The organism is Nocardia amamiensis (genome assembly GCF_015477605.1).
GTDB lineage: Bacteria > Actinomycetota > Actinomycetes > Mycobacteriales > Mycobacteriaceae > Nocardia > Nocardia amamiensis_A.
On sequence record NZ_JADLQX010000018.1, the window covers coordinates 115,343 to 171,945 of the forward strand.

The window sequence follows — 56,603 nt, forward strand, 5'->3', positions numbered from 1 at the left end:
CCGAGCCGCGTGGCGCGCCGGTGGCCGCGAGTACCCGGTCGACGCTGGTGGCGCTGGCGCCGTGCACGCGCAGCGAGTCGATCGCGCCGTCGATCATCCGCCGCCGCGCGTCCCCCAGCCGGGGGCGTGGGGAACTGTCGCTGCGGGCTCGGCGTGTCGCTGCCATACCGCCATTATGGCGTCTGCCATAAAGGTCGTCGCGGCCCGGTCCGCGACGACCTGTCCCCCGTGCTCAGGAGGTGGGCTTGTCCACCCGGTTGCCGTGGAATTCCAGCAGGGCCGCGAGGGTCTCCTCGGGTGCTTCCAGTTGGGGGTAGTGGCCGATGCGTGGCAGTTCCACCACGTCGGGGTCGGTGATCAGCTGGCGGTAGCGGCGCACCATGTGGCCGCCGGAGACCGGGTCGGCCAGTCCGTCGATGAGCCGGATCGGTACCTCGGTCTGCTGCAGGGCCGCCACCCAGCGCTGCCGGTGCTTGCGGCGTTCGGCCATGTAGCGGATCAGCTTGTGGCCGTTGCGTTTACCGTGCTTGCTGCACCACAGCAGCCAGAACTGGTGCAGTTCGGCGTCGGTGGGTTCGGTGTCGGGCCCGAAGACCGCCGACAGGCTGCGGTGGAAGGTGCGCTCGGTGCCGAGCACCCCGACCAGCGGTCCGAGCGGACTGGCCAGCAGCCGCTGGACCAGCCGCGCGCGGTGGGTCTCGGGGAACAGGCCGCCGTTGAGCAGGCACACCGATTCCAGCATCAGCGACTCGTCACCGGCCGCGCGGCGTTCGGCGTGCCGGGCGAGCAGTTCCTGGGCGACGGTGTCGCCGTAGTCGTGGGCGAGCACGTGGAATCGCTGGATGCCCTGGTCGCGCAGCAGGTTCTCGTGGATGTCGGCTTGGTCGGCGATGCGGTAGTCGTAGTGGCGTGGTTTCGCCGACCACCCGAAGCCGATCATGTCCGGGGCGATGACCCGCGCGAAGCGTTCGCACAGGCTGGGCCAGATGCGGTGCCAGTCCCAGGACGCGGTGGGGAATCCGTGGATGCACACCAGCGTCCCGTCCGTGCCGCCGCCGCCGTCGCGCCAGAAGATCTGGTGGCCGCGATGTGTGAGACGTCGTCCGTTCGCCCGCCAGGCTGCGAACTCCTCCATGTCCTACCTCCTCGTCGCCGACAAGCATGGCGCGTGCGAGCGCCCTGGCACAGTAATTCGGTCGGTCGCGCACGTGTCATGTACCGCGCGGGCCGTTTGCCGATCGGGCGCTCTGCGAGAATTCCACCGTGGACGTCGCGATCGGCTTGGTTGTTCTCGTTGCGTCGGCGGCCGCGTTGGCGGCGCTGGCGCGTCGGTTCGGGGTATCCGAGCCGTTGGTTCTGACGCTGGCCGGGGTGGCGGCCTCCTATTTGCCGTTCGTGCCGGAGATCCACCTGGAGCCGGAGATCATTCTGCTCGGTTTGCTGCCTCCTTTGCTGTATACCGCCGCGATTCGCACGTCGCTGGTGGATTTCCGGGCCAACATGCGCACGATCGCGTTGCTGTCGGTGGGGCTGGTGTTGTTCACGACGTTCGTCGTGGCGGTGGTGGTGTGGTGGCTGTTGCCGGTGCCGTTCGCGGTCGCGGTCGCGCTGGGGGCGGTGGTGGCGCCGCCGGACGCGGTGGCCGCGACGGCGGTGGCGCGCCGGATCGGGATGCCGCGGCGGATCGTCACGATTCTGGAAGACGAGTCGCTGTTCAACGACGCCACCGCGCTGGTGGCGTTGCGGACGGCGTTGGCGGCGATGGCGGGGATGGTTTCGATCTGGGAGGCTGGTGCGGACTTCGTCCTCGCGGCCGGTGGCGGCGCGGCGGTCGGGATCGTCGTGGCCTACCTGCTGGCGATGCTGCGGCGGCGCATCACCGATCCGGTGCTGGATACGACGTTGTCGTTTCTCGCGCCGTTCGCGGCGTATCTGCCTGCCGAGGGCATTCACGCTTCGGGGGTTATCGCGGTGGTCACCTGCGGCATGATTCTCGGGCACAACGCGCCGGTGTGGCAGAGCGCGGCGTCGCGGATCGCCGAGCGCATCAATTGGCGGACCATCCAGTTCATTCTGGAGAGCGCGGTGTTCGTCCTGATCGGGTTGCAGGTGCGCGGGATCCTGGAGGGGGCGTGGCGCAGCGGGCTCGATCATCGCACCCTGGTGCTGGCGGCGCTGGCGGTGCTGGCGGCGACAGTGCTGGCACGGCCGGTGTGGGTGTTCGGTTCGTCGCTGCTGTCCCGCAGTCTCGGTATGGGCGGCGCGGTGCCTGCGAGCCATTTGGTCGTGGTGTCGTGGGCGGGCATGCGCGGTGTGGTGACGCTGGCGGCGGTGCTGTTGTTGCCGGAGGACACTCCGCAGTTGCCGGTGCTGAAGCTGCTGGCGCTGGTGGTGGTGGCGGGAACGCTGCTGCTGCAAGGCACATCGCTGCCGTGGCTGGTGCGGTGGCTGCGGTTGCGCGGGCCCAGCCGCGCGGAGGACGCGTTGCAGAAAGCCAATCTGATGCAGCAGGCGACCGCGGCGGGTTTGGCCGTGCTGGAGGCGCGAGTCACCCCCGATACGCCGCCCGGTGTGGTGGAGACATTGCGTAGTCGCGTCACGTGGAAGACCAACGCCGCCTGGGAGCGGCTGGGGCGGGCGGAATCGGAACTGGTCACGCCCACCGCCGAGTACCGGCGGCTGCGGTTGGAGATGTTGCGCGCCGAACGCGAAACCGTCTTACGGGTGCGGGATTCGGGCACGGTGGATCACGAGATCCTGCAATACGTGCTGGCCCGATTGGACCTGGAGGAGTCCATGATCGACCGCTTCGACGAGGCCGAGGAGGAGCGGGTCGAACCATTGGCGGCGCCGCCGAGTGAGGACACCTGCGCGCATTTGCGTTCCGCGCCTTTGGTGCGTACGCACGACGGTCCCGACGAATGCGCCGAGTGTGTCGCGGAAGGGATGAACTGGGTGCATCTGCGCATGTGCTTGTCGTGCGGGCATGTCGCCTGCTGCGATTCCTCGCCGGGCAACCACGCGACCAAGCACTACGCCGACAGCGGGCACCCGGTGATGCGCAGCGTGGAGCCTGGTGAGGCGTGGCGGTGGTGTTATGTCGACGAACTGCTCGGATAGTCCATGCGGGGTCAGGCGCGGGCGTGCGAGTAGATCAGGCGCGCGTATTCGGCCAGCAGCTCGTCCAGTGAGACGTCCTCGCCGCCCGCGGCGATCTGCTGGTAGCCGATGAGCATCGCCATGCCCAGTGAGGTGACCACGGCGGTGGTGTCGTCGTCACCGACGACGCCTTTGATCGCTTTGTGAACGGTGCGCCTGCGGGATTCGTCGACGCGTTTGAGGGCGAGGTTGACCGATTCGTCGTTGGCGGCCCAGGCGCGGATCGCGGCTTCGGCGGCGTGGTGCAGTCCGGCGGCGAGGTCGGACATGGCGCGGATGTCGTCGTCGGGGTTGCCCTGGTTGAACGGCATCGTCCCGAGGATGCGCACCTGGCGGTTCTCCCAGTGGTCGAGCAAGGCGTCGACGAATCCCTGCCAGCTGCCGAAGTGGTGGTAGAACGACCCGCTGGTGACGCCGAGGCGGCGACAGAGCACGCCGATGTTCAGGCCCTTGAAACCGAATTCGGCGAGCACCTCCAAGCCGGTGTCGAAGTACTGCTCCTTGGTGACCACACGTGACATTCGCGGCGCCGTTCTCTTCGTTCGGGCAGGGGGGTGAGGGACCGAACAGTACCCCATCGTAGCGTCGGCCGGACCGCGCCGGGCGAAGTACCGCGGCGTACCCCGAGGTACCCGTTAGTACCTGTTACCAGCTGAAATAGTCAGCGCCGCTGGGTTATCCGGTCTGCGGGACAACGGACCATAACAGAGCAAATGCTCTGTTATAGTGGCGTCATGCCCCGACCCCGGACGCACGACCCCGGAACCGTGCTGGACGCCGCGGAATCACTGGCGGTTCGCTGCGGCCCCGCCGCGGTCACCACGCGCGCGGTCGCGGCCGCCACCGGCATGTCCAACGGCGCGATCTACCACACCTTCGGGTCGCGCGCGGAACTGCTCGGCCGCACCTGGTTGCGCGCCGCGCGCCGATTCCTCGACCTGCAAACCGCGCTGGTCGACGCGGCACTGGGCAGCAGTGACGGCGTCGAGGCCGTGGTCGCGGCCGCCGAGGCGCCCGCGGTGTTCGCCGAGCGGCATCCGGACTCGTCGCGGCTGTTGCTCGCCGTGCGGCGTGAGGAGTTGCTGGGCGAGCTGCCCGAGGCGGTCGCCGCCGAACTCGCCGCGACCGACCGGATGCTGGTCGAGCTGATGATCCGGCTGTCGCAACACCTGTGGCAGCGCGGCGACCGCCGCGCCGTCGACGTGATCACCCTGTGCCTGGTCGACCTGCCCACCGCCGTGCTGCTGCGGCGCGAGCGGCTCGCCGATCCGCGGGCGCGGGAATACCTCCGCAGCGCCGTACGCGCCGTCCTCGCGGTCGGCCCGCCACCCTGACGATCCTGCCCCGTCCCTATCCCCGACCCAAGGATGCACACCATGCCTACACTCGACTACCACGACAAGATCGCCGTCCTGGATCTGGGCGGCGACGAAAACCGTTTCTCCCCTACATTTCTGGAACAAGTGGGCGCCCACGTGGACACCGCGCTCGCCGACGGCGCCGAGGGCTTGGTCACCACCGCCGGCGGCAAGTTCTACTCCAACGGCCTGGACCTGGACTGGCTCAGCGCGAACGCCGATCGCGCCGAGTGGTACGTCGGGCAGGTGCAGGCACTGTTCGCGCGGATCCTCACTTTGCCGATGCCCACCGCGGCGGCGCTGCCCGGCCACGCGTTCGGCGCGGGCGCCATGCTCGCCATCGCCCACGACTACCGCGTGATGCGCTCCGACCGCGGCTATTTCTGCTTCCCCGAGGTCGACATCCGCATCCCCTTCACACCTGGCATGGCCGCACTCATCCAAGCCAAGCTCACCCCGAAAGCCGCGGTGGCCTCGATGACCACCGGGCGCCGCTTCGGTGGCCTCGACGCCGTGGCCGTCGACATCGTCGACGCCACCGCCGCCGAAGGCGCGGTCACCGACACCGCACTGGCACTGCTGGCCCCGCTGGGCGGCAAGGACCCCGGCACCCTCGGCGCGATCAAGAACACCATGTACGCCAGAGCTGTCGCGGCGTTGACCGTCTAGGCAGCCGAGTTCGGCGCCGCGCCACTCGCGCGACGCCGAATAGCTTGCGGGAGGGCAGGTTCGGTGGATGCGGACGGAAAGTCCGCTGCACCTGAAACGATCGAAACGCCACACTCGTCGCGGTCGGGCACTTACTGTCTGGGGAAGCTGAGTGTCACTGAACGAGGTGTGCGATGACCGAACCGAATACGTCTTGTGCCGCATTCCAACACAGCGCGGCGATCGATCCGGACGCGGTGGCCGTCCGCTCCATCGGCGGCGATCGAACGCTGACCTGGCGGGAGTATGCCGAGCAGGTCCGCGCGGTCGCGGGCGGCCTGGCCGCCCTCGGGATCGGCCGCGGCGACACGGTGGCGTTGATGATGGGCAACCGGATGGAGTTCTACCCGATCGAAGTCGGGGCACAGCACGCCGGCGCGACGTCGTTCTCGGTGTACAACACCTTGTCGCCCGAGCAACTGAACTATGTCTTCGACAATGCGGGCAACCGGGTGGTGTTCTGTGAGCAGCAGTATGTGGAGCGCATCCGGCGCTCCGGCGCGCAGATCGAGACCATCGTCTGCATCGACGGGAACCCCGAAGGCACTGTGGGCCTGGCGGAGCTGACGGAGCTCGGCCGCCCCGACTTCGACTTCGAAGCCACCTGGCAAGCCGTGCGGCCGGAGGACGTTCTCACCCTCGTCTACACCTCCGGGACCACAGGTAACCCGAAGGGTGTGGAGATCACCCACGCCAATCTGCTCGCCGAAGCGCGCGCGTTCCACGCGGTGCTGCCGGTCGAGTTCGGCGACCGGCAGACCTCCTACCTGCCGTCGGCGCACATCGCCGACCGCTTCTGTTCGCTGTACCTGCAGCAGGTGTACGGCACGCAGATCACCGTGGTGCCCGACCGGTCGCTGCTGCCCGCCGCGCTGGCCGACGTGCACCCCACCATCTGGGGCGCGGTGCCGCGGGTGTGGGAGAAGCTGAAGGCGGCCATCGAGTTCTCCGTGGCCAGTGAATCCGACGATACGGTCCGCGGCGCGCTGGAGTGGGCGCTGGATGTGGCGGCGCGCAAGGCCGACGCGCAGCTGCGTGGGGAACCGATCGACGAGCGGCTGGCCGCCGAATGGGCGAAGGCCGACGAGCGGGTGCTGTCCGGATTGCGCGCGAAAATCGGTCTGGACCAGTTGAAGTGGGCGATGTCGGGTGCGGCGCCGATTCCGCCGCAGACGCTCGGGTTCTTCTTCGGGATCGGCATCCCGATCTCGGAGATCTGGGGCATGTCCGAGCTCACCTGCGTGGCCAGTGCCTGTTCACCGCAGGAGGCGCGGTTGGGGTCGGTCGGCCGGATGCTGCCCGGAATGCAGTGGCGCATCGCCGAAGACGGCGAATTCCTCGTGCGCGGGCCGCTGGTGATGAAGGGCTATCGCAAGGAACCGGAGAAGACCGCCGAGGCGCTGGATCCCGACGGCTGGCTGCACACCGGCGACATCTTGTCCGTCGACGACGACGGCTACCTGCGGGTGGTCGACCGCAAGAAAGAGCTGATCATCAGCTCGGCGGGAAAGAACATGTCCCCGGCCAACATCGAGAACGCGATCAAAGCCGCGACCCCGTTGGTGGGCGCGATCGCCGCGATCGGTGAGGCCCGCCCGTACAACACGGCGTTGATCGTCATCGATGCCGAAACCGCTGCGCTGTATGCCGCCAGGCATGGGTTGCCGGACGCGTCCGCCGCGGCGCTGGCGGCCGATCCGGGTGTGGTCGCCGAGATCGCGCGCGGTGTGGCCGCGGGCAACGCGGCGCTGTCGCGGGTCGAGCAGATCAAACGGTTCACCGTGTTGCCGACGTTCTGGGAACCGGGCGGCGACGAGGTGACCTTGACGATGAAGTTGCGCCGTAAGCCGATCGCGGCCAAGTACGCCGAGCAGATCGCGTTGCTCTACGCCGACGAGCCGGCCGAGACCGTGCGGGAACCGGAGGGCCGGCAGGCGCGTTTGTAGCGAATCCGTGTGAACGGCAACGCGGGCGCTGCGCTCACAGTGCGAAAGTGAGCCGCTGGGGTCGTACGTAGTCGGACGGATCGTGCAGGGTGCGCAGGTCCGGTCGTCGCGCGGCGGGTATCCGGTCCAGTTCGGCGCGTAACGGTGCGTCGTAGGTCGCGGCGCTCGCGGTGAGGCCGGGCAGCCAGTTGTCGTGATGGCTGGGCACGAACAGCGCGGGGGTGAGCGCCTGGATGTAGGTGCGTGGATCGCGCAGGCCGTTGGTGATCTGGTTGTAGCCCTGCACCGCGCCGATCTGCACGTCGGTGGAGGGCAGCGCGGCGAGGATGTCGAACACGTGCGGGGCGCGCTCGGTGAGCGGGCCCGTGGAGTCGTGCCAGATCAGCGTGAAGCCCGGCCCCCGGAACTGATACAGCAGCACTCCGCCCTCCGGGTCACGCAGGCGCGGAACACCCTGCAGCAGGCCGCTGAACGTCGGCGGATGGGCGAGCACGATCCCGGGTTGCGGCCGGGGAAAGAAGCGCGGTGATCCCTCGATCGGGTCGGGCGGGGTGCGCGCGGAATGCAGATGCCGGACGATGGTCACCTCGACCGCGCCGACGGTGAAGTCGTCGCGGGTGCCGATCGGTGTGCCGGCGTCGCCGTGCGCGGCGCTCGCGAACGCCGGATCGGTGACCTGCGCGGCGATGGTCGCGCAGTGTTCGGCGGTGCCGTGCACGGTGGCGCCGCTGGCCTGCGCGATGCGGGCGGCGTCACCGGCGTGGTCGAAGTGCCCGTGGCCGATGAAGATCGCCGCCGGAGCCAGGTCGACAAGATCCTGCGGGGTCGCCGGGACGTATCCGGTGCTGGTCAGCCGCGGCACCCAGGCGTCGAGCAGGAACACCGAACCCCCGATGGCCACGGCGTAGGTGGTGCATCCGATCCAGGACAGCACCACCCGGTCCGGCCGCGGCGCGCCGGATCCGCTGTCGATGCTGTCGGCGCCGAAGAACCGGACGCGTGCGGCGATCGTGCGCGGATCGGTGGGCTCGGCCGCCGACTGCAACGTTCCGGCCGCCAGCGTGGCCAGTTTGCCGCCGTGCCCGAACAGTCGCAGGCCAGGAATCCTGCACACACCGGTACCCCAGCACGGACGTGCGGGTGCGGGCAAGTGGTCTGCCGGGAAATTTTCGCGGGGAAGACGTTTTTACAGGCGGATGCCCAGCAGTGCGTCGACCGCGGTGGCGATGAGGGCGGGTGCTTCGCTGTCCTGGCCGCCGTAGTCGATGGCCTGACGGGCCCAGTTGTCCACCGCATCGAGCGCTGTGGGGGTGTCCAGGTCGTCGGCCAGATGCTGGCGCAGCCGCGCGACCGTGTCGATGGCCGAGGGCCCGGCGGTGAGGGCGGTGGCTTCGCGCCACAGCCGCAGGCGGTGCTGCGCGTGCTCGAGCAGCGCGCTGGTCCACATCCGGTCCTGGCGGTAGTGGCCGGCCAGCAGCGCGAGGCGGATGGCGGCCGGGTCGACGCCGTCTCGGCGCAGCGCCGAGACCAGCACCAGGTTGCCCCGGGACTTCGACATCTTCTCCCCGTCCAGCCCGATCAGGCCGGCGTGCACGTAGTGGCGGGCGAAACGACGGTCCGCGATCAGCGACTCGGCGTGCGCGGCGGAGTATTCGTGGTGCGGGTAGATCAGGTCGCTGCCGCCGCCCTGGATGTCGAATTCCGGGCCGAGGCGGTTGATCGCGATCGCCGAACACTCGATGTGCCAGCCGGGCCTGCCCGCGCCGAAGGGGGCGGGCCAGGACGGCTCGCCGGGGCGGGCCGCGCGCCACAGCAGTGCGTCGATGATGTCGCGTTTGCCCGGACGGTGCGGGTCGCCGCCGCGCTCGGCGAACAGCCGCTCCATCGTGGGGCGGTCGTAGCCGGATTCGTATCCGAACTGCTCGGTGGCGTCGGCCCGGAAGTAGATGTCCGGGAATTCGCGGTCGTCGACGACGTAGGCGGCGCCGGATGCCAGCAGTTTCTGCACGAATTCGACGACCTCGTCGACGGATTCGATCGCGCCGACGTACTCGCGCGGCGGCACGATCCGCAGCGCGGACATGTCCTCGCGGAACAGGTCGGTCTCCGAGGCGCCGAGCTCGCGCCAGTCCAGGCCGTCGCGTTCGGCGCGTTCGAACAGCGGGTCGTCGACGTCGGTGACGTTCTGCACGTAGTGCACCTCATGGCCCGCGTCGCGCCACAGCCGGTTGACCAGGTCGAAGGTCAGGTAGGTCGCGGCGTGCCCGAGGTGGGTGGCGTCGTAGGGGGTGATCCCGCAGACGTACATGGTGGCGGTGGCGCCGGGCGTGACCGGCCGTACCTGTCGGTCGGCGGTGTCGTACAACCGCAACGGCGGTCCTGCTCCAGGGACGGCGGGGACGGCGGTGTCGGACCAGGACTGCATGCTTATGAGGGTAAAGGTGTGGTACAGATCATCCGTCCCCGCCCTGGGGCCACCTGCGGCCCGGCCGGTCCGCGGACACGTCGCGACCTGCGTGGTCCAGCAAATCGTGGGATGTCAATATTTCGGCTCCGGCTGATTCACCTGTCGCGGCGGGTGGGATCGGTGATCGTGTTGCGGGTGATCGCGAACGTCCCGTCCAGGTCGGGGATATCGGGATCGGTGTCGGCGAGGGCGATCTGGGTGAATTCGCCGCGCGCCACGTCGAACTCGAGTTCGTGATAGGCGACGGTATCGCCCCAGTCCGGAGAAGGCAACGAAATGAAGCGCATGGTGAACCGCCCGGAGTCCACCGAGCCCTCGGTGAGGACGTAGACGCCGAAGTGGTCTTCCCCCGCCGAGCGCAGCCAGTAGACGCCGTTGTCGTAGAGGTGCAGGCCGGTGTCGGGGTAGGGCTTCTTGTCGTAGAGATGCAGGTAGTGCAGCGCGAGGGTGTAGGTCGGCGCCCCGATGCTGATCTGTACGGTCGGTGCCGCACGGTCTCCGGCGGAGTGGGTCATCGGGGTCCTCCTCGTCATCGCGCCGAGCATTCGAGCTTCAACTGTGCCAGGAATCCGTCCGGCACGGCATCGGCCGCGGTGACAGGGGCTTCGAGTTCAGAACGCGGGCCACGGGATGGGGCGTGTGGTGCGCGGAAGCGGCATCACCGGGTCGTCGAGCACCTGCTGAGCGCGTTCGGCGAGCGCCTCGATCTCGCTGTCGGTGATGTGCTCGCTCAGCGCGTCGGCGAACGCACCCGGCAATTGTTTGGCGAATGCGGTGATGTCCGCGATCACGTCGTCGGCGATGGGTTGGCCTGCCCAGCCCCACAGCACGGTGCGCAGCTTGTACTCGGTGTGCAGGCAGATGCCGTGGTCGACGCCGTACACCTGACCGTCCAGGCCCTCCAGCGCGTGCCCGCCCTTGCGGTCGGCGTTGTTGAGCAGCACGTCCAGCACCGCCACGCGCTGCAACCGGGGATCGTCGGCGTGGATCAGCGACACCTCGTTGCCGTCTTGGTCCAGTGCGCGCAGCACCTCACAGAACCCATCCGGTACCGCGCCTGCCGGGCACAGGTCGATCAGGTCCAGCCGGTTGCCGTGATCGGTGTGGTTGTCCACGCCGTCGACCCAGCGTTGCACCATGCCGGGCCCGAAAGGACCTTCGCGCAGGATGGTTTCGGGGATCACGCCCCAGCCGATCGTCTCGGAGATCAGATACGACGCCACCTCGCGTCCGGCCAGGGTGCCGTCGGGGAAGTCCCACAGCGGCCGTTCGCCGCGGATCGGCTTGTAGACCACCCGCAGCGGCTGGTCGCTGTCGCCGTCGAGCACATCGCAGACCAGGGTCACGTTGCTGGCGGTGTTCACCCGCCCGATTACCGTCAGCTCGCCGCTGTGGAACCGGTCCCCGGCCTCGGCCACCGAATCACTCCTCCAGTTCGGCCGCGCCGAAGATGTCGCCGCGCTTGTAGCCGTTGGTTCGCACGCACATGTGCCCGCGCGCCGACAGCGGCTCGCCGCACAGCGGGCACGGCGGACGGCCCGCCGCGATCACCCGGGTGGAGCGTAACGCGAATTCGCGGGCCTGGATCGGGGTGAGGAACACCCGCACCGCGTCGGGTCCTTCCTCGGTGTCGTCGAGCACCACCGACTCGTCGACCTCGGTTTCGGTGATCGCCAGCAGTTCCACCACCACCGCGCCGGCGTCGGCGTCCCAGCCCAGGCCCATGGTGCCGACCCGGAACTCGGCGTCGATCGGGGTGACCAGCGGCGCGTTGTCGGTGACGTCCTCGGCCTGCGGGGGCACCTCCGCGCCGAAGCGGCGGGCGACCTCGTCCAGGAGTAGGCCCATCCGGTCGGCGAGCACCTTCACCTGCTGCTTCTCCAGCAGCACGCTGACCACGCGCGGTTCCTGCACGGCCTGCAGATAGAACGCGCGATCGCCCGGCTCACCGACGGTCCCGGCGACGAAACGATCGGGGGTGCGGAATACATGGATTGCGCGTGACACATGCACCTCCTGATACGTGACCCTGATCGACTACCCGCGGCGCGGGGATTCCATACAACGACCGTCCGGTTGTCTACAAGGAATCTCGGCGCTCCGCATTCCCATTATCCGCACTTCCGCCGCCACCGAGCTCGCCACCGGGAACAGGACCGGAGGTCGCGCTACCCGGTGCCGCCGAGGCGGCGCCGGCGGGTTGCCCGCCGGTGGCGGCGAGGGCGGACAGATCGGCGCCGGTGTCGTTCATCCGCCACACGTACGGTGCGGTCGGGGTGTAGCGGATGACGCTGATCGAGGCGGGTTCGACCAGGATCCGCTGAAAGCCGTCGAGGTGGATGCCGAGGGCGTCGGCGAGCACCGCCTTGATCACGTCGCCGTGGGTGCACGCCACCCACAGCGCGTCGCGGCCGTGTTGCTCGGCTAGTGCGCGGTCGTGGTCGCGGATCGCGGCCACCGCGCGGGACTGGACATGGGCCAGGCCCTCGCCGCCGGGGAACACCGCGCCGGAGGCGTGTCGCTGCACGACTTTCCACAGCGGTTCGGTGAGCAATTCGGCGATCGGGCGGCCGGTCCACTCGCCGTAATCGACTTCGATGAGCCGGTCGTCGAATACCGGCTCCAGGCCGAACTTTTCCGCCAGCGGCGCCACCGTGAGCTGGCAGCGCAGCAGCGGGGAGTGCACGATGCGTTCGATCGGCAGCCCGGCCAGTCGTTCGGCCACGGCCCTGGCCTGCTCGTCGCCGCGCTCGGTGAGCCCGACGCCGGTGCTGCGGCCGGCGAGAGTGCGGGCGGTGTTCGACGTCGACACACCGTGCCGCAACAGGATCACCGTCATGCGGCCAGCCTAGCGATCATGTCGCCGAGACCGTCCCTCCCGCCAGCAGACCCATGATGACCAGGCCGAGGACGATGCGGTAGCCGACGAACCAGTAGAACGAATGCCGCGCCACGAAACGCAGCAGCCACGCCACCGACGCGTAGCCGACGACGAATGCCAGCACCGTGGCCACCAGCAGTTGCGGCCCGCTGGCATTGAGTCCCTCACCGGCGGGTTCGAACGCGTCCGGCAGGCTGAACAGGCCCGAAGCGGTCACGGCGGGAATGGCGAGCAGGAACGAAAACCGCACTGCCGCTTCACGTTCCAACCCCAGGAACAGACCGGCCGTTGATGTCGCGCCCGAGCGTGAGACGCCGGGGATCAGCGCGAGGCACTGGGCGAAACCCATCGCAAGACCGTCGCGCGTGGTCAGCTGCTCGATCGGGCGTTCCTTGCGTCCGAAGTGTTCACCGGCGGCGATGATCAGGGCGAAGAAGATCAGCATGAACGCCACCAGCCACAGATTGCGTGCCCCGGTGCGGATTTGATCTTTGAAGACGAACCCCAGCACGCCGATCGGGATGGTGGCGATGATCACATACCAGCCGATGCGGTAGTCGAGGTCGCGTTGGGTCCGCTCGTCGAGAACGAGCGTGCGGTCGGCGGTGAGAACCGGAAGTTTCGTGGTGGGCTGATCGTGCAGTGGGAGCTCTTGGCGGCCGCGCCCGGTCATCCGCTCGCGCAGACCCGCGAACCAGGCCAGCACGATCCGCCAGATGTCCTTGGCGAAGAACACCAGCACCGCGGCCTCGGTGCCCAGCTGGGTGACCGCGGTGAACGAAGCGCCCGCGTCGTCGCCGAAGAAGACCGACGACACGATGCGCAGATGCGCCGAGGAGGAGACCGGCAGAAACTCCGTGAGTCCCTGCACCAGACCCAGTACCAAGGCCTGCACCCAGGTCATCGACTCACCAACCACGAACCAGCCTCCACTTCCGCCCGGAATATTTGTTCCCACCTGGGCAAGGGTCGGGCGGTCGGTCGCGCCACTGTGACCACCGCCGCAATCACGCAGCGACAGTACAGTGTCGAGGTCGCGGCGGCATGCCCGGCTGTTCCCGCTGTGGCCGTCGCAACGAGAGCAGCAGCTTCCCGCTCGCGGAACCGCGACCCACTGTGCTGGTGGGCGTCGACTTGGGTCTCCACACTCTAGGCTTGGCGCCGTGACGATTGCGCGGACACGGTGATGGAACAGCGGACGGTCGGCCGCAGCGGCCTACGGGTGTCCCGGATAGGACTGGCGACCCACACCTGGGGCGCGCATACCGACACCGACGAGGCGGCAGTGCAGTTGGTGGCGTTCGCCGACGCGGGCGGCACACTGGTCGACACCTCCCCCGCCTATGCCGGCGGTGCGGCGCAACGGATCCTGGCCGAACTGCTCGGCGATCTGGTCTCGCGCGACGATCTGGTGCTCAGCGGCTGCGCGGGTGTCGCGCCGGCGGCCACGCCCGCACCCGTGGGACCTTCGGTACCCGCACCGGACCCGGTGGGCTCGGCCGTGGACACCTCGCGGCGCGCGCTGCTGCGCCAGCTCGATCGGACGCTGCTCGAACTGGGCACCGACTACCTCGATATCTGGCATGTCGCCGCATGGGATCCGGCGACGCCGCTCGAGGAGGTCGCCGCGACCCTCGAATTCGCGGTCCGTTCCGGCCGCGTCCGCTACGCCGGGGTCCGTGGTTTCAACGCCTGGCAGGTCGCCAGCATCGCGGCGGTCGCGCCCATCACCGTCGCGCAGACCCCGTACTCGCTGCTGGCCCGGGACACCGAAACCGATTTCCTTCCCGCCGCCCAGCATCATGGCGTTGGGCTGATCGCTACCGCGCCGCTGGCCGGGGGCATCCTCACCGGCAAGTACCGCGACGGGGTGCCCGCCGATTCGCGGGGCGCGGACGAGGCGACCGCCGCCGAGATCCGCCACCGGCTCGACGACCGCGCGACCCGGGTGGTCGAGGCGCTGGTGACCGCCGCCGACGGACTGGCCACCTCGCCGCTGGCGGTCGCGCTGGCCTGGATCCGGGAGCGCCCCGGCGTCGCCAGCATGATCGTCGGCGCACGCGACATCGGGCAGCTCACCGGCGTGCTGGCGGCGGAAACCCTGGAACTGCCGCGTGCGATCGCGGCCGCCTTGGACGACGTCAGTGCACGCGCGGAGTGACAGAGATTAGCCTTGCCTGCATGAGCGAGCGTAGCGAGCGAACGATGAATACAGCCGAGCCCTCGCTCGTGCCGGAGCCGAGCGCCAGCGAGGCGCAGGCATGAGCGAGCGTAGCGAGCGAACATGAGCATTACGGTGACCGCGGGTGGCCGGCGCAACCGACTCCGGGCCGGGTGGCGTGTCGTCTCGGCCCTGCTCGCGGCGATGCTGCTGGCCGGGTCGGTCGCCTGCGGCGCCGACGGCGCGGCGTCGCACGGTGGGCACGGGCCCGCGACGGCGACCCTCACCGATCTGGACCCGGTGCCGATCGGACCGGAGCCGACGCCGACGCTGCCGGTGACGGTGCGGTCGTTCGACGGCGGCGACGTCACCGTCACCGACGCCAGCCGCATCATCGCCGTGGACCGCTACGGCACTCTCGCCCAGATCGTCTACGCGCTCGGGTTGGGGCCGAAGCTGGTGGGGCGCAGCACCTCGGCGGCGTTTCCCGCGGTGCGGGACGTGCCCAACGTCGCAGGCGGCAACGGGTCGCTGAACGTGGAATCGGTGCTGGCGCTGCGGCCTTCGGTGTTCCTGACCGACACCACCAGCGCCGCGCCCGCGGTGCGGGAGCAATTGCGGGCGGCCGGTGTGACGGTCGTCTACTTCGACCCGCAGCGCACGATGGACGGGGTGGTGCCGCAGATCGAGGCGGTCGCGGGCGCGTTGGGCGTGCCCGCGCGCGGGCGGGCGCTGGCGCAGCGCACCCGCGACGAGATCGCCGCCGCCGGCGCCGCCGTTCCTGCCCACGACCCGCCGCTGACCATCGCGTTCCTGTATCTGCGTTCCACGGCCATCACGATGCTGGCCGGGCCGGGGTCGGGTGCGGACACGTTGATCGCGGCGCTGGGCGCGCGGGACGCGGGTACGGCAGCCGGGCTGAAAGAGCCGTTCACCGCGATCACCAGCGAGGCGATGATCGGTGCTGCGCCGGATGTGCTGCTGGTGATGTCGGACGGGCTGAAGTCCGTCGGCGGGGTCGAGGGACTGCAGAAGGTGCCCGGCATCGCGCAGACCCCGGCTGGGCGGGACCGGCGCGTGGTGGACATGTCCGATGCGGTGCTGCTGAGTTTCGGGCCCAACACCGGCCGGGTGATCGCGGCGCTGAGCGCGGCCGTGTACGGCACCGGGCACCCATGACGTCTACGACAGCGGCGCGACCGGTTTCTCCCGCGCCGAAGTCACGGCGCCGCCCGCGGGTGCTGCTGGTGTTCGTGTTCGCGGTGGCCGGGCTGGTGGCGCTGGCGGTGGCGTCGGCGGCGATCGGGCAGGTGCCGACCACCCCGGCCGAGGTGACGGGCAGTGTGCTGCACCGGATCGGGCTGGATTTGGGTCCGATGCCCGCGCATCCCTCCGGCGAGGTGACGCTGTGGCAGGTGCGGTTCCCGCGGGTGGTGCTGGCGATGCTGGTGGGTGCGGCGCTGGCGACCGCGGGTGCGTTGCTGCAGGGAGTGTTCGCCAATCCGCTGGCCGAACCCGGTGTGATCGGGGTGTCGGCGGGCGCCGCGGTCGGGGCGGGCACGGTGATCGTGGTGGGCGGCGCGTTCGTGGCGGCGTGGTCGGTGGCCGCGGCGGCGTTCGTCGCGGGATTGGCGACGACGTTGCTGGTGTATGTGCTGGCGCGCGCGAATGGACGCACCGAGGTCGTCACGCTGGTGCTCACCGGTGTCGCGATCAACGCCTTCGCGGGCGGGGTGATCGCGCTGCTGCTGTTCGTGGCCTCTCCGGCCGCCCGCGACCAGATCGTGTTCTGGCAGCTGGGCTCGCTGGGTGGCGCCACCTGGGAATCGGTGGGCGTGGTCGCGCCGCTCACCGCCGTGGGTGTGGCCGCGGCGGCGCTGCTGGCGCCGCGGCTGGATCTGCTGGCGCTCGGGGAGTCCGCCGCCCGTCATCTCGGCGTCGACGTGGAGCGGTTGCGACGGAATGTGATCGTCGTCGTCGCGGTGCTGGCCACCGCCGGTGTCGCGTTCACCGGCATCATCCTGTTCGTCGGGCTTATCGTCCCGCACCTGGTGCGCATGCTGGTCGGCCCGGCCCATCGTGTTCTCATCCCGCTCAGCGCCATCGTCGGGGCGGTGGTGCTGCTGGCGGCCGATGTCTGCGCTCGCTCCCTGGTCGACAACGCCGACCTGCCGCTGGGCATGCTCACCTCCCTCATCGGCGGCCCGGTCTTCTTCTGGCTGCTGCGGCGCACCCGAGCCCGCGCGGGAGGCTGGGCATGACCCCGGCGGGCTGCGCCGAACGGCACACGGTTGTGGCGAACGTCGAGAGACCTTCTCCGGGGTGTGCCGCTGGACGGGGAGCAGGAGCAGAGCGGTGAGGGTGCGGTCGGTGCTGGTGCGGGCGCATGAGCTGCCGGAGGCGCCGAAGCCGGGGGCGGTCACGGTGCGCGCGGCGGGGGTGAGCGTGGATCGGCAGGCGCGACGGGTGCTCGAGGGGATCGATTTCGAAGCCGTCGCGGGTCAGGTCGTCGCGCTCGTCGGGCCAAATGGCGCCGGTAAGTCGACGCTTTTGGCCGCGTTGGCCGGGGAGCTGCCGCCCAGCGAAGGCATCGTGGAACTGGACGGGCAATCGTTGACGCACTGGTCGACGCTGGACATGGCGCGGCGGCGAGCGGTGTTGCCGCAGACCCACACCGTCGGCTTCCCGTTCACCGCACGAGAAGTGGTCGCGATGGGCCGCGCGCCGTGGGTGCGCACCGAGCGTCGGGAACTCGACGACGAACAGATCGCCGCCGCGATGGGCGCCACCGACGTGGAACACCTTGCTTCCCGGTCGTTTCCGACGCTTTCCGGTGGTGAGCGCGCCCGGGTGGCGCTGGCCAGGGTGCTGGCCCAGGACACCGCGACGCTGCTGTTGGACGAGCCGACCGCGGCGCTGGATCTCGGTCATCAGGAAGCCGTGCTGCGCGTGGCCACCGATCGCGCCGCGGGGGGCGCTGCCGTAGTGGTGGTCCTGCACGACCTCGGGATCGCCGCCGCCTACGCCGACCGCGTCGCCGTGCTGGAATCCGGCCGTATCGCCGCGGACGGCCCGCCTCGCGAGGTGCTCACCACCGAACTGCTCACGCGCGTCTACCAGCATCCGGTGGAGGTTCTCGACCACCCCGTCACCGGTGCTCAGCTGGTGCTGCCGGTGCGTCGCTGACCGTCGCTGCGGCCGCCGCATGGATCGCCATCGAATCCGTCGCCCAGGCCCTGGCATATCTGCGGCTCAGGAATTGCTGGATTCGGACCGCCGTATGGCGTGCATCGCGAGGACGGCCACCGATGGCAAGCCCGCGGTTCTACCGCCAGATCAGTTTCAGCACCGCGGGCGTCAGCAGCATGCGGATCACGGTGGCGTCCAGGATCAGCGCCGCGATCATGCCGTAGGCGATGTACTTCATCAGCACCAGATCGGAGAACCCGAACGCGCCGGTGACCACGATGAGGATGGCGGCGGCGGAGGTGATCACGCCGCCGGTGTGGGCGATGCCGTAGCGGATCGCCTCCGGCGCGCACGAGCCCGCGGCGCGTGCCTCCGAGATCCGCGACAGCAGGAAGACCTCGTAGTCGGTGGACAGTCCGAACACCACCGTCACGATCAACGCCAGCACCGCGAACATCAACGGACCAGGGGTGAACTGGAACAGGCCCGCGCCGTGGCCTTCGACGAAAACCCAGGTCAGCACGCCGAGCGTGGAGAGCAGACTGAGCGCGCTCATCGCGACGGCCTTCACCGCGAGCACGATCGAACCGAACGCGGCGTACAGCAGCGCCAGCGCCGCCGCCACCAGGATCGCCAGCAGCATCGGCAGGCCGTCGAGCAGGCCGTTGATGCTGTCGCGCTCGAGCGCGGGCACTCCGGCGACCATCACCCGCGCCCCGGGCGGCTCGGGGATCGCGCGCAACGCGGCGATCACCCGGTCGGCGTCGCGTTTGTCGGCCAGCCCGGCGGCGAGCACGTTGATGCCGTCCCTGGTCGCCGCCGCGGGCTCGAAACGCCCGGTCAGCCCGGGGATCTGATTGGCGGCGTAGCGGATGTCGCTCAGTTGCCGCGGGTCGGCGCCGACCACGACGAGTTTCAGCGGTTCGGTGCGGAAGCTGGGGAACAGCTCGTCGAAACGTTCCTGCGCGACCCGCGCCGGATTGTCCTGCGCCAGATACCGTTCGCTGAGGCCGCCGAACTCGATGTGCCGCAGCGGAATGCTGAGCGCCAGCAGTGCCAGCACGATCGGCACGGCCACCGCCAGCGGCCTGCGCATCGCCCACACCGCCAGCCGGGAGAAGAATCCGGCGTCGATCTGCGCTTCGGTTTTGGTGCGGGAGAATCGCTTCCAGCCCAAGAAGTCGATGCGGTGACCGACGATGCTCAATGCCGCGGGCAGCGCGGTCACCGACAGCAGTGCCGCCAGCAGCACCGAGCTGATGCCGCCCAGCGGCACCGAGCGCAGGACCCCGTTCGGGAAGATGAACAGCGCGCCGAGGCTGATCGCGATGATGGCCGCCGAGAACAGCACTGTGCGTCCGGCGGTCGCGACGGTGCGGGCGGTGGCTTCTTCCACGTCGCGGCCCGCGGCGAGCTCCTCCCGGAACCGGGTGACGGTGAACAATCCGTAGTCGATCGCCAACCCCAGGCTGACCAGGGTCATGACGGCGCTGGCGAAGACGTTGACGTCGATGTGGTCGGTCAGCAGCCGCAGCCCGCCCTGGGTGCCCAGGATCGTCATGCCGCCGATCAGCACCGGCAGCAGCGCCCCGATCACGCCGCCGAACACGAAGTACAGTCCGATCGCCACGATGGGCAGGGCGATCATCTCGGCGCGTCTGATGTCGCGCTGCATGCCGGTGTTGATGCCTTCGACGATCGGCTGCAACCCGGCCAGCTGCACCGTCGTGCCGCCCGGGCCGCCGCCGGGGCGTCCGGCGCCGAGATGGTCTCGGATGGCCGCGTAGTTCTCGACGGTGGCGGTGCCGGAGCCGCGTAATCCGACGCTGGCGAACGCGTGGGTGCGGGTGGCGTCGGTGGCCTGCGCGGAAAACGGGCTGTCCCAATAGCTGTCGATCTTCAGGATGCGATCGGGGTAGGTGGCCAGCAGAGCGGCGAGCTGCGCGGTGACGGGGCCGCGGACGGCGGGATCGTCGACGGTGGTGCCTGCGGGGGCGGTGTAGAGCAGGATCAGGTCGCTGTCGGTGTCGCGGCCGAAGGTGCGGTCGGCCAGTTCGGCGGCGGCGACCGATTCGCTGCTCTCGTCGAACCAGCCCTCCTGGGTCAACCGGCCGGACAGGTCGCGGCCGTACCAGCCCGATACCAGCACGAACAGGATGAAGACGGCCAGCACGAGGAAGCGGTTGCGGTGGACGAAGCGTCCCCACCGCAGCGATCCCGGCCCGCGCATCGAGTCGAGGCCCGGTTCAGCCGCAGGCCGGTGTGCGGTAGTCGGCCGAGCGCAGGATGCCGCACAGGTCGGTCCGCGAGATCCGCCACTTGCCGTCGATCAGCACGAAGTGCACCACCGTGGTGCGCACGGCGGTGCCGGTGCCGTCCTTGTCCAGCCGCATCGTGGCGGTCAGGGTGCCGTCGTGGTTGTCGAACACCGGGTCGGTCACGCCGTAGACGGCGCGCGGATTGTCCTGCAGCGCCCGGTACATGTCGGGGATGGCCTGGCGGAAGGCTTCCCCGTCCTCGATGAGGGCGGTGCGCTCGCTGTCGGGCAGGGCCGGGTCCAGCGCCCGCTTGATCTGGGTGTCCAGCTCGGCGGCCGTCGGCAGCGGCGGGTGCGCGGCGCTGGCGGAGGCGGCGATCGAGGACGACAGCGACGCGTTCGCCGACGAACGGGCGGCCGCGACGGCGGCGTCGTCCGGCCCGCTGCCGCAGCCGCCCAGCGGCGCCGCGAGCAGCAGGCCCGCCGCGGCGAGCGCGGTCCGGGCGAGTCGTGTGTGGGTCATCACGTCCTACATACCGTCGATGACGGAGCTGATCCGTCCCAGCAGGGCCCGCACGGTCGTGACGTCCCGGTCGACGGCGGCCTCGATCGTCGCGGCGTCGGGGATCATATCCCGCACCAGGGCGACGACACTGCGCTCGTCGTCGAGGTCGATGTCGGTGACGGTGGCTGCGGCGACCGCGAGCACGTCTTCCGGGCCGGGTACGGCGCTGTCGAGGTCGCGGCGGTAGATCTCCAGCGTGAGGGTCGCGCGGACGGTCCGGAACGCGAAGGGGTGGCCGTCGGCGGTGGTGCCGAACCCGTGCGCGTGCGGGCCGACGGTGACGTCGTCGACGGCGAATCCCGGCGGATGGTCGGCTTTCAACCGGATCTCCCTGAATCGGACAGCGTGTGGACTCCACCGTAACGCCGATCACCGACATCGTGCTCGAGCCGACACCCCGGTCGGTCGGTTCAGTGCGTCATCATGGTCAGATGGTGAGGTTGCGGAAGATTCGTCGGTAGTTAGGAGTTCGGTGCATGCGCCCTCGCGGCTCGATTCGCTCGGCACTCGCGGGTGTGGCGGTGCTGGTGCTGCTGGCCGGATGCTCCTCTCGTACCGGCGGTGCGGATCTGCCGAGCAGGGATCCGGCGACCGCGGAGGTCGCGCCCGCGGGGACCACGCCGCCGGTGGGCCGGGTGCTGCCCGCCGGTCCGGTCGCCGCGCTGGCATCCGATCCCGGCACCGGCCTGCTGGCCGTGCTCGACGGCACCGCCCTCACCGTGATCGACCCCGACGCCGCCCAGCCCACCGTGCGCGCCGTGACGCTGCCGGATCGCGCGAGCGGACTGGCGCCGGGCAGGCCGGGTGAGATGCTGGCGACGGCGCCGGGGCGGGTGCTGCGGGTGGATCTGGCCGGCGGCGCGATCGGCGAGGTCGCCGTCGACGGCGACGTGCGGTCGGTGCTCGCGCGCCCGGACGGCGGGCTGCTGGTCGGTACGGGCGATGGCCGGGTGCTGCAGGTGGCGCCCGGTGGTGCGGTGACCAGGATTGTGTCCGGGCTGCTGTCGGCCGACGAGCTCGCCGAGGCCGACGGCAAGCTCACCGTGCTCGACCGTCACCAAACCGCGATCTTCGAAGTCGACCTCGGCGGCGAGCGGCTCGGATTGGCGTTGCGGGCGGGCGACGGCGCCACGCAGCTGATCGGTGACGCGCGCGGCCGGTTCGTGGTCGCCGACACCGCCGGGGGCGAACTGCTGGTCTACACCGCGGGACCGCTCGTGCTGCGTCAGCGTTTCCCGGTAGGATCTTCGCCTTACGCACTTGCCTACGATCAGCGGTCCGACACCGTGTGGGTGACGTGCACACAGCGCAACGAGGTCGTCGGGTTCGACCTGTCGACAGGTATACCGAAGGAAGTGGGACGCTACGCCACCGTCCGGCAACCGAACTCGGTGACCATCGAGCAACACACCGGGGACATGTTCGTGGGATCCGCGACCGGCGACGGTCTGCAAAGGATCGGTGCGGACGATCGGAAGAGAGGGCACTGATGGCTCGGACACCGCGCGCGGGTGACGATTCCGCGACATCCCCTGATCCGGCAGCACACCGGGGGCGCGGGCGCGCGCTGCCCGCGGGCTGGGAGACCACCAGCGACGACTACGAGTATGTGCCGCTGCGCCTGCCACCGGATGTCACGCGGGTGACCGCGTCCATGCGGCTGGCCATCCAGGCCGAGTTCGGTGGCTGGGAGCTCTCGCGGGTGCGGGCCTACACCGACGGCAGCAGGCGGGTCCTGCTGCGGCGGCGAAAATCCGCACTACTACCCCAGCCCGAACCCGGAATGTGAGCCGATGTACGCCCTGCTACTCCGACTGATGTTCCTGGTCGCGCCGGAACGCATCCACCACCTCGTCTTCGCTGTCATGCGGTTGGCCGCCTGGTGCGCGCCCGTGCGCTGGGCGATGAGCAAGGTTCTCGTCTTCGACGATCCGATTCTGCGTACGACGGCGTTCGGGGTCGAATTTCCCGCGCCGCTGGGATTGGCGGCCGGATTCGACAAGAACGCCGACGGTGTCGACGCCTGGGCCCCGCTGGGATTCGGCTTCGCCGAGATCGGCACCGTCACCGCCCAGCCGCAGCCGGGCAATCCCGCTCCGCGACTGTTCCGGCTGCCCGCCGACCGGGCACTGATCAATCGGATGGGTTTCAACAACCACGGCGCCGCCGCTGCCGCCGAACGGCTGCGCGGGCGGCGCGGCGGGGTGCCGATCGGGGCGAACATCGGCAAGACGAAGATCGTGGAACCGGATGCCGCCGCCGCCGACTACGCCACTAGCGCCGCCCTGCTGGGCCCGCTGGCCGATTTCGTCGTGGTCAACGTCAGTTCGCCCAATACTCCCGGCCTGCGGGATCTGCAGGCGGTGGAATCGCTGCGTCCGCTGTTGCGGGCGGTGCTGGACAGTGTGCAGGTGCCGGTGCTGGTGAAGATCGCTCCGGACCTGTCCGACGAGGACATCGACGCGGTCGCCGACCTGGCCGTCGAGCTGGGCCTGGCGGGCATCGTGGCCACCAACACCACCATTCGCCGCGACGGTCTGCGCTCCGATCCCGACGAGGTCGCCGCCATGGGCGCGGGCGGTCTGTCGGGGCCGCCGGTCGCGGAGCGCTCGCTCGAGGTGCTGCGCCGGTTGTACCGGCGTGTCGGTGACCGGCTGGTGCTGATTTCGGTCGGCGGCATCGAAACGGTCGACCAGGCGTGGGAACGTATCCTCGCCGGCGCGACGCTGCTGCAGGGCTACACCGGCTTCATCTACGGCGGCCCGTTCTGGATGCGCAGGATCCATCGCGGTCTGGCGCAGCGGTTGCGGGCCGGCGGGTACCGCAGCATCGGCGATGCCGTGGGCGCGGAGCACAAAGCGCACGCCTGAGCTCCAGCGCGGGTCAGCGGTGGACGAACGGGGGTTCGATCGTCTGGGTGAGTGATCGGCCGGTGCGTGGGCTGTGCCCCGGCGGCGTCGGGTCCGCTTTGGGTCGCAATTCCTTCTCCAGTCGCGCCGCCATTCGCTTGGCCAGCAGGATCACCGCGTGGTCGCGCAGGATGCCCAGTTGGTCGGCGTAGACGTCGACGCGGGCCTGGGTTATCCGGTCGTGCACCATGGCCGGGTCGCTGAGCAGCTCGTCCAGGCGCATACCCGCCTCCGCTTGCGCGCGGGTCAGCAGTCGGCCTGGCAGCCAGCTCAGGCGCCAGCCTTCGGTGGTGTCGGTGTCCCGGAAGGCGGCTTCCGGGGTCAGATCGCTGGTCATCGTCCATTCGGTGGTGTGAATGGTCATCGCTGTCTCCGGTGCAACAGGTGGAGTGAGGCCGGCTCCAGGGTGCTGAGTTCGATGATCACGAATGCCTCCAGTCGTGCATCCGCTGGTGCAGCGCGGTGGATGTGCTGCACCGTGGTTTCTGCGGTGTCGGCGCTGTCGGGGCCGACAGGTCCGTTTGCCGGGCCGGGCGGCCGGGTGGGCCGCTCGACTGGGCAAGGGTTCGGGTGCGCCGGTGGGATGGACCGGCATACCGGCCGCATCGTTTCCTCGCGGCAGGGATGCGCGCCCGTTGCGGTGCGCCGTGGGTGATCGGGCCGCGACCAGCAGGTATCGCCAGGCCGGTCGTCGTGTCCGAGGGATTGCCGCGCGCCGGCCGCGGAGACGGTATATCCGGTCCGGTGCGGGGCGCGGCTGATGGGTGAATGCCGTCGCGCTGACGCGTGGCAGGCGATGACCAGGGTGCGGTATTGCGGGGATGTCCGGCGGCTCGTTTAGTCCACCACCGGCTTCGGCACCAGCTCGGTATCCGGTCCGGCGGGGCGGAGGTGCCGTCGCCGCCGACTCTGCCGTATTCGGAGAATCATTCTCATCACCAGCCCTCCCGTGCCTGGTGGAGCGATGGGGATCGCCACATCCAGTGTGGCATTTGCCGTTCCCCGAGCGCAATTGCCGTTGTAGTTTGGTAATTGACAATTTGCCCGCTGGCTAAACCCGATTTGCGTGGCCTACGTGCGCCGACAGCTTCGGTGTCGCGCCGATCGAGGAGGGTCGCCCATGGTCCCGCAGGATTCGGGAATGGTTGCCGTTCGCAATATCCTCACGCGGTTGTGCAAACGGTCCGGCCTGAGCTCGGATCGGTTGCGTAGCACCGAAATCGACGTACTGCCGCTGCTGGATCTGCTGGCTGTGCGCCAGTACGCGCGGCGTGCGGGCATCGACCGGGAGGAAGCGGTGCTGCCGCTGGTGCGCGATGTGGCCGGGCGCTTGGAGCCCACCGACCGGCTCATCGTGGACGCGGAACTGTCTCTGGGCCTGTTGCGTGAAAACGCGCCTGCCGCTATCGATCCCGATCGGCTCTACGCTTCGGATCTGGGTGAACGGCGCGAATACCTGGCCGAACACTGGCCGGTGCTGCACGAAGCCATTGGGGCGCAACCGGTTCCCGCCGCACCGACGGTGCGCTCACTGCGTGGTGCGCCCGAGCGCAGGGCGTTCACGGCACTGGCGGCGCAGCTGGCCACGGCTTCGGTGTTCGACGGAGCGCATGTCGTCGAGTTCGGCACGAGTGGATCGAAAGACGCTGCGGGCGAGTCGGGTTCGCCGATAACCCGCGGTGTGGTCACCGTGGTCGGCGACGCGGTGATCGACCACATGTACCTGGTCGATCGGATCCCCGGCCCCGGCGGCACCACTCGCGGCGGCTACGAGGAGCATCCCGGTGGCAAGGGACTCACCCGCGCGGTCGCCGCCGCGCGACTGGGTCTGCGGGTGCGGCTGATCTCGGCGGTCGGCGACGACGACGCCGGCGCCCGCATCCTGGAATACCTGCGCAGTGAGCGCGTCGACACCGAACTGGTCAAGGTGGTGCCGTATGCGCCGACGCCGGTCACCGCGGTGATCGTCGCGGGCACCGGCGCGGCGAGCACGATCGGCTGCAAGGACGAGCGAATCCGGTTGAGCGCTCAGGACCTACGCAGCGACGCGATCCGCTCCGCGATCGCCACCTCGGATGCGGTGCTGCTGACCTTCGAACAACCCACCGGGGTGATCGAGCAGATCATGGCGGATCTGCGCGGGCTGCGGTCGCGGCCGCTGGTGGTCGTGCATCCCGCGCCGCCGCTGGATCGCCCGCAGTACCTGTACCACCACCTGGGCGTGGTGGACTATCTGGTCGGCGGCGACAAGGACCTGGACGCCCTGGCGATGGTGCCCGATGGTGCCACGGCCTCCGGGGAGAAGACCGCCACGCTGTTGCGGGCGCTGGGGGTGCGGGCGGTGTGCGCGATCAAGGATTTCCGGTGCGCGGTGTGGTCGGAGCAGATCAGCGACCGGTTTCACCCCTTCCCGACGGCGCTGGACGACTCGGTCGGCGCTCACGCTGCCTTCTCCGCCGCCCTGGTATATCGTCTCGTCTCGACGCGCCGCCCCGCCGCACGCAACGATTACGTCTGGGCGACCGCCGCGATGGTGGCGACGCAATCGGTCGGGGACGTCCCGGGAGCAATGCCACTGGTGGGTGAGATCGAACGGATCTTCAGACTCGCTTCGGAGGAGCATTGACCAGTGTTGTGGACCTTGCCGACACCGAGCACCGGTTCCGTCGCAAGGGGCATGATCTGCGTGTCCGGGTGCTGGAGCTGAACGGGGACGACGAGCGGGGACACCTGCTGCTGTTCGGCGCGGTCGCCGACGAATGCCTGGTGCGGGTACATTCGCGGTGCCTGTACGGCGAGGCGCTGCGGTCGGAGGACTGCGACTGCGGACCGGAGCTGGACAAGGCGCTGGATCTCATCCAAGCCGCGGGCTCGGGAGTGCTGGTCTATCTGGAACAGGAAGGGCGCGGCGCGGGGCTGATCGCCAAGGCCATGGGATATCGCGAAAGCGAGCGCTCCGGCGCCGACACCTTCACCAGCTATGAGCGACTCGGCTACCCCGCCGACGCCCGCACCTACTCCGCGACCGCCCGTGCCCTGGCGGGGCTGGGATTGCGCTCGGTGCAGTTGCTCACCAACAACCCCGCCAAGGTGGAAGCGCTGCGGCAGGGAGGTTTGCGGGTCACCGCGGTGCCGCTGCGGACGCGGGCGCTCAGTGAGCGGGCCCGCGAGTACCTCGAAGCCAAGCGCACCCGGCGCAAGCACTGGATTCCGACCGATTCCGCGCCGTGGGCGGTCGAGGAACCCGCCGGCGCGGCTGGGGCCGACGAGCCATTGGCCGTCGATCCGGTCGTCATCACGCCCGGCGACACCGGCCGCGGCCGCCCTGGTTCCGCCTCCGCGGCGGATCTGATCGGTGCGTAGAGGTTCCTCGATATAAGAGTCACCACAATCGCTGTGTCTCGCTATCATGAGTGAGCCGCGCCACATGTGGCGCGCCGACTCGCGAGAGACTGACAATGCCTTCGCCGCATTTCGTCAGCATCCGAGTCTCGGACCGGCTTCGGCCAGCGCCGCAGTTCGGTCCACGCCAGAGATAGCGGGAACAGGGATATGACGACAACAGACATCGGATACGCGCACGAATCGGGCAAAACGGTCTACACCGTGCCCGCGGCATTCCAGGAGACCGCGCGACTACGCCCCGACCACATCGCCTTGCGCAAGGTAGGCGGCACCCAGGAATACACGTGGCGCGACTACGCCGAACGCGTGCGCTCCATCGCGGCGGGCCTGACCGGCCTCGGCGTGCGGCGCGGCGACACCGTCGGCATCATGCTCACCAATCGCCCCGAGTTCAACCTGGTCGACACCGCGGCACTGCACCTGGGCGCGACCCCGTTCTCGATCTACAACACCAGCTCCCCCGAGCAGATCGCCCACCTGTTCACCAACGCGGCCAACAAGGTCGTGGTGACCGAACAGGTCTTCCTCGACCGGATCACCGCGGCCGGTGTCCCGATCGAGCACATCATCATGGTCGACGGACCCGCCGACGGCACCATCACCCTCGAACAGGTCGAGGCCGCACCCGCCGCCGACTTCGATTTCGACGCCGCCTGGCAGGCCGTCGAAGCCGACGACCTGGCCACCCTGATCTACACCTCCGGCACCACCGGCCCGTCCAAGGGTGTGGAGATCACCCACCGCAACGTGCTCGCCCAGGTCATCGCGCTGGTCAGCGGCCCGCTGCGGGTCGGCTTCGACGATCGTGCCGTGTCCTACCTGCCCGCCGCGCACGTCGCCGACCGGATGTCCAGCCACGCGGTCAACCTGCTCGCCGGCATCCAGCTCACCACCGTCCCCGACCCGCGCGAGGTCGCCGCCGCGCTGCCCGACGCGCGCCCCACCGTCTTCTTCGGCGTGCCGCGGGTGTGGCAGAAGATCAAGGCGGGTGTCGAGGCCAGGCTCGCCGCTGAACCGAGCCCGGTGAAAAAGACGCTGGCCACCTGGGCGATCGACACCGGCATCGCGGCCGCGCGCGCGGATCTGGCCGGAAAGGGCCGCGGTCCGCTGCTGAGTGTGCAGCACACGATCGCCGAAGCGCTGGTGCTGTCCAAACTGCGGCATGCGCTCGGTCTGGATCAGCTGAAGGTCGCCTCCTCCGGCGCCGCCCCCATCCCTCCGGAGACCCTGGAATACTTCCTCGGCCTCGGCTTCACCGTCAGCGAGGTGTGGGGCATGTCGGAAACCACCGGCATGGCCACCTACACCGAACTGGACAAGCCGCGCCCCGGTTCGGTCGGGCGTCCGGTGGACGGCATGGAGCTGCGGCTCGGCGCCGACGGCGAGGTCTTGGTGCGCGGTGCGATCATCACCCGCGGTTACCGCAACATGCCGGACAAGACCGCCGAGGCCATCGACTCCGACGGCTGGCTGCACTCGGGCGATATCGGCACCATCGACGCCGACGGCTACTTGCGCATCGTGGACCGCAAGAAGGAACTGATCATCAACGAGGCGGGCAAGAACATCGCGCCCTCCAACATCGAGAACGCCGTCAAAGCCGCCTCCTCGCTGATCGGCCAGGCCGTCGCGGTCGGCGACGCCAAGCCCTACATCGCCGCCCTGATCGTGCTCGATCCCGACATCGCCGCCCTCCGCGCCAAGGAACTCGACGCCACCGGCGAGGACATCGCCACCCTGGCCACCCGTCGCGAGATCGTCGACGAGGTGCTGGCCGCGGTGCAGGCGGGCAACGCCAAACTGTCGCGGGTGGAGCAGATCAAGCGGTTCACCATCCTCGGCGCCGTCTGGGAGCCCGGCGGCGACGAGCTGACCCCGAAGATGTCGCTCAAGCGCGTCCCGATCGCGACCAAGTACCAGGCCGAGCTCGCGGCGCTGTATGCCGAGGAGCCTTCCGACGGGGTCGTCAACGTCACGTAGATTTCCACTGGAAAGCGCTGTGGCCCTGAGCATTTGTTCAGGGCCACAGTCGTATCAGCGGTTCTTACAGTCGCGCCACGACGTATGGCAGCAGTGTGCGAGCTCGGTCGGCGCCACCTTTGATGCGTCCGTCGAGGGCGAGGATCACTGCCGTCTGCTCGGCCGTGTCCGGACTGATCCCCGAGCACACGGCCGAACGAGACGATCAAGGCAGGCGCGGCCTGCTGTCTGGGTCAGATCAACCTACCCAAGGGGGTAGCTTTTCAGACCCCGAGGGACGGCCGAGACCACCCATGGAGTCGTATCTCCGGCCGTCATCCATCCATGAGCATTGAGGAGTCAGTCCAACAATCTTCCAACCATGGAGGCTTCTATTGTCACGCAACCGCCAAAGGCACTCGCTCGCAGCGCGTCGTACGGCCGGTGATCCCTTGACGGCCGATTCGACCGAGTACATCACTGATGCTCCGGGTGCCCCCAGCGGGTCGATGTCCCCTACGACGCCACGGGAGGCGGCGGGGACGGATACGCCGGTCCGGCGCCGTAGGGTCCTGGCTGCCCTGCTCGCGATCCTCGTCGCGGTCGCCGGTGGGGCAATCGCCTACTGGAGACTCGACACAGGTGACCGGACCCCACATGCCGCGCCGACCGCCGTCACCCATGCTGCGGGACCGGCCGCAGCCGCCATCCCAGTGGCCCGCGACGTCTACATCAAAGATGGTGGCAACACCCTCTCGGTGATCAACGCGGCGACCCGCAATGTCACGCGCGGCGTCGCGCACCGTCACCATCCCGGTCGGCCGAACCCCGGTCCCGATGGCCCTCGACCGGGTCAGCGACACCGTCATCAGCGTCACCGTCAACGTCAGCAACAACAGACGCCATCTGTGCCACCGACTGTGGTGACGGCGTCGTCCCGGTGACCGGGACGACGGCCAACCGCGGCGTCATCCCGATGGGGAGCACTTCGTAGGCAGCGGCGGCCGACCGCGCTCGTGCACCGGTTACGTCACCGACAGCGGTGATGGCACGGTGCCGGTGATCGCGGCGGCCGCTTGCACCGTCACCATGCTCGTGGGACGAAATCCCGAACCGAACGCCACTACAGCTGTGCCGTGGCGAATCCGACGAGGAGAACGCCGAACCCGCCGATCTCGCCGACGATCAGCGCGGCAAGGACGAAACGCATCGAGGGCGGCGGGTTGCGCATCTGATTGTCGGTCTGCCGCTGCAACCCCAGCCGAATGTAGTTCGCAATCGTCACCACGAACAGCAGGACGATCACCGCCGCCGCACCGAAGTTCACCGCCGACGGCCAGCCCGACAGTTCGACGAACACCGCGATCAGGCCGGTCGCGAACGCATACAGCAGCGCGGCCCGGTGCGCGATATCGACATAGGGATGCGCCAAGCCATCCGGCGAGCTGGTCATCGCCTGCCATTTCCACACACCGAGAACCAGCGCCCACAGGAAGATGAGCCCAGCAAAGAACAGCACCCAGGCCGTACCCGTGTGAACAACCACGTCATGCCCCTACCAGTCCAGCACGTACCCTCGTTGGTCCGCCGTCCAGCGGCAGCGTACCGCCTCCGCCTGGCAAGCGCGCGGCAACAGGCAACTGCCGCTGCGCTATTCGCTGATCGGACGGGCAGCCACTGCGATACTCCCTGGCGAGATCAGCGGCTACTGCGCGGCTGACACCGTGGTGCTGACCGAGCAGACCGCGTCTGCCGAGTGGAGGATGTTGGCTCGGACGGAAAATCAGTCGGGGATGGGGTAGTGCCCTGGCAGAGTGCTCGACATGACTGCGTCCGGCCCCAAAGCAGATCTGCACCGCTATCTGCGCTATGCCCGCGAAGCCATGCTGTGGAAGCTCGACGGCCTATCCGAGTACGACGTACGCCGCCCGATGACCCCTACCGGCACAAACCTGCTCGGCTTGGTCAAACACCTCGGCACTGTCGAGTTCGGCTACTTCGGTGACACCTTCGCCCGCCCATACGATGAACCGCTCACCGAACACGACTTCGAGGCCGAGCCCACGGCCGACATGTGGGCTACCTCCGAACAGTCGCGCGAGGACATCATCGGGTTCTACCGGCGGGCCTGGGCGCATGCCGACGCCACGATCGACAGCCTCGACCTCACCGCCGAAGGCTCGGTCCCATGGTGGTCGCAGGACCAGCGAACGGTCACCCTGCACCGAATCCTGGTGCACGTGGCCGCCGAAACCCACCGGCACGCCGGACACGCCGACATCATCCGCGAGCTCATCGACGGCGTCGCCGGCCTGCGCAACGGCAACGACAACATGCCCACCAGTGACTCGACCTGGTGGCAGCAATATCGAGCCAAGCTGGAGAAAACCGCAAAACAGGCCGCCGGGCTCCGCTGACACACGGAAATATCGGTGATGATGCCGAATGCCGGGTGCCCATCGGCAACGCGAGTGTGCCTTCAGAAGCGCTGTGGCCCTGAGCGTTCCGCTCAGGGCCACAGGTCTGCGATGGACCTACTTCTGCTCGTAGGTGCCGATCAGAGTGGCGCGGGCCAGCGTGTGGGAGAACAGGTTGAAGCCGAGGTAGGCGGGGGTGGCGTTTTCGTCGATGCCGAGGCTTTCGACGTCGAGGGCGTGGACGACGGCCATGTTTCGATCAGGCCTCGGCCAGGCAGTCACTTCGATTCTGCCTGGCGAGATCTGCGGCTACCGCGCGGCTGGCACCGTGGTTCGGATGTACTCGCGAAGTCCTGCGACGTCGGGCAGATCGACGTGTTGATCGCAGGCGCCTCTCAGTTGACTGAACGCGTGGTTTACCCGGTCGGAGTGCACGTCCCCCAGGGACTCGAGGGCCAGTTGGCCGAGGACTACGGCGTGGTGAGGATCGTCGCGGACCATGACCAGGGTGGCCAAGTTGGCACTGGCGAGGGCTTTGCCCCGGGAGAAGCCGGTAGGGAATTCCGCCATCGCGGAGTTGAGCCGGGCGTAGGCGTCGTTGAAGTTGCCACCACCGTGCACTGAGAGATACAGCAGCGCGCGGCCGGAATCGCGGCGCAGGTGGGCGCGGTCGTAGTAGGCGATCCAGTCCGGCGTCCGGTCGTCTTCGGCAGCGAAAGAGTCTTCGGCGCGTAGCACTGCGTCGATGCATTCGCGGCTGCGAGACACGCCGACGGCACCCAGCGCGCGGGCGTGACGAGTATGGATCACCGCACTCAGTCTCGGCGGCAGAAGGTCGCTGCGCACCAATGCCATCTCGGCATAGGTCAGTGCGTCATCGGCCCGGTTCTGATGGACGGCGAGATTAGCCAAGCCGGTCAGTGCCTTGGCGCGCATCGCCATGTCTTCGGCGTCGATTGCGCACTCGACCGCGAATTGGAACGCCTCCTTGGCCTCCGTGTGCATTCCGGCATCGAAGCAAACACCGCCAGTGGTGTCGGCGAGCTCGGCGAGTGCAGACAAGTAATCGCGGCGCACGGTATCGCTGGCGAAAGTTCCGGACGCCAATGCAGCGGCCATCCCGAGCTGCGCCACGGCGCCAGGCGCGGAGAGTTCCCCACCGTACTCGTGGTCTTGTCGAGCCAGGGTGCGTGCCCTCTTGCGGACACGCACGACATCGGCGGATCCGACATGTGCGTCGGTCGCTGCCTGCACTGCGCTGCGGACTGGCCCGGCCATAGCGATGCCTGCGATGGATCCGGTCATCAGGCGAAGGAAGTTCTTGCGTTCCACGGCGTCATCTCCTCCACGGGAAGAGAGGGTCCTGCACCGCGACGATACTCGCAGAGGATCGTCGGCAGGGTTGTGGTTCAGCGTATCGGCTTCCGGCGACTCGCCGAAAGAGACTGACATTCTTCCGTCTGAGCGTGGAGCTGAGTGAAATCCCGCCAATTGCTGCTCGTTCGAGTGCTGGAGAGTCGTCTCTGTGTGCTCCCGGGTGTACGCCAGCGCTGCTCGGAACCTGTCCCGCTGGTCGTTGTCGAGTTCATCGAGCACGTCGTAGAGCAGTCGCCGACTGGCGGCCCGCACGGTTGTCGTACGGCCGGTCTCCCATGAGACGACGCTCCGTCGAGTCACCCCCAGCTTGCGAGCGAACTCGATCCGACTGAGCCGCAGAGCCTGCCGCAATGCGCAAATCTCTTGACCCGTCCATCCGATTTCGAAATCCATGATCCCCACTCCCCTGCACGTGGTCGACAGGAGCGGAAACTACCGCTTTGGGCGCAATTTCGGTGCTATTTCGCACCACCCGGCTGCCTGCACCCTGTAATCGGCCTCGCCGCCGGGTTGATGCCGTGCCTCTCATCGGCAACCCCGGCGGCGGGTGCCCCTAACAGGCAGCGAACACGACAGGGGTGACGGGTGGGATTTAACTGGTGGCGGGAAGCCGAGCCGGACGAAACATCGCCGCAGGCGATCATCGACCGCGTACAAGCCGAGTGGCGAGCCGAACGCCGACGTGAGCGTATCCGGGCAGGGCAGACCGAGCCCACAGACACAGAGCTGTGGCCGGCTGGGTGGCCGCACGAAGCGCCCGATCATCCGCTCAGCGTGTCGGAAGCACACTGGAATATGCAGCGGCACAGAGGATGCCGCGTCGATCAATGCCCACGGAAGGCAGCAGCCTGGCGAAGGCTGATCGACGCCGGGCGCGTCGTACCGGACACCTCGCGGGAAATAAGGTGACGCTGATGAATGTGGTGTCTCCGTGGATATAGCCGAGGGGGCTCGGAGAAAGCGCTGTGGCCCTGAGCGTTCCGCTCAGGGCCACAGGGTCTGCGATGGGAACCTACTTCTGCTCGTAGGTGCCGATGAGGGTGGCGCGGGCCAGGGTGTGGGAGAACAGGTTGAAGCCGAGGTAGGCGGGGGTGGCGTTTTCGTCGATGCCGAGGCTTTCGACGTCGACGGCGTGGACGACGATGAAGTAGCGGTGCGGGCCGTGGCCGGGCGGGGGTGCCGAGCCGACGAAGCCGTGGAAGCCGCCGTCGTTGCGGAGGGTGATCGCGCCGGTGGGAAGGGCTCCGCCTTCCTCGCCGCTGCCCGCGCCGCTGGGCAGGGAGGTGACGGTGGCGGGGATGTCGGCGACGGCCCAGTGCCAGAAGCCGGAGGCGGTGGGTGCGTCGGGGTCGTACACCGTGACGGCGAAGCTCTTGGTTTCCGCCGGGAAGCCCGACCAGGACAGCTGCGGGGAGATGTCCTTGCCTCCCGCGCCGAAGACGCCGCTGACCTGGTCGTTGTTCAGCGGCTGGCCGTCGGTGACGTCGGTGGAGGTGAGGGTGAACGACGGCACCTGGGGCAGTGCGTCGTAGGGGTTGTAGGTCATGGAACCTCTTTCCGGATCGGTCAGCTGTGTAGGAGGAAGTGTTCCAGCACGCGGGTGCCGAATTCGAGGGCCTGCACCGGCACCCGCTCGTCGACGCCGTGGAACAGGGCGGAGAAGTCCAGTTCCGGCGGCAGCTGCAGCGGTGCGAAACCGAAGCAGCGAATTCCCAAGCGGGCGAACGCTTTCGCGTCCGTGCCGCCGGAGAGCATGTAGGGCACCGTGCGGCCGCGCGGATCGTGGGCGAGCACGGCGTTGTTCATCGCGTCGACCAGGTCGCCGTCGAAGGTCGTCTCGTAGGAGTCGAGTTTGGTGATCCACTCGCGTTCGATGTCGGGGCCGATCAGCTCGTCCACCTCGCGTTCGAACGCGGCCTGCCGCCCGGGTACCACGCGGCAGTCCACCACCGCTTCGGCGGTTTGCGGGATCACGTTGGCTTTGTACCCGGCCTGCAACATGGTCGGATTCGCGGTGTCGCGCAGCGTAGCGCCGATGATGCGGGAGATGGTGCCGAGCTTGGCCAGCTGGCCTTCGATATCGGGGCTCGACGGGTCGAATTGAAGGCCGGTCTCTTCGGCGACGGCGGCCAGGAACGCGGCTACCGATTCCGAAACCACCAGGGGGAAGGTGTGTTTGCCCAGTCGAGCCACCGCGTCGGCGAGGATGGTCACCGCGTTGTCCTCGTGCAGGAACGAGCCGTGGCCCGCGCGGGCCTTGGCGCGCAACCGCATCCAACCCAGACCCTTCTCGGCGGTCTCCACCAGATACAGCCTGCGTTCGGTGCCGTCGGGACGCGGGACGGTCAGCGAGAACCCGCCGACCTCCCCCACCGCCTCGGTGACGCCGTCGAACAGGTCGGGCCGGTTGTCCACCAGCCACTGCGAGCCCCACTTGCCGCCGTTCTCCTCGTCGGCGAGGAACGCGAAGACCAGATCACGCGGCGGCACCGTGCCCTCGAGTTTGAACTGGCGGGCCACCGCCAGCGTCATGCCGACCATGTCCTTCATGTCGATCGCGCCGCGACCCCACACGTAGCCGTCGCGGACCGCGCCGGAGAACGGGTGCACGCTCCAGTCGGCGGCCTGGGCGGGCACCACGTCGAGGTGTCCGTGGATCATGAGCGCGCCACGGCTGCGATCCGCGCCTTCCAGCCGCGCGAAGACATTGCCGCGTCCCGGGGCGCCGGACTCGACATATTCGGTGACATACCCCGCCTGGTGCAGCTGGTCGGCCACCCACTGCGCGCATTCGCGCTCCCCCTTGGTGGTGGCCAGGTCGCCGGTGTTGGAGGTGTCGAAGCGGATCAGCGTGCTGACCAGCTCCACCACTTCCGACACCGCGCGGGTGGTTCGGTTCGAATCGATTCCTTCGCCAGTTGCGGACACGCTCCCTTTCCTACCACCCGGACGGCGGGGTGATCGCGCGGCCGGGTGGTCGCGTCGGGTCGTCGAGTCCGCATGGTGCGTGATCGGGCCCGACAGGGTTGCGATCAGGGTGATCGCAACTCAGGCGCTGCCGCGATCCACTTCCTCGGGGAATACCACCCGCACGAACGCCCAGAAGCGGAACACCATGCCCAACGCGGTGCCGATCAGCTGCGCGGCGACGAAATCGGCCAGGTTCTGGGTGAACCGGGAGACTTCGGGCACCTCCAGGTGCAACACATACCGCGAGACCCACAGCGGCGCGGTGTTGATCGCGACCGCCAGAAAGCTGACCAGGTAGAACAGCGCGGCCTCGTGATGCCCGCGCCGTCCGCCGCGCGCGTCGAAGGACCACTGCTTGTTCAGCACATACGACAGCGTGATCGCCGCGAGCACCGCGAGGATCTTGGCCGTGACCGGATGCGACTCCAGCACAGTGCTCTTCAAAGTAAGGAAAACGGCGGTGTCCAGCGTGAACGCGGCGACGCCGACGGAAGCGAATCGGATCAGTTCTCGACGCCGTGCCTCGCCCCCCAGCGCGGACGTCACCCGAGTGAAAACGGGGCGTTCGGAAAATAGCACAGGTAAAGTTTCCGGCACATGTCCCGACCCCACAACAAGATCGGCGGATTCACCGCACCCATATTTCTGGGAGGTGGATCGCGGCAGGTGAGAAGGCAGCGTGAAGAAGTCCAAGCGGCGCACCCGTCACCAGCAGGAACAGCGCGACACGCCGGTGCGGGCGGCGGAGCCCATCGCCGTGGTCGGCATGAGCTGCCGCTTCGCCGGGGGCGCGGATTCGCCGGAAGCCTTGTGGCGCTTGCTGATCGAGGAGACCGACGCGGTCGCCGACGCGCCGCCGCCGGGCCGGTGGCCGGGTGACTACCGCGATCCCGATCGGTCCGCCGCGGGCAAGACGGTCTCGGTCGCCGGGGGCTATCTGCCGGATGTCGCCGGGTTCGACGCCGAATTCTTCGGGATCACCCCGCGCGAGGCGGCGGATATGGATCCGCAGCAGCGCTTGGCGCTGGAATTGGCCTGGGAGGCGTTCGAGGACGCGGGTATCCGGCCCGATCGGGTTCCGGAGACCGGCGTGTATTTCGCGAACAAGTTCAACGATTATCGCGCTGTCAAACTCGCTCGCGGCGCCACCGCCATCACACCGTTCTCCAGTACCGGCGACGTCGAGGGTGTCATCGCCAACCGGGTCTCGTACTTCCTGGGTCTCGACGGTCCGAGCATGACCGTGAACGCTTCTTGCGCGGGATCGCTGGTCGCGGTGCATCTGGCTTGCCAGGCGCTGCGGGCGGGTGAGAGCGCGCTGGCGGTCGCCGGTGGTGTGCAGCTGAACCTGATTCCCGAGACCGCTGTCGGGCTCTCGGCGCTGGGCGTGCTGTCTCCGCGGGGCCGGTCGCGCACCTTCGACGCCTCCGCCGACGGCTACGTGCGCGGCGAGGGCGGCGCGGTGGTCGTGCTCAAACCGCTGACCCATGCGCTGCGCGACGGTGACCGCGTCTACTGCACCCTGCTGGGCAGCGCCACCAACAACAACGGCAACCATCGCTCCATGCCCGCAAGCAGCGCCGAGGGACAGCGGCAACTCCTGCGGCGGGCGTGCGCGCGGGCTGGTGTCGACCCGATCACGATCGACTACGTAGAGGCGCACGGCACGGGCACCGCGGTCGGTGATCGCGCGGAACTGTCCGCGCTGGCGGAGGTCTATGGCACCGGCCGCGCGCCGGACGCTCCGTTGACGATCGGCTCGATCAAAACCAATATCGGGCACACCGAGGCCGCCGCGGGGATGGCGGGGCTGGTGAAGGTGGCACTCGCCCTGTCGCATCGCCGCATTCCGCGCAGTCTTCATTTCGACCGTGCGCCAGGGGATTTCGATTTGGCGGCTGCTGGGCTGCGGGTCGCTGATACGGCATTGCCGTGGCCGCCGCATGACGGCCCGGCACGCGCCGCGGTGAGCGCGTTCGGTTTCGGCGGCTCCAACGCCCACGTGATCGTCGAGGCGGCGCCGCACGCCGCGCCGGTGATCGCGTCGCAGGTCCAGGAACGGCTGGTGGTGCTGTCCGCGTGCACCGAGGCCGCGTTGCGGACGCACGCCCGCCGTCTGCGCGACCATCTCGTGAGCGAACCCGGCATCCTGCTCGGCGACCTCGCGCATACGCTCGCCACGCGAACTCCGCTCCGTCACCGGCTGTCGGTGGTCGCCGAGGATGTGGGTCGAGTTGTCGAGTTCCTCGACAGCTACCTCGACCGGGCCGACGATGCGGACGACAGGGAAAACGAGGTGCTGAGCCGAGTGCTGTCCGCGGCTCTGCGTCCCGGCACCGTGGACCGGCGTGAGCTGCTGGCGGCGGCGGGCATACTGTTCCGGCGTGGCGTCGAGCCCGACTGGGCGGCGGTCAACCCGCCGGGCACTCCGATCTCGTTGCCCACCTACCCATTTCAGCGGCAACGGCATTGGGTGACGGCGGAAGCCCGCGCTGCAGAGCCTGGTGTTGCTCGGTCCGAGTCGTCGGCGACCTCTTCGCCGCCGGCTGAACCCACCGCCTCCACCGGTCGATCGACACCACGGCGTGCGACCGATCACGGGGACCCCGACAACGAGTCGTCGGCGGACTACTCCGTCCTGGTCGAACCCCATGGTCCGAGCTCGAGGCGCGCTTCGATCGAGCAGCGCACCGAGTCCGGCACCGCGCCGAACGAGTCGTCGTCGAGCGCTGCCGGTGCGGTCGAAGCCGCATTCCCCGCCGCTGATTCGGCATTACGCGAGCGGCCTTCCGAGCCCGGTGAGCCGGCGGATACCGTCCAGCCCGACACAGCGACACTTACCGTCGTGGTCACCACGGAGCTGGCCGAGGTCGTCGGCATCGCGGCTGATCGCGTCGACGTGCGCCGGAACTTCGATCAGCTCGGCATCGGCTCGGTGCATGCCGTGGAGCTCAGCGCTCGCCTGAGCGCCCGGCTCGGTATCGACGTCCCGGCCGCCATAATCTGGGGGTGCCCCACCGTCGAGCTGCTGGCCGCCGAACTGGGCGCCCGCCTGGCCCCTGTACGCCTTGCGGAATCCTCCGGGCCCGCATCGCCGGTGGCGGTTCTCGAGCCGACTCTGAGCGAGGAAGCACTCTCCACCGCCGAACTGCTGGCACTGAGCCGAGAACTTTTGGGCTGATGAGGGATTCGCACACCGGCCCGAGAGGCCCGGACGATCGGGCAGCGGGTGCTCGGCCAGAATGGCTTTCATGAGCCGACTGCCCACGCTGTCCGCCCCGGAAATCACCTCTGATCGTCTCTTGCTCCGCAAGGCATCGGAACACTCATGCTCAACCGCCGGTCCGCCGATCGACCTGGGCACCTCACCGAGGACGGCGAAGAACTAGAACTGACCTACCTGCTGCGGCGCGATGCGTGGGGTGCGGGGCTGGCATTCGAAGCCGCGACAGCCGCGCTGCGGGCCGCCGCTGCCGAACTCCCCGACCAGCCGGTGCTGGTCGTCACTCAGACGGCCAACCATCGTTCACTGAAACTCGCCACCCGCCTTGGTTTCCAGCCCGTCAGCACCTTCGAAGCGTTCGACGCTCAGCAGACCCTCGCCACTGCCCGCCTCCATGCATTCAAAGCCTGACGCCATTTCCGCGGTACAACGGCCCCGCAGCCGCCCCGAGCGGATGCGGGTGCGGTCAATTTGCCCGCGATCTTGGTGTGACCATATGAGGCGCCCTGCTTGGCATACCCATAGACCGGACGCAGTAGCGAGTCGATATCGACGAACACCCGCTCCTCCGAGCCGGGTAGCAGATCCACCCGCTCACACAACCGGGCCAGATGCTCCCGCAGCACCGTCTCGAGCTGGCGGGCGTGGCCGAAGGTGAACTCCCGCAACAGGGTTCCGATAGTCGACGGCGCGTACACCCGATCGAACACCGTCTTCATCCCACCGCTACGCAGCACGTCAACGTCATCGATGCTGTCCGCGCCAGCCGCCATCCCCGCTATCAATGTGGCCAACTTCGGCGCCGGATTCGCCGACCCGGACTTGATCCGCGGCGCGGCAATCGACACCTTCTCCCTCAGTGCCTCGATCAGCCCGGTCTGCTCGGCCAGCCGCATCACCGGCACCAGCCCGGCCAGCGACACGAGATTGTCATCGTCGAACACCGCCGACTCCACGGCGAACCTATGCGAAACTTGCACCCGAAGTGCCCTTCTGAACTGGACCGATCATTGCCTAGACAACAGTGATCATCCCAGCTCGAAGGGCACTTCCTCATTCACGGCACACCGATGGACGCACGCCCGTCCCGTCGGTGGATCGAGGCTAAGCCAGTGCTTCGATGTTGTCGGTCGGGGCTGCGATGATCTAGTCCAATAGATCCGATGTACAGCCAAAGCCGATGGCTGGCCAACCTCCGAATGGAATGTGATGGCGCGTATCACCAAAATCGAGCCCGGAGTTGGGGCATCTCCGCTGCCGCACACCGTCCGAGACGACGATGTCTGCACGTACCGCGTGATCGAGTCCGCGGATGGCACGCCTTTGCTCCATCTGGAGGTAAGTTCCGCTGACGGGAAGTCCAGCTTCTCGATGCAGTTCGACCAAGAGTCGGCTGGACGGCTGTTCGAGATCTTCAGCGATGCTGAGGTGCTCAGCCGACTGACGCTGGACTGGCAACGCATCGACGCCGACGGGTTCGAGCGGCTGATCGCCCGGCTCCTCGATCTGTCCGGAGCATACACGAAGATCAACCGGCCGATGAACGTCAATGCGCCCGACTGTGGACGGGATATCGAAGCATTCTTGCAGGTCACCGACGGTCTAGGTGCGGAAACGCTGGAACGCCTGATCGTCCAAGCTAAGCACTGGCCTGGCACAGGGATCAATGCCTCCGAGATAGCCGACTTGGTTCATGCCAAGATGCCTCAGTGGGAGGGCGAACCAGTGCGGCGCTTGACCATAGCTACGTCAGGATCATTCACGCGCGATGCTGTTCACTGGGCAGAGACACACAACCGCGCCGCCCATCGCCCGACGATCACACTCTGGTCGTCCAGCGAGCTCGAACGGATGTTGAGGCGATGGCCAACGTTGGCCGCCGAATTTGGCCTGATCACGTCGAGTTCCAGCGGGTCACCCTTTACACCGTCTTGGTCTTAGATCCCGGCCAGGAGCCCCACCCGGTCTCCTTCTGCGTGGGGCTTCGCTGCATCGAGGGATTTGCGCCCCTCATCCCGTAGGAATCCTGGGGACGGCGCGCCATAGTCATTCTCGGCCGAGGTGCCGGCGATGGTCGTCGGTGAGCGCCAGCGGCGGGACGTATCGACTCACCAGCGTGCGATGCCACCAAGCTCGGGTGTGAACCAGCTCCCGGGGAGTGGTGAAGCGGTACTCGTACAGTTGCGCACGTACATAGCGTGGCGGGGACTCGGGGAAGGGGTTGCGCCGCAATAGGCGCAGGGTCGCCCGATCGTTTTCCAGCAGTCGCACCAGGAACGGGCCGAGCCAGTCCCGCGCATAATGCGGTGAGAAGGCGGCGAACCACATGAGCCAGTCCAGGCGCAGGTGGTATGGGGCCCATTGCCGCGGCAGGCGGCGCAGGTTGCCGGGTTTGCCTTTGAATTCGTATTCCTTCCACTGTGACTGTTCGGTGGGCGTCGGGTCGTCGGTTCCTTCGATCACCACCTCGAACCGGATCCGGCCGACAGTGCCGAAGGCGCCGTAGGTGTTGACCAGGTGATAGGGATTGAACGACCGATTCATCAGCTGGTTGCTGGAGATCATGTTGCGTACCGGCCAGTAGCTCAGGAACACCACCAGCACCGTGAACGCGATGACCAGGCCCGCGAACCACGGCGGTGGTCCCGGCAGCGCGGGCGGACTGGGCACCGGAAGCACCGCTGCCGCTGCGGGCTGACTGATCGCGCTGCCGGCGAGGACGATCGTCGCCCAATTCAGCCACGCGAAGTTTCCGGACAGCACCAGCCACAGCTGGGTGACCAGGATGATGGCCGCGGCGATGCTCGCGACCGGCTGTGGAGCGAACAAGCCGAACGGCACGACGAGTTGCGCGAAATGGTTGGCCGCGACCTCCACCCGATGCAACGGCTTGGGCAGGTGATGGAAGAACCAGCTCAGCGGCCCGGGCATCGGCTGCGTCTCATGGTGGTAGTACAGGCAGGTGAGATCACGCCAGCACGCGTCTCCGCGCATCTTGATCAGTCCCGCGCCGAACTCGACACGGAACAGCAGCCAGCGTGCCGCCCACAACACCAGCACCGGCGGCGCGGTGCGGTCGTTCCCTAGGAAAATCGCCAGGAAGCCGACCTCAAGCAGCAGGGACTCCCAGCCGAACGAATACCACGCCTGCCCCACGTTGACGATCGACAGGTAGGCGACCCACAGCGTCAGCCACAGCAGCATCGCGGCCCACAACGGCACCACGTCGGCCAAGCCTGCGACCATCGCCGCGGACAGCGCCGCACCGATCCAGCAGACCAGGGCGAAGAACCGGTCGGAATAGTGGACATGGAAGATGCTCGGCGCCGCACGGACCGACCGCCGCGCCAGCAATCGTGGCACCGGCAGCATCCCGTGTTCGCCGATCAATGCCCGGAACTGCCTGGCGGCCGCGATGAAGGCGATCAGATAGATCGCCGCGGCACCGCGCGTCAGTATCTGCCTGCCCAACCAGTATTCGGGTGCCGTGAACCATTCCATGCCCGCAACTCCTCGGACCGCGGACGTTCCCAACCCACCTTCCGCCTACCTTAACCCGACAGCGCGCAAACCCGGGGAAGGATGCCGGAAGGTCCCTACATGGGATAAAGACTGTGCTTGCGAGGGTGGAATTCGGCGGCCGCCTCCTTGTCCGGAAGCAGCTGGAGCGCATGCCGGGTTTCGAGACAGTTGCGTGCGGGTTCGGACACGGCGTCGATGTAGCCGCGTTCGGCGGCGACCCATGGGTGGCGACGGTCGCGTTTTACCGGCCGATCATGAATTCTCGGACGGCCGCTCGCTCACATTCGGGAGTGTCGGCGATGCCTGGAAGGATTCAGCGTATGAGTGCCACTGGGGACGACGCCCGCGCCTTTGCCCTGTCACTGCCGGAAACATCCGAGCAGTTCACTTGGGGGATGCCGACTTTCCGCGTGGCGGGCAAGTTGTTCCTCACGCTGCCGGAGGCCGAGACGTCGATGGCGGTCCGCTGCCCCATCGCCGACCGCGACGAACTCGTCGTCGCCGAACCGGGCAAGTTCTGGATCGCCACGCACGAAGCCAACAACGCCTGGGTCCGCGTGCGTCTGGCCGCGCTGGACGACGGCGACGAACTGGAGGCCATCGTTCTCGACTCGTGGCGGCAGGCCGCACCCCGGCATTTACTCGATGACTGATTCCATCACACCGTCGCGGATGTCCGGCGGTAGAAATCGATCTGGTCGGCGACCACACGTTCCCGGAACCGGAGGTCGGTGTAGAAGGTGAAGTGGGTGCCGGGATAGACGCGCAGTTCCCCTCGTGGCGCGCGGTCGGCCAGCGCACGGCTGGTCTCCAGCGGCGTCTCCCGGTCCTCGGCGGCGGCGCAGACCAGCAAGGGGCAGGCCAGCCGTGCCGCCGCCTCGGCAGGCCGGTAGCGCATCATCTTCAGTAGCCCTCTGGGCGCGACGATGTTGCGCCACAACGTCTTCTGTCCTCCGGTCAGAGTCTGGATATGCTGGTCGGCCTCGGGCGTCGCGGTCACGGCGAGTTCTCCCGGCTGTCCCACCATGGGGATGTAGTACGGCCGTAGACCGAGTTTGCCCCGTAGCGCGTCCCAGGCGATCGCGCCCAGCAGCCGCAGCGTGTCACCGGTCGACCGTCCCTCGACCTTCTTCGGAAATCCGTTGAACGGAATCTGCGCCACCACGGCTGCGATCCGGGTATCGCTTGCGGCCACGGTGATTGCGTGCGCGCCGCCCAGCGAGTTGCCCCACAGCAGCACCCTGCTGGGGTCGATCCGCTCATGCTCTCGGGCGAAGGCCACGGCGGCGCGGACATCGATGAGCTGGCCGTCGATGTCGGGAAGCTGGCGTGGCTCGCCGGCGCTCTCACCGAACCCTCGATAGTCGAATACCAGCGCCGCGAAGCCCGCGGCGGCGAAGCGCTCGGCATAATCGAAGAGCCGGTCCATCGTCCCGCTGAAGCCGTGACAGAGCACCACGCACGGCACCGGTCCAGAATCAGCGGGCAGGTAGAGGTAGCCGGCGCACCGGACGCCGGCAGCGGTGAACGACACCTTAGTTCGCATACAGATCATCCCCACGGCAATAGACTGACTGACGGTAAGTACTCTAGCGAAAGAACTGACCGTAGGTAAGTGAGTTCATGACATCCGAGCGGATCTTGGAGGCGGCGCGCGTCCTGTTCGCCGCCCGCGGCTATCGCGCCACGTCCATGCAGGCCGTCGCCGACGAAGTGGGCATCACCAAGGCCGCCCTCTACTACCACTTCGACTCCAAAGAAGAGATACTCCACCAGCTCACGCTGCCGCTGCTGGACGAACTGGAGGCGGCGCTCGCCCAGGCCGAGTCCCGCGGCAGCGCCGAGGAGGTGCGGTGGGGTGCGATCGAGGGTTATGTCGACGTACACCTGCGCCACCGGCACACGCTCACCATGCTGGTCAAAGACATGACGCTGCTGGTGCAGGCGCCGGTCGCGGACCGCTTCCGCACCGCGATCGCCTTGGCCAACGAACTGGTGGCCGGGCCGGGGGCCGGGTTAGAGCGGCGGGTGCGAGCCTGCCAGGTGGTCGCCGGGCTGGGTGATCCGGTGGTGCTGTTCCGCGACGAACCGGTCGAACGGCTGCGACGCCTGATCCTGGACGGCGCCAGGGCGTTGCTGGGCGAATCGGCCGAACCTCCGGCGCGCGGGCGCGCCCGAGGACGGAACGGCGGACGACGCGCCATACTCACCGAAGATCAGGTCGCACAAGCACGTTCCCTGTACTCCGAAGGCCGCAGCGCCGAGGAGGTGGCCGCTCGCTTCGGGGTCTCCAGAGCGACTATGTATCGCCATCTCAAAATCTAATGATAATGAGATTTGATTTTGAGACGGCGCGGACCGCACGCCGTGCACCGCGCCACGTGAGCCGATCGCACCGAATCCGGTCGACGTCAGCGTGCGCGGCGGCGGCGCGGGCGGGGAGCGAGCTTCAGGCCGAACAGCAGATCGGTATTGCGAACCGGGGTGGGTTGTTCGGACATGCGGAGCAGCCCGGCATGTCGAATCCAGCTGTGGTGCCAGTGGTACAGGTCCGGGAGGGTCACCTCGCATGCCGCGGCGATTCTGCGCAGACGGAAGCCCGCTCCACCGACAGCGCCGGCGAACAGCTTGCTGGTGGGTGTGTCGTGCGCTTCCCGATGGACGCGCGCGTCGTAGAGCAGCGGGCGCGCCAACGGCGGAATCACCCACACGTACAGGTCGGGCGCGTGTGCGTAGCCGATCGGACCGTTGAAGATCAGCGCGTCCGCGGTGAGGGCGACGCAAGGAATCGCGTTGAGTTCCATTGCGGTAGCACCGGTGAACAATGCGGTCGCGAGCGCGGCGGCGTCGACGAGATTGTCGGTCTTGGCCCGGATACGGGTGATGATCTCGTGATCGACGGGGATCGTGGTCAGTCCCGGCCCGACCGCGTACGCGAGATCCGGTGGCAGATCCAGGCGCAGACCGTGCAGCAGGAACGCGGCTTGGGCGCCGCGCAGACGAGTGATGGTGTGTCCGCGGCTGGGACTGTCGGCGACCAGACCGCCGAGGAACCGATACAGGCTCAGGATGTCGTTCCACTCGTCGACCAAGCCGCCGCCGGAACCCTGCTGGAGGCGGTCGGACACAGACAGGCGCGGTTGCAGGACCGTCAGCATGTGCGCGGCGAGACCGACGCCGAGCGGGTCGACCCAACTGCGCTCGTGCTGATCGAGGTCGTGCTGACACGGCTGCCCGCTGCGCTCGGCCAGCCACCGGCAGGTCGCTCGGATTCCTTGGGTATAAACGGCGTCGACGCGCGCGAACTCGTCGGGCGGAAGGCTCCGGTAGGTGTCCGCTCGAAACGTGGTGACGTCTCCATCGGAGATCTGCGGCAACAGATCGTCTCCGGCCGCCTCGGGGAAGGTGACCATGCGTGATTGCCGTGCTCGGAGCTGTCGATAGCCGACCTGGCGGGTAGGGCCATCGGGGACCTGTCGATATCCCAGCCGCCGGGTCGGCCCATCGGGCATTCGTCGATATCCGAGCTGCCGGGTAGGGCCATCGGGTATGGCGCCCCGCTTGGCCAATTCTTCCAGCTCGGATGGACGTAGCGTGGGCACGCTCGCGTCGACCACAGCTACAACCTCCTGGGTGCATGGACCCGTGCCGGCACAGCGGGTTCGACGTCAGTTGCAGAGCATTCGATCACGTACCCAGCAGTAAGTGCGAAAAGTTCACCGAGATTTGATGTTGCCTATCTCACTGGTCGTCGAAGTTTCAACGGAGCCCGCGTGCGGCTGGCGCACTCGACGAAATCGCCGCGCTGCTGGCAGCGGCAGCAAATTCCGATTGTGTAGCAGCGACTTTCACGGAATCTCGGTCCCCGACACCGAGAAGTGGCCGAGCCGAGCGCTTGTTCACCCCCCTGGAACGCCAAGGTCGCGGCTGCTGTTCCGGAGCCGTGCGAGACTGCGGATCGGCAGGACCGCGTGCCGCCCCGGCGCAGGCCACCATCACCATGCCGATCCCCAACCACTGGACTATCTGCAACTGCTCGCCGAGCAGCAGCAGTCCGACCCCTGCGGCCACGGCAGGTTCCAGGCTCATCATGACGCTGAACACCGCCGGCGTGATCCGGCGCAGAGCCTCCAACTCGATCGCGTGCGGCACGAGTGAGGACAGCACGGCCAGCGTCGCCGCCCCGGCCAGGAACACCGGATTCAGCAGTATCGCAGCATCATTCGCGAGCACTGGGGGCAACGCGAGCAGCCCGCCGAATCCCATGGCCAAGGCCAATCCGTCGTGGCCGGCGGTGTGCTTGCCGACCACGGCGCTGCACGCGATGTATGCGCCCCATCCCGCACCGGCGGCCACCGCGAACAGCACGCCGGTCCACGACAGCGGTCCTTCGCTGTCGACCAGCAGCAGCACTCCCGCGCCCGCGAGCGCCACCCACACTGCGTCGCGCCAGCGCCGCGAGCCGATCAGCGCGATGGTGAGTGGGCCGACGAAGTCGATGGTCACCGCCATACCCAGTGGAATGCGGTCCAGCGCCGCGTAGAAGCACAGGTTCATGCCCGCGATTGCCACGCCGAGCCCGGCGATCGGGAGCAGCGCTGTGCGCTCGACCCGCAGCGCGGGCCGCCACAACAGCATGGCGAACGCACCGCCCAGCACGATGCGGGCACACGCGACAGTGGTGGGCGAGGCGATCGAGAACAGGTGTTTGGCGACGACCGCGCCGAGCTGGATGCTCAGCATCGCGACGACCACGAGTAGGAAGGTGGGCACGCCGCCGCGTTGCGCGGCGAAGCGCGGCGCGATGCGTGCGGGGGTGTCCTGGACAGGACTGACGACCACGTGTTGCTCCGTTTCGGGGACGCGCTTGCGCCCGGGTGCGCAAGCGGGTGTATTTGTGCGCGAGCAGCATTCGGACAACTCGCGCCTCGCCGATCCGCATGGATCGGCGAGGCGCGCGAATCGCTCCGTGTAGCAGTGATTTCCGACGGCGTCTCAGCTCGCCGCGCAGGAGCACATGCCCGACCCGCGACTGTGCTGGGTCGTAGCGAGGCATCGGCTCCTGATTCGCGGTATTGACGAGCGGGCGTGCGAGTGGACCCGATTCAGGCCGGCCCACTCCAGGGTGGACGGTCTCGGGGCGTTGTGCGCTGCGCGCGACCGTGTTTCACAGCCGAAGACGGTAGGTTTGCTAAGCAACGATTTGTCGGCCGATTGGTTGCCAGAACTCGGTGGGAATGTTGCGAGATGTATCTGGCGGTGTGCCGTTCGGCACATGAAACGGATGTGATCGATAAGTGCTTCAGCCGCATAGCGATCGAGGGCTCTGCCCCACGACGCTCGACGCGGCGGTGGTGCACTACGGCTGCTGGAAGTAGTGACCTTTGTCGAGGTCGTCGATGAGGCCGGGCTGGGTCGGCTGCCATCCCAGCCGCTGCCGGGTCAGCGTGCTCGAGGTGGGACGGTCCAGCGCGTAGAAACCAGCCAGCCAGCCGAAGTGTGTGCCCGCATCCTGAGGTGCGACCGACGCGACCGGTACACCGAGGTTCCGGCCGATCGCCGCCGCGATGTCGCGAGTCGCGACACCCTCGTCGGCCACGGCGTGCAGGATCGCCTTCGCCGGGGCGTGCTCCAGTGCCAATCGCGCCAGCCGCGCTGCGTCGAGGCGGTGCACTGCGGGCCACCGATTGGATCCATCGCCGATGTAGCCGGCCACACCCTTCTCGCGTGCGATTGCCACCAGCGTCGCCACGAACCCGTTGTCGCCTTCGCCGTGCACCGTCGGGGCGAACCTCAGCACGGTGGAGCGGATGCCACGGTCGGCGAGCGAGATCGCGAACTCCGCGGTGGCGAGCCTGAGCAAGGGGCCCTGGCGTGTCGTTCCCGGCTCCGAGGCGAATCCGTCCTCCTCGGTCAATACGGGTCCGGCCGCAGGGCCGCCGACGCCGGACGCGATGACCAGCGGCCGATCGGAACCATCGAGCCCCGCGGCGATCGTCTCGACCGCGCGGAGGTCCGCTTCGGTCGCGGCCTGGTAGTTACCGGAAAACGCCAGGTCGTGTTTGAAAGCCAGGTGGATCACGCCGTCCGAATCGGCCGCAGCGTCGCGCAGCACATCGAGGTCATCGAGGGAGCCGCGCCGGACCTGCGCTCCGGCCGCGGTGAGCGCAACGGCCGAAGCATCCGAGCGTGCCAGCCCGGCGACCTGGTGACCTGCGGCGATGAGCTCGGGAACGACAGCGGAGCCGATCCAGCCAGATGCTCCGGTGACAAAAACGCGCATGAGACGTCCTTCGTGAAAGGTACCGACCAACTGATGTCAGTCGCTGACATCAGCCTAGCGGTGAAGTCAGTCACTGTCATGACCTAGGATTCGGTCATGGGTCGATGGGAGCCGAATGCGCGCGGGAGGCTGGAGCTGGCCGCGCTCGAGCTTTACACCCAGCGCGGATTCGAGCAGACCACCGTGGCCGAGATCGCCAAGCGGGCGGGACTCACCGAGCGCACGTTCTTCCGGCACTTCGCCGACAAGCGCGAGGTGTTGTTCCCCGGCGGAACGGCGTTGCAGGATGTGCTGGTCGACGCCGTCGCCCGAGCACCCGATGCGGCCGCGCCGATCGAGGCGACCGCGGCCGCCGTGGAAGCCGCCGGCGCGGTGCTGGAGGAACGGCGGGACTTCTCCCGGCAACGGCAGGCCGTCATCGACGCGAATACCGAACTGCGGGAACGGGAGCTGATCAAGCTTGCCTCGTTGGCGGCGGCGGTGGCGGGCGCGCTGCGCGAACGCGGCGTCGCCGAGCCCGCGGCGCACCTGGCCGCGGAGACCGGGATCGCCGTGCTCCGGGTTGCGTTCCGGCGCTGGCACGACGAAGCGAACACGAAAGAACTGCCGCGCCTGGTGCGGGAGTCGTTCGCCGAGTTGACGACCGTGATAAACGGCGGCGCAGACCTATAGTGCGGTCGGTAGCCTGAGGTGCGGGCTACCGACCGCCAAACCGGCTGTGTCATTGCCTGACATCAGCAAGTAGCAAGTCCAGGTGGACCCCGATGTCGGGGTCGCGTCAGTCGTTGCCCGGTTTGCCGAACTCCTCGATCAGCACGGGATACTGCTCCCCACCGTGTCCGGCGGCGATCGAGCGGTCGGCCATCGCCTTGATCAACTTCGGCAGTTCGGCGTTGACACCCACCGCCTCGCTCTCCTCGATCAGGTGTGCCATCGCCCGCGCGTCGGTCTCCAGGGCCGACACCTCGGCCGGAAAAGAGCCGCTGTCGATCTGCTCGGCATACCCAGGCAGCCATTCGGCCACACCGGCAGCGATCTGCCGTGCGAACGGCGCATACGTTGCGGCGTCGACGCCCGCCGTGCGGAGCAGGGCAGTGCCCTGGAGCCAGGCGTTCAGTACGCTCCACATCATCGCCAGGCCGGCCACGTCGTACAGGGACGCCAGCCCATGGTCCGCGCCGAGGTAGGTGACGGTGCCGAGCGTGTCGAGAGCCGACTTGTGTGCCTCGAAGTCCGACGGCGGGCCGCTGTGCAGGATCACCGCCTCGGCGGTCCCGATCGACGGCGGGACGGCCATGATGGCGCCGTCCAGGTAACGGGCGCCGCGCTGCCCGGCCCATTGGGCGGCTTCCCGCGCCTGGGCCGAGTTGCCCGAGGTCAGGTTGATCAACATTGTGCCGTTCAGGTCGATTTCGCTCGTGCCGAGCAAGTCGTGCACGGCCTGGTAGTCGGTCAGGCAAATGATCGTCAGGGAACCCGCGGCGAGAGCGTCGCCAACCGTCGGCGCCAGCCGTGCACCCTCGGCAACCAGTTGGTCGGCTTTGGAGGTCGTGCGGTTCCACACGGTTGTGGGATGCCCAGCTTTCAGGAACGCGCCGGCGAGTGCCTGGCCCATCAGTCCGAGTCCGATGACTGTCACGGGTGTATCGGTTTTGTTGTTCATGGCAGCATCGTCAACGTTGATACCGGTGTGAAGGTCAAGTGAGGATGCGATGCGGATCGGGGAACTGAGTCGCCGGACGGGCGTCAACGCTCATCAGTTGCGCTACTACGAGGCCCAGGGCCTGCTGGAGGCAGACCGGGGCGGGAACGGTTACCGCGAGTTCGACGAGACCGCCGTGCTCCGGGTGAAACAGATCCGGCACCTGCTCGGTGCCGGTTTGTCCTCCGAGGACATCGCCTATCTGCTGCCCTGCGCGGTCGGAGAGGCCCCAGAGCTGTTCGGCTGTCCCGAGTTGCTGGCCGCGATGCGGTCACGGCTGCAGCGGCTGAACGACCAGATGGACAGCCTCGCTCGATCCCGCGACGCTCTTGCCGACTACATTGACGCAGCCGAGCGCACGAGCAGCGACAACTACCCACCCTTTGACGGTGTCGGCCTGGAGCCTGTCCCCGCCTGAGCAGCGGGATGCCCGGCTACGGCGGGGGTCTTGTTCTTGGTCGTGACCGGTTTGCCAGGCGGGTCCGCCGCGGGCGAAAACCCGTGGCCCCGAATGCCGCCCGGCGGCCATGATGGCGGGCATGAGCCTGGTGAAGTACTGGCCCTTGGCCGGATTGCGGGTGCGGACACCGCGTCTGGAACTGCGTCTGCCCAGTTTGGCGGACCTGGGCGCGCTTGCTGGGCTGGCCGCGGAGGGAGTGCATGATCCGGCGGTTCAGCCGTTCACTGCGGAGTGGACCGATGCGGAACCAGACGAACGTGCGCAGCGCGTGCTGCGGTGGCACTGGCGATGCTGGGCCGACTGGCAAGTCGATGCGTGGGCACTCAATCTCGTCGTGCTCCGAGAGGGGAAGTTGGTTGGCACCCAAACGATCAGTGCGAAGGACTTCGCGGTCTGCTGCGAGGTGAACACCGGATCCTGGCTCGGCCGAACCCATCACGGGCAAGGCATCGGAACCGAGATGCGGGCCGCGGTTCTGGAGTTGGCCTTCGCTCATCTCGGGGCCGAGTCGGCGGTATCGGGCGCGTTCGAGGACAACCTTGCCTCGCACGGAGTCTCACGCAAACTCGGATACGAGCCCGACGGGCTCGAGGTGCATGCAGTGCGGGGAAAACCGGCGGTGATACGCCGGTTGCGGCTGACGCGTGAGAGATGGGAAGCGCATCGGAGCATGCCGGTGGAAGTGGCCGGGCTAGCGGAGTGCCTGCCACTGTTCGGAGCCCGTATCGAACCGTGACGGCGACGCGCGAAGCGTCCAGCGGCCTCGCCCCAGACCCTGCGGACGGTCAACCAGCGGTCTCGGGGCGGTCGGGCAGTCCCAGTCGCAGGTGCTCGCTGTGGTAGACCGCCTCGTCCAAAAGTTGGGCGACGTGGTTGTCGTACAGGCTGTAGACGATGCTGCGGCCGGAGCGGGCGCCGGTGACCAGTCCCAGGTGGCGCAGCAGCCGAAGTTGGTGGGAGACGGCGGATTGTTCCATCCCGATCGTCTCGGCCAGGACGCTCACCGATCGCGGGCCTTGGCGCAGTTCGGTGAGGATCATCAACCTACTGGGGGTGGCCAGCGCCTGCAAGGTGGTCGCCACGTGCTGGGCGGACTCGGGATCCAGGCGCGCGACGAGCCGGTCTCTGCCTTCGACGCCGTGTCCCATAGTGGAAAAGCATACTCTAGGAATAGATGAAGACCTGTTCATATCTTCTGATATGGTCGGTCGGTATTTTCTGGCTGTCCTGGAGGTGAATCGTGGCCGCGCCGACGCTCGCGCCGACTCGACCGAACCCGGTATCAGATCTGGTGCCGGTGCGCCGGACCCGGTTGTTCGCGCTGCCTGAGGTTCGATGGGCCGTCCTGGCCGTGGCGTTGTTCCTGGCCGGCCTGGCGGTGCAGCTGACCGATGGGCCGCGATGGATGTGGTGGGCGTTGTATCTGGCCTGCTATGCCGCTGGCGGGTGGGAGCCGGGACTCGCGGGGTTGCGGGCGTTGCGCGAGAAGACGCTCGATGTCGACCTGCTCATGGTCGTCGCGGCGATCGGTGCGGCGGCGATCGGCCAGATCACCGATGGCGCATTGCTGATCGTCATCTTCGCCACCTCCGGCGCCCTGGAAGCACTGGCCACCGCCCGGACCGAGGATTCGGTCCGCGGACTGCTGGATCTCGCGCCGGAGACGGCGAATCGGGTGAGCAGCGACGGTACAGAAGAGACGGTGAACGTCGCCGAGCTGCGAGTGGGCGATGTCGTCGTGGTGCGGCCCGGTGAGCGGATCGCCGCGGACGCGACGTTGATCTCCGGTGGCAGCGAAGTCGATCAGGCCACCATCACCGGCGAGCCGCTGCCGGTGGACAAGACCGTCGGCGACGAGGTGTTCGCCGGGACTCTCAACGGCACCGGCGCCCTGCGGATCCGCGTCGAGCGCCGCGCGGAGGACTCGGTCGTCGCGCGGATCGCGGCGCTGGTCGAGCAGGCCGCGCAGACCAAGGCCCGCACCCAGCTGTTCATCGAGAAGGTCGAACAGCGCTACTCGATCGGCATGGTCGTGGTCACCGTGGCGGTGTTCGCTATTCCATTGCTGTTCGGGGAGGCGATGCGGAGCGCGCTGTTGCGGGCGATGACGTTCATGATCGTCGCCTCCCCCTGCGCGCTCGTACTGGCCACGATGCCGCCGTTGCTGGCGGCAATCGCCAACGCCGGCCGCCACGGTGTGTTGGTCAAATCCGCTGTGGTGATGGAAAAGCTGGGTACCACCGGGCGAATCGCGTTCGACAAGACCGGTACCCTGACCCGCGGCGCGGCCGAACTCATCGAAATCCACTGTCTGGATCCGCGATTCAGTGACGCCGAGGTGCTGCGACTCGCGGCGGCCGCCGAGCAACCCAGCGAGCATCCGTTGGCGACCGCCGTCGTGCGCGCGGCCCAGCACCGTAGTCTCGGCCTGCCGGAGATAACCGACTTCACCGCACACCCCGGTCGCGGCGTGACTGCCCGCGTCGGTGATCGGATCATCAGTGTCCGCTCCCCCGCCGCCGTGGGACCGGAATTCGACAGCAGTCCCGAAACCGCCACGATGCGCTCGACCGTCGACTCATTGCAGACCAGCGGCTACACCGCCGTCGTCGTGACATGCGAGCAACTTCCGATCGGAGTGCTGGCCATCACCGACCAGCTTCGGCCGGAAGCGGCGGCGGCCGTGCGCGCCGCCACCGAACTGACCGGCACCGCGCCGGTCCTGCTGACCGGCGACAACCGAGCCACCGCCGACCGCCTCGCCGCCGAGGTCGGCATCACCGATGTCCGTGCCGAACTACTGCCCGACGACAAGATGACCGCCGTGCGGCAACTACAGGCCGACGGACAAAAGGTGACCGTGATCGGTGACGGAATCAACGACGCGCCCGCCCTCGCCGCCGCCGAGGTGGGCGTTGCGATGGGCGGCGCGGGAGCCGACCTGACTTTGCAGACCGCCGACGCCGTCGTCGTTCGCGACGACCTCACCACGATTCCCACGGTGATCGCGCTGGCACGGCAGGCGCGCCGGATAGTCATGGCCAACTTGGCCATTGCCGCCACCTTCATCGGCGTGCTCGTCGTCTGGGATCTCGCGGGAACCCTGCCCCTGCCGCTGGGCGTGGCAGGACACGAGGGATCCACGGTCATCGTGGGCCTCAACGGGCTACGGCTGCTGCGCCGGGCAGCATGGGAACGCGCTGCCGGAAACCGGCGGCCACGCATCATCCGAGATCAACCGGACGACCGCGGTTGATCTTCCTACCCAACGTCGGTCGAGACGCGGAACACGTAACCTGCTGGCTTGCAATGCCTTTCAGGAATCGAATGCCGAGTTGTCCGCAGTGGATCAGGCCGATGTCGCCGAGGAGATCGACATCGATTCGAGTACTCGGCTACTCGTGCCCTTCCTGCTCGCATGACCCGAGAATCGCTGTGCCCCGGCAAACACAACTCAGGAATAGAGGGTCTGATGCCTACCGTCGGAACGCAGCGCAACTTGTTCACCGATGCATCGGGCAAGATCACCGTATCGGTGTTCTCCCACCGCGGGAGTCCCGCACAGGCCCATTGGATCGACCAGACTGTCCTGGTCGGTGATCCCGACATGATCGCGATCGGAGGCGGCGGGACGGCAGCACGTGTGCCAGCCGGTGCACTGCTGACCGCGTCCTACCCGAACGACGATCTCTCGGGCTGGGTTGTTTCGTCCAAGGACCATCAAGTCTCGAACCCCCACCAGCTGGAAACATATGTCATCGGGATGAAGATCCAAGGCATGACTCGTCAGCAACTGTTGGATGCCGTCCTGGTTCAACCGAGCGACAGCGGCGTCGCCCCGCACCCGGAATCCGAGGCCGGCGTTCCATCCAACGAGTTCTGCCTTGTGGGCGGTGGCTTCCGAGTCGACTGGCATGGTGCGGGCAATCTCGCTACCGCGACCTTCCCGTCGACGGTGACTACCTGGAAATCGAGATCAAAGGACCACAGCATCTCCGACCCGGCCAACCTGCGGTCGTTCGCCATTGGACTCAGGAGGAACCTCCCGGCAGGCCAAGCCATTTCCGCGATCACCCGAGCCGACAGCGGACAAGCGCCCCACCCTCGAGCAGTCGCGTCGGTGGCTCCGGGCTTCGCCTTGACCGGCGGTGGCGGTGAAGTGCATTTCAATGGCCCGGGAAACCTGCTGTGGAACCTTCAGCCATCGACATCGCAAGACCCGAGCTTCACGGCCGCATCCAAAGACCACGTTCACCCGAACCCGAGCACCATCACGGCATTCGCCGTTGGTGTTCGGATTCTGTGAACTCGAATGCTGCTGATACATCGGCGCTACTGCGGCCCAAGGGCATCCCATGCCCTTGGGCGCGCGTTCGCCGCGGTGACACGTACGGTCTGCAAGTGACGGCTACAACCTGCCGTTGCAGGGACACACGGGATTTCAGTCCGCGGGGACTTCGCTGCGGTCGCCGCTCCACAGCGTGTGGAAGTTGCCCTCGGCATCGATGCGCTCGTAGGTGTGCGCGCCGAAGAAGTCGCGCTGGGCCTGAGTGAGCGCGGCCGGGAGACGCTCGGCGCGCAGGGCGTCGTAGTAGGACAGCGACGACGCGAACGCCGGTACCGGGATGCCCAGCAGGGTCGCGGTGGACACGACGCGCCGCCAGCTGTCGATCGCGGTCTCGATCGCCTCGCGGAAGTAGGGCGCGAGGATCAGGCTCGGCAGTTCCGGGTTCTGGTCGTAGGCTTCCTTGATCCGGTTCAGGAACCGGGCCCGGATGATGCAGCCGCCGCGCCAGATCGTGGCGAGGTCGCCGGGCCGCAGGTTCCAGTTGTATTCGACGCTGCCCGCGGCGATCTGGTCGAAGCCCTGGGCGTATGCGACGACCTTCGACGCGTACAGCGCCTGCCGGATGTCCTCGGTGAACTGCTCGACGTCGGTCGGCTTGTCCGCCAGCCGGCCCGAGGCCAGGCCCGTCGCGGCCTTACGCTGCCCGCGCGACCCGGACAGTGCCCGTGCGAAGACCGCTTCGGCGATGCCCGTCACCGGTACCCCGAGATCGAGGGCGGACTTCACCGTCCAGCGGCCGGTGCCCTTCTGCTCGGCGGCGTCGACGATGACATCGACCAGTGGTCGGCCGGTTTTCGCGTCCACCTGGTTGAGAACCTCGGCGGTGATCTCGACGAGGTAGCTTTCCAGGTCTCCGGCGTTCCACTGGGTGAACACGTCGGCGATCTGCTTGGCGTCGAAGCCGAGCGCGTCACGGAACAGGTGATAGGCCTCGCCGATCAGCTGCATGTCGGCGTACTCGATGCCGTTGTGCACCATCTTGACGAAGTGCCCGGAACCGTCCGGACCGATATGCGTGCAGCACGGCGTGCCGTCGACTTTCGCCGCGATCGATTCCAGCAGCGGACCGAGCGAGTCGTAGGACTCCTTCGGGCCGCCGGGCATGATCGCCGGGCCGTTGAGCGCGCCCTCCTCACCACCGGAGATGCCGGCGCCGACGAAGTTCAATCCGCGCTCCCGCAGCGCGGCTTCGCGCCGGATGGTGTCGGTGTACAGGGCGTTGCCGCCGTCGATGATGATGTCGCCGGGGTCCATCGCGGCGGCGAGTTCCTCGATGACGGCATCCGTGGCAGCGCCCGCCTTCACCATGATCAGGACCCGGCGCGGCTTCTCCAGCG

The 56,603-nt window shown here is 68.0% G+C and carries 53 protein-coding genes and 2 pseudogenes (2 of these 55 running past the window's edge); 26 read left to right on the forward strand and 29 right to left on the reverse strand.

Annotated features, from left to right (window positions below):
- Positions 1-166 carry the beginning of a TetR/AcrR family transcriptional regulator gene (locus tag IU459_RS23490; protein WP_228838385.1) on the reverse strand. The gene continues 446 nt to the left of window position 1, outside the view, so the window shows 166 of its 612 coding nt (coding positions 1-166); it begins with the start codon at positions 164-166; the stop codon falls past the left edge of the window.
- A gap of 66 nt (positions 167-232) precedes the next feature.
- Positions 233-1,135: an alpha/beta fold hydrolase gene (locus IU459_RS23495; protein ID WP_195131727.1), complete on the reverse strand. Its 903-nt coding sequence runs from the start codon at positions 1,133-1,135 to the stop codon at positions 233-235.
- Between the two features lie 128 nt (positions 1,136-1,263).
- Between IU459_RS23495 and IU459_RS23500 the strand changes: the two genes are divergently transcribed.
- Positions 1,264-3,120, forward strand: a complete 1,857-nt coding sequence (locus IU459_RS23500; RefSeq protein ID WP_195131728.1) for a Na+/H+ antiporter — start codon at positions 1,264-1,266, stop codon at positions 3,118-3,120.
- A gap of 11 nt (positions 3,121-3,131) precedes the next feature.
- Here the strand turns inward: IU459_RS23500 and IU459_RS23505 are convergent, their stop codons facing one another.
- On the reverse strand, positions 3,132-3,680 hold the full coding sequence (locus IU459_RS23505) for a TetR/AcrR family transcriptional regulator (RefSeq protein WP_195131729.1): 549 nt from the start codon (positions 3,678-3,680) through the stop codon (positions 3,132-3,134).
- A 213-nt stretch (positions 3,681-3,893) separates the two neighbouring features.
- Between IU459_RS23505 and IU459_RS23510 the strand changes: the two genes are divergently transcribed.
- The 3 genes from IU459_RS23510 (at position 3,894) to fadD11 (ending at position 7,171) form a co-directional block, all read left to right on the forward strand.
- The gene (locus IU459_RS23510) at positions 3,894-4,493 is read left to right on the forward strand and encodes a TetR family transcriptional regulator (RefSeq protein ID WP_195131730.1); all 600 of its coding nucleotides are present in this window, start codon (positions 3,894-3,896) and stop codon (positions 4,491-4,493) included.
- 42 nt (positions 4,494-4,535) lie between these two features.
- Positions 4,536-5,186 carry an enoyl-CoA hydratase-related protein gene (locus tag IU459_RS23515; protein ID WP_195131731.1) on the forward strand — a complete coding sequence of 217 codons (651 nt, stop codon included), beginning with the start codon at positions 4,536-4,538 and terminating at the stop codon, positions 5,184-5,186.
- Between the two features lie 173 nt (positions 5,187-5,359).
- Positions 5,360-7,171, forward strand: coding sequence for a fatty acid--CoA ligase FadD11 (gene fadD11 / locus IU459_RS23520; protein WP_195131732.1), 1,812 nt, complete (start codon positions 5,360-5,362; stop codon positions 7,169-7,171).
- Between the two features lie 34 nt (positions 7,172-7,205).
- Here fadD11 and IU459_RS23525 read toward each other — a convergent pair whose 3' ends face one another.
- The 7 genes from IU459_RS23525 to IU459_RS23555 all read right to left on the reverse strand — a co-directional run bounded on the left by IU459_RS23525 (position 7,206) and on the right by IU459_RS23555 (position 13,423).
- Positions 7,206-8,285, reverse strand: coding sequence for an MBL fold metallo-hydrolase (locus IU459_RS23525; protein WP_195131733.1), 1,080 nt, complete (start codon positions 8,283-8,285; stop codon positions 7,206-7,208).
- A gap of 72 nt (positions 8,286-8,357) precedes the next feature.
- A complete protein-coding gene (gene mshC / locus IU459_RS23530) occupies positions 8,358-9,596 on the reverse strand; it encodes a cysteine--1-D-myo-inosityl 2-amino-2-deoxy-alpha-D-glucopyranoside ligase (protein ID WP_195131734.1) in 1,239 nt (412 codons plus the stop codon).
- Positions 9,597-9,733: 137 nt separating this feature from the next.
- Positions 9,734-10,153 carry a hypothetical protein gene (locus IU459_RS23535; protein ID WP_195131735.1) on the reverse strand — a complete coding sequence of 140 codons (420 nt, stop codon included), beginning with the start codon at positions 10,151-10,153 and terminating at the stop codon, positions 9,734-9,736.
- A gap of 96 nt (positions 10,154-10,249) precedes the next feature.
- The gene (locus IU459_RS23540) at positions 10,250-11,056 is read right to left on the reverse strand and encodes an SCO1664 family protein (protein WP_195131736.1); all 807 of its coding nucleotides are present in this window, start codon (positions 11,054-11,056) and stop codon (positions 10,250-10,252) included.
- Positions 11,057-11,060: 4 nt separating this feature from the next.
- Positions 11,061-11,645, reverse strand: a complete 585-nt coding sequence (locus tag IU459_RS23545) for a DUF3090 domain-containing protein (protein ID WP_195131737.1) — start codon at positions 11,643-11,645, stop codon at positions 11,061-11,063.
- 73 nt (positions 11,646-11,718) lie between these two features.
- Positions 11,719-12,477 carry a histidine phosphatase family protein gene (locus IU459_RS23550; protein WP_195131738.1) on the reverse strand — a complete coding sequence of 253 codons (759 nt, stop codon included), beginning with the start codon at positions 12,475-12,477 and terminating at the stop codon, positions 11,719-11,721.
- Between the two features lie 16 nt (positions 12,478-12,493).
- A complete protein-coding gene (locus IU459_RS23555) occupies positions 12,494-13,423 on the reverse strand; it encodes an undecaprenyl-diphosphate phosphatase (RefSeq protein WP_195131739.1) in 930 nt (309 codons plus the stop codon).
- Positions 13,424-13,705: 282 nt separating this feature from the next.
- On the opposite strand from IU459_RS23555, the gene IU459_RS23560 reads away from it, so the two are divergent.
- The 4 genes from IU459_RS23560 to IU459_RS23575 all read left to right on the forward strand — a co-directional run bounded on the left by IU459_RS23560 (position 13,706) and on the right by IU459_RS23575 (position 17,866).
- Complete coding sequence (locus IU459_RS23560) at positions 13,706-14,680, forward strand: aldo/keto reductase (protein WP_195131740.1); 975 nt, start codon at positions 13,706-13,708, stop codon at positions 14,678-14,680.
- Between the two features lie 123 nt (positions 14,681-14,803).
- Positions 14,804-15,859 carry a heme/hemin ABC transporter substrate-binding protein gene (locus IU459_RS23565; protein WP_195131741.1) on the forward strand — a complete coding sequence of 352 codons (1,056 nt, stop codon included), beginning with the start codon at positions 14,804-14,806 and terminating at the stop codon, positions 15,857-15,859.
- Positions 15,856-16,941 (forward strand): FecCD family ABC transporter permease, encoded by a 1,086-nt coding sequence (locus IU459_RS23570; protein ID WP_195131742.1) that lies wholly within the window; start codon positions 15,856-15,858, stop codon positions 16,939-16,941. Before IU459_RS23565 ends, IU459_RS23570 begins: the two co-directional genes overlap by 4 nt.
- A 94-nt stretch (positions 16,942-17,035) precedes the next feature.
- Complete coding sequence (locus tag IU459_RS23575) at positions 17,036-17,866, forward strand: heme ABC transporter ATP-binding protein (RefSeq protein ID WP_195131743.1); 831 nt, start codon at positions 17,036-17,038, stop codon at positions 17,864-17,866.
- 139 nt (positions 17,867-18,005) lie between these two features.
- Here IU459_RS23575 and IU459_RS23580 read toward each other — a convergent pair whose 3' ends face one another.
- The 3 genes from IU459_RS23580 to IU459_RS23590 are packed head-to-tail and all read right to left on the reverse strand — an operon-like array spanning position 18,006 to position 21,012.
- Positions 18,006-20,099 (reverse strand): MMPL family transporter, encoded by a 2,094-nt coding sequence (locus tag IU459_RS23580; RefSeq protein ID WP_195131744.1) that lies wholly within the window; start codon positions 20,097-20,099, stop codon positions 18,006-18,008.
- Between the two features lie 16 nt (positions 20,100-20,115).
- Entirely contained in the window at positions 20,116-20,649 is a 534-nt protein-coding gene (locus IU459_RS23585) for a hypothetical protein (protein WP_195131745.1), read from the reverse strand.
- A gap of 6 nt (positions 20,650-20,655) precedes the next feature.
- Complete coding sequence (locus IU459_RS23590; RefSeq protein ID WP_195131746.1) at positions 20,656-21,012, reverse strand: hypothetical protein; 357 nt, start codon at positions 21,010-21,012, stop codon at positions 20,656-20,658.
- A 155-nt stretch (positions 21,013-21,167) separates the two neighbouring features.
- On the opposite strand from IU459_RS23590, the gene IU459_RS23595 reads away from it, so the two are divergent.
- From IU459_RS23595 to IU459_RS23605, 3 genes are read left to right on the forward strand one after another with little or no spacing between them, the layout of a single operon-like run.
- Complete coding sequence (locus IU459_RS23595) at positions 21,168-22,181, forward strand: hypothetical protein (protein WP_195131747.1); 1,014 nt, start codon at positions 21,168-21,170, stop codon at positions 22,179-22,181.
- The gene (locus tag IU459_RS23600; protein ID WP_324199000.1) at positions 22,181-22,480 is read left to right on the forward strand and encodes a DUF5703 family protein; all 300 of its coding nucleotides are present in this window, start codon (positions 22,181-22,183) and stop codon (positions 22,478-22,480) included. Before IU459_RS23595 ends, IU459_RS23600 begins: the two co-directional genes overlap by 1 nt.
- A gap of 4 nt (positions 22,481-22,484) precedes the next feature.
- Positions 22,485-23,561, forward strand: coding sequence for a quinone-dependent dihydroorotate dehydrogenase (locus tag IU459_RS23605; protein WP_195131748.1), 1,077 nt, complete (start codon positions 22,485-22,487; stop codon positions 23,559-23,561).
- Between the two features lie 13 nt (positions 23,562-23,574).
- On the opposite strand, the gene IU459_RS23610 is transcribed toward IU459_RS23605, so the two are convergent.
- The gene (locus tag IU459_RS23610) at positions 23,575-23,964 is read right to left on the reverse strand and encodes a hypothetical protein (protein ID WP_195131749.1); all 390 of its coding nucleotides are present in this window, start codon (positions 23,962-23,964) and stop codon (positions 23,575-23,577) included.
- Between the two features lie 777 nt (positions 23,965-24,741).
- On the opposite strand from IU459_RS23610, the gene IU459_RS23615 reads away from it, so the two are divergent.
- The 4 genes from IU459_RS23615 to IU459_RS23630 all read left to right on the forward strand — a co-directional run bounded on the left by IU459_RS23615 (position 24,742) and on the right by IU459_RS23630 (position 29,891).
- Complete coding sequence (locus IU459_RS23615) at positions 24,742-26,226, forward strand: PfkB family carbohydrate kinase (RefSeq protein ID WP_228838386.1); 1,485 nt, start codon at positions 24,742-24,744, stop codon at positions 26,224-26,226.
- Positions 26,223-26,963 (forward strand): GTP cyclohydrolase II, encoded by a 741-nt coding sequence (locus IU459_RS23620; RefSeq protein WP_195131751.1) that lies wholly within the window; start codon positions 26,223-26,225, stop codon positions 26,961-26,963. Before IU459_RS23615 ends, IU459_RS23620 begins: the two co-directional genes overlap by 4 nt.
- A 189-nt stretch (positions 26,964-27,152) precedes the next feature.
- The gene (locus IU459_RS23625; RefSeq protein ID WP_195131752.1) at positions 27,153-28,985 is read left to right on the forward strand and encodes an AMP-dependent synthetase/ligase; all 1,833 of its coding nucleotides are present in this window, start codon (positions 27,153-27,155) and stop codon (positions 28,983-28,985) included.
- 759 nt (positions 28,986-29,744) lie between these two features.
- A complete protein-coding gene (locus IU459_RS23630; protein WP_195131753.1) occupies positions 29,745-29,891 on the forward strand; it encodes a hypothetical protein in 147 nt (48 codons plus the stop codon).
- Between the two features lie 196 nt (positions 29,892-30,087).
- Here the strand turns inward: IU459_RS23630 and IU459_RS23635 are convergent, their stop codons facing one another.
- Positions 30,088-30,510, reverse strand: coding sequence for a hypothetical protein (locus IU459_RS23635; protein WP_195131754.1), 423 nt, complete (start codon positions 30,508-30,510; stop codon positions 30,088-30,090).
- 277 nt (positions 30,511-30,787) lie between these two features.
- On the opposite strand from IU459_RS23635, the gene IU459_RS23640 reads away from it, so the two are divergent.
- Complete coding sequence (locus IU459_RS23640; RefSeq protein WP_195131755.1) at positions 30,788-31,381, forward strand: DinB family protein; 594 nt, start codon at positions 30,788-30,790, stop codon at positions 31,379-31,381.
- Positions 31,382-31,498: 117 nt separating this feature from the next.
- On the opposite strand, the pseudogene IU459_RS23645 reads toward IU459_RS23640, so the two are convergent.
- The 5 genes and pseudogenes from IU459_RS23645 to IU459_RS39395 form a co-directional block, all read right to left on the reverse strand.
- Positions 31,499-31,645 (reverse strand): annotated as a pseudogene (locus IU459_RS23645) (YbhB/YbcL family Raf kinase inhibitor-like protein); the annotation flags it as partial.
- Between the two features lie 45 nt (positions 31,646-31,690).
- Positions 31,691-33,151, reverse strand: a complete 1,461-nt coding sequence (locus IU459_RS23650; protein WP_195131756.1) for a helix-turn-helix domain-containing protein — start codon at positions 33,149-33,151, stop codon at positions 31,691-31,693.
- A 619-nt stretch (positions 33,152-33,770) separates the two neighbouring features.
- A complete protein-coding gene (locus IU459_RS23655) occupies positions 33,771-34,304 on the reverse strand; it encodes a YbhB/YbcL family Raf kinase inhibitor-like protein (RefSeq protein WP_195131757.1) in 534 nt (177 codons plus the stop codon).
- Between the two features lie 20 nt (positions 34,305-34,324).
- Entirely contained in the window at positions 34,325-35,686 is a 1,362-nt protein-coding gene (locus tag IU459_RS23660; protein ID WP_195131758.1) for a M20/M25/M40 family metallo-hydrolase, read from the reverse strand.
- Positions 35,687-35,806: 120 nt separating this feature from the next.
- The gene (locus IU459_RS39395) at positions 35,807-36,274 is read right to left on the reverse strand and encodes a GtrA family protein (RefSeq protein ID WP_324199001.1); all 468 of its coding nucleotides are present in this window, start codon (positions 36,272-36,274) and stop codon (positions 35,807-35,809) included.
- 133 nt (positions 36,275-36,407) lie between these two features.
- Between IU459_RS39395 and IU459_RS23670 the strand changes: the two genes are divergently transcribed.
- Both IU459_RS23670 and IU459_RS23675 read left to right on the forward strand, forming a co-directional pair.
- A complete protein-coding gene (locus IU459_RS23670) occupies positions 36,408-38,909 on the forward strand; it encodes a beta-ketoacyl synthase N-terminal-like domain-containing protein (RefSeq protein ID WP_195131760.1) in 2,502 nt (833 codons plus the stop codon).
- Between the two features lie 147 nt (positions 38,910-39,056).
- A complete protein-coding gene (locus IU459_RS23675) occupies positions 39,057-39,362 on the forward strand; it encodes a GNAT family N-acetyltransferase (protein ID WP_195131761.1) in 306 nt (101 codons plus the stop codon).
- 59 nt (positions 39,363-39,421) lie between these two features.
- Here the strand turns inward: IU459_RS23675 and IU459_RS23680 are convergent.
- A pseudogene (locus tag IU459_RS23680) lies at positions 39,422-39,931 on the reverse strand (IS1380 family transposase); the annotation flags it as partial.
- Between the two features lie 229 nt (positions 39,932-40,160).
- On the opposite strand from IU459_RS23680, the gene IU459_RS23685 reads away from it, so the two are divergent.
- Complete coding sequence (locus IU459_RS23685) at positions 40,161-40,892, forward strand: restriction endonuclease (RefSeq protein ID WP_195131762.1); 732 nt, start codon at positions 40,161-40,163, stop codon at positions 40,890-40,892.
- Positions 40,893-40,997: 105 nt separating this feature from the next.
- On the opposite strand, the gene IU459_RS23690 is transcribed toward IU459_RS23685, so the two are convergent.
- Positions 40,998-42,452: a lipase maturation factor family protein gene (locus IU459_RS23690; RefSeq protein ID WP_195131763.1), complete on the reverse strand. Its 1,455-nt coding sequence runs from the start codon at positions 42,450-42,452 to the stop codon at positions 40,998-41,000.
- A 341-nt stretch (positions 42,453-42,793) separates the two neighbouring features.
- On the opposite strand from IU459_RS23690, the gene IU459_RS23695 reads away from it, so the two are divergent.
- Complete coding sequence (locus tag IU459_RS23695; RefSeq protein ID WP_195131764.1) at positions 42,794-43,126, forward strand: MmcQ/YjbR family DNA-binding protein; 333 nt, start codon at positions 42,794-42,796, stop codon at positions 43,124-43,126.
- A gap of 5 nt (positions 43,127-43,131) precedes the next feature.
- Here IU459_RS23695 and IU459_RS23700 read toward each other — a convergent pair whose 3' ends face one another.
- Positions 43,132-44,019: an alpha/beta hydrolase gene (locus tag IU459_RS23700; RefSeq protein ID WP_195131765.1), complete on the reverse strand. Its 888-nt coding sequence runs from the start codon at positions 44,017-44,019 to the stop codon at positions 43,132-43,134.
- 77 nt (positions 44,020-44,096) lie between these two features.
- Between IU459_RS23700 and IU459_RS23705 the strand changes: the two genes are divergently transcribed.
- Positions 44,097-44,798, forward strand: a complete 702-nt coding sequence (locus IU459_RS23705; protein WP_195131766.1) for a TetR family transcriptional regulator — start codon at positions 44,097-44,099, stop codon at positions 44,796-44,798.
- A gap of 86 nt (positions 44,799-44,884) precedes the next feature.
- On the opposite strand, the gene IU459_RS23710 is transcribed toward IU459_RS23705, so the two are convergent.
- From IU459_RS23710 to IU459_RS23720, 3 genes are all read right to left on the reverse strand, one after another.
- On the reverse strand, positions 44,885-46,090 hold the full coding sequence (locus tag IU459_RS23710; RefSeq protein WP_195131767.1) for a hypothetical protein: 1,206 nt from the start codon (positions 46,088-46,090) through the stop codon (positions 44,885-44,887).
- Between the two features lie 142 nt (positions 46,091-46,232).
- On the reverse strand, positions 46,233-47,315 hold the full coding sequence (locus IU459_RS23715) for an EamA family transporter (protein ID WP_324199002.1): 1,083 nt from the start codon (positions 47,313-47,315) through the stop codon (positions 46,233-46,235).
- A gap of 517 nt (positions 47,316-47,832) precedes the next feature.
- Positions 47,833-48,756, reverse strand: a complete 924-nt coding sequence (locus tag IU459_RS23720) for an SDR family oxidoreductase (protein ID WP_195131768.1) — start codon at positions 48,754-48,756, stop codon at positions 47,833-47,835.
- A gap of 96 nt (positions 48,757-48,852) precedes the next feature.
- On the opposite strand from IU459_RS23720, the gene IU459_RS23725 reads away from it, so the two are divergent.
- On the forward strand, positions 48,853-49,428 hold the full coding sequence (locus tag IU459_RS23725) for a TetR family transcriptional regulator (protein WP_195131769.1): 576 nt from the start codon (positions 48,853-48,855) through the stop codon (positions 49,426-49,428).
- Between the two features lie 106 nt (positions 49,429-49,534).
- On the opposite strand, the gene IU459_RS23730 is transcribed toward IU459_RS23725, so the two are convergent.
- Positions 49,535-50,419 carry an NAD(P)-dependent oxidoreductase gene (locus IU459_RS23730; RefSeq protein WP_195131770.1) on the reverse strand — a complete coding sequence of 295 codons (885 nt, stop codon included), beginning with the start codon at positions 50,417-50,419 and terminating at the stop codon, positions 49,535-49,537.
- 49 nt (positions 50,420-50,468) lie between these two features.
- Between IU459_RS23730 and IU459_RS23735 the strand changes: the two genes are divergently transcribed.
- The gene (locus IU459_RS23735; protein ID WP_195131771.1) at positions 50,469-50,876 is read left to right on the forward strand and encodes a MerR family transcriptional regulator; all 408 of its coding nucleotides are present in this window, start codon (positions 50,469-50,471) and stop codon (positions 50,874-50,876) included.
- Positions 50,877-50,997: 121 nt separating this feature from the next.
- Positions 50,998-51,654, forward strand: coding sequence for a GNAT family N-acetyltransferase (locus tag IU459_RS23740; RefSeq protein ID WP_228838387.1), 657 nt, complete (start codon positions 50,998-51,000; stop codon positions 51,652-51,654).
- Between the two features lie 49 nt (positions 51,655-51,703).
- Here the strand turns inward: IU459_RS23740 and IU459_RS23745 are convergent, their stop codons facing one another.
- Positions 51,704-52,066 carry an ArsR/SmtB family transcription factor gene (locus tag IU459_RS23745; protein ID WP_195131773.1) on the reverse strand — a complete coding sequence of 121 codons (363 nt, stop codon included), beginning with the start codon at positions 52,064-52,066 and terminating at the stop codon, positions 51,704-51,706.
- A 92-nt stretch (positions 52,067-52,158) separates the two neighbouring features.
- Between IU459_RS23745 and IU459_RS23750 the strand changes: the two genes are divergently transcribed.
- Together IU459_RS23750 and IU459_RS23755 are read left to right on the forward strand one after the other, a co-directional pair.
- Positions 52,159-54,174 (forward strand): heavy metal translocating P-type ATPase, encoded by a 2,016-nt coding sequence (locus IU459_RS23750; RefSeq protein WP_324199003.1) that lies wholly within the window; start codon positions 52,159-52,161, stop codon positions 54,172-54,174.
- A 216-nt stretch (positions 54,175-54,390) separates the two neighbouring features.
- A complete protein-coding gene (locus IU459_RS23755) occupies positions 54,391-55,224 on the forward strand; it encodes a hypothetical protein (protein WP_228838388.1) in 834 nt (277 codons plus the stop codon).
- 135 nt (positions 55,225-55,359) lie between these two features.
- Here IU459_RS23755 and gndA read toward each other — a convergent pair whose 3' ends face one another.
- A protein-coding gene (gene gndA, locus IU459_RS23760) for an NADP-dependent phosphogluconate dehydrogenase (RefSeq protein ID WP_195131775.1) crosses the window boundary here: on the reverse strand, positions 55,360-56,603 show its 3' portion. Its footprint extends 202 nt past the window's final position; the window shows 1,244 of its 1,446 coding nt (coding positions 203-1,446); its start codon lies off the right edge, out of view; the stop codon is at positions 55,360-55,362.

Excerpts from the sequence above, each read along its gene's own strand:
- IU459_RS23675 (WP_195131761.1), top strand. The coding sequence starts at position 39,057 with ATGCTCAACCGCCGGTCCGCCGATCGACCTGGGCACCTCACCGAGGAC.
- IU459_RS23510 (WP_195131730.1), top strand. The coding sequence starts at position 3,894 with ATGCCCCGACCCCGGACGCACGACCCCGGAACCGTGCTGGACGCCGCG.
- IU459_RS23515 (WP_195131731.1), top strand. The coding sequence starts at position 4,536 with ATGCCTACACTCGACTACCACGACAAGATCGCCGTCCTGGATCTGGGC.
- IU459_RS23630 (WP_195131753.1), top strand. The coding sequence starts at position 29,745 with ATGTCACGCGCGGCGTCGCGCACCGTCACCATCCCGGTCGGCCGAACC.
- fadD11 (WP_195131732.1), top strand. The coding sequence starts at position 5,360 with ATGACCGAACCGAATACGTCTTGTGCCGCATTCCAACACAGCGCGGCG.
- IU459_RS23700 (WP_195131765.1), bottom strand. The coding sequence starts at position 44,019 with ATGCGAACTAAGGTGTCGTTCACCGCTGCCGGCGTCCGGTGCGCCGGC.
- IU459_RS23565 (WP_195131741.1), top strand. The coding sequence starts at position 14,804 with ATGAGCATTACGGTGACCGCGGGTGGCCGGCGCAACCGACTCCGGGCC.
- IU459_RS23725 (WP_195131769.1), top strand. The coding sequence starts at position 48,853 with ATGGGTCGATGGGAGCCGAATGCGCGCGGGAGGCTGGAGCTGGCCGCG.
- mshC (WP_195131734.1), bottom strand. The coding sequence starts at position 9,596 with ATGCAGTCCTGGTCCGACACCGCCGTCCCCGCCGTCCCTGGAGCAGGA.
- IU459_RS23535 (WP_195131735.1), bottom strand. The coding sequence starts at position 10,153 with ATGACCCACTCCGCCGGAGACCGTGCGGCACCGACCGTACAGATCAGC.
- IU459_RS23610 (WP_195131749.1), bottom strand. The coding sequence starts at position 23,964 with ATGACCATTCACACCACCGAATGGACGATGACCAGCGATCTGACCCCG.
- IU459_RS23600 (WP_324199000.1), top strand. The coding sequence starts at position 22,181 with ATGGCTCGGACACCGCGCGCGGGTGACGATTCCGCGACATCCCCTGAT.
- IU459_RS23640 (WP_195131755.1), top strand. The coding sequence starts at position 30,788 with ATGACTGCGTCCGGCCCCAAAGCAGATCTGCACCGCTATCTGCGCTAT.
- IU459_RS23560 (WP_195131740.1), top strand. The coding sequence starts at position 13,706 with ATGGAACAGCGGACGGTCGGCCGCAGCGGCCTACGGGTGTCCCGGATA.
- IU459_RS23695 (WP_195131764.1), top strand. The coding sequence starts at position 42,794 with ATGAGTGCCACTGGGGACGACGCCCGCGCCTTTGCCCTGTCACTGCCG.
- IU459_RS23495 (WP_195131727.1), bottom strand. The coding sequence starts at position 1,135 with ATGGAGGAGTTCGCAGCCTGGCGGGCGAACGGACGACGTCTCACACAT.
- IU459_RS23615 (WP_228838386.1), top strand. The coding sequence starts at position 24,742 with ATGGTTGCCGTTCGCAATATCCTCACGCGGTTGTGCAAACGGTCCGGC.
- IU459_RS23550 (WP_195131738.1), bottom strand. The coding sequence starts at position 12,477 with ATGACGGTGATCCTGTTGCGGCACGGTGTGTCGACGTCGAACACCGCC.
- IU459_RS23655 (WP_195131757.1), bottom strand. The coding sequence starts at position 34,304 with ATGACCTACAACCCCTACGACGCACTGCCCCAGGTGCCGTCGTTCACC.
- IU459_RS23685 (WP_195131762.1), top strand. The coding sequence starts at position 40,161 with ATGGCGCGTATCACCAAAATCGAGCCCGGAGTTGGGGCATCTCCGCTG.
- IU459_RS23505 (WP_195131729.1), bottom strand. The coding sequence starts at position 3,680 with ATGTCACGTGTGGTCACCAAGGAGCAGTACTTCGACACCGGCTTGGAG.
- IU459_RS23755 (WP_228838388.1), top strand. The coding sequence starts at position 54,391 with ATGCCTACCGTCGGAACGCAGCGCAACTTGTTCACCGATGCATCGGGC.
- IU459_RS23705 (WP_195131766.1), top strand. The coding sequence starts at position 44,097 with ATGACATCCGAGCGGATCTTGGAGGCGGCGCGCGTCCTGTTCGCCGCC.
- IU459_RS23740 (WP_228838387.1), top strand. The coding sequence starts at position 50,998 with ATGAGCCTGGTGAAGTACTGGCCCTTGGCCGGATTGCGGGTGCGGACA.
- IU459_RS23745 (WP_195131773.1), bottom strand. The coding sequence starts at position 52,066 with ATGGGACACGGCGTCGAAGGCAGAGACCGGCTCGTCGCGCGCCTGGAT.
- IU459_RS23570 (WP_195131742.1), top strand. The coding sequence starts at position 15,856 with ATGACGTCTACGACAGCGGCGCGACCGGTTTCTCCCGCGCCGAAGTCA.
- IU459_RS23735 (WP_195131771.1), top strand. The coding sequence starts at position 50,469 with ATGCGGATCGGGGAACTGAGTCGCCGGACGGGCGTCAACGCTCATCAG.
- IU459_RS23605 (WP_195131748.1), top strand. The coding sequence starts at position 22,485 with ATGTACGCCCTGCTACTCCGACTGATGTTCCTGGTCGCGCCGGAACGC.
- IU459_RS23730 (WP_195131770.1), bottom strand. The coding sequence starts at position 50,419 with ATGAACAACAAAACCGATACACCCGTGACAGTCATCGGACTCGGACTG.
- IU459_RS23555 (WP_195131739.1), bottom strand. The coding sequence starts at position 13,423 with ATGACCTGGGTGCAGGCCTTGGTACTGGGTCTGGTGCAGGGACTCACG.
- IU459_RS23690 (WP_195131763.1), bottom strand. The coding sequence starts at position 42,452 with ATGGAATGGTTCACGGCACCCGAATACTGGTTGGGCAGGCAGATACTG.
- IU459_RS23720 (WP_195131768.1), bottom strand. The coding sequence starts at position 48,756 with ATGCGCGTTTTTGTCACCGGAGCATCTGGCTGGATCGGCTCCGCTGTC.
- IU459_RS23625 (WP_195131752.1), top strand. The coding sequence starts at position 27,153 with ATGACGACAACAGACATCGGATACGCGCACGAATCGGGCAAAACGGTC.
- IU459_RS23595 (WP_195131747.1), top strand. The coding sequence starts at position 21,168 with ATGCGCCCTCGCGGCTCGATTCGCTCGGCACTCGCGGGTGTGGCGGTG.
- IU459_RS23585 (WP_195131745.1), bottom strand. The coding sequence starts at position 20,649 with ATGACCCACACACGACTCGCCCGGACCGCGCTCGCCGCGGCGGGCCTG.
- IU459_RS23650 (WP_195131756.1), bottom strand. The coding sequence starts at position 33,151 with ATGGATTTCGAAATCGGATGGACGGGTCAAGAGATTTGCGCATTGCGG.
- IU459_RS23580 (WP_195131744.1), bottom strand. The coding sequence starts at position 20,099 with ATGCGCGGGCCGGGATCGCTGCGGTGGGGACGCTTCGTCCACCGCAAC.